The sequence below is a fragment of the Aeromicrobium sp. Root495 genome (assembly GCF_001426755.1).
GTDB lineage: Bacteria > Actinomycetota > Actinomycetes > Propionibacteriales > Nocardioidaceae > Aeromicrobium.
The window spans coordinates 233,498-287,968 of sequence record NZ_LMFJ01000002.1; the positions used below are offsets into that span (position 1 = coordinate 233,498).

Here is a 54,471-nt window from a genome sequence, read left to right on the forward strand (position 1 = left end):
CCGGCGGTCGTCAGGTCAGCCGGTGTTGCGCAGTCCCGCGGCGATGCCGTTGATCGTGAGCAGGAGCGCTCGCTCCAGGTCGGGGTCCGGCTCCTCCACGGCTCGTGCCCGACGCAGCAGCGAGACCTGCAGCGCGTGCAGAGGGGCGAGGTAGCGGTCGCGCAGCTCGAGCGTCCGGCGCAGCACCGGAGCCGATCCGAGCAGCTCGTCCTCACCCGTCACCCTCAGCACCTGCTCCACCGTGCGCTCGTGCTCGGCTCGGATCTGGTCGAACAGTCCCGACGCCTCCTTCGGCACGAGGGCGCCCACGTACTCCGCGGCGATGCTGAGGTCGGTCTTGCTGAGCGTCATCTGGACGTTGGAGAGGAAGGTGCGGAAGAACGCCCACGAGCCGTACATCTCCTGCAGGGTCTCGCCGCGCCCGTCCTCGAACGCGGCGGCCAGGCCCGAGCCCACGCCGTACCAGCCGGGCAGGATGATGCGGCTCTGCGTCCAGCCGAACACCCAGGGGATGGCCCGCAGGTCGTCGAGGCCCCCCGCGCCGCCGGGCCGCTTGGCGGGCCGCGAGCCGATGTTCATCTTGCCCAGCTCGTCGACCGGGGTGGCGGCCACGAAGAACGGCACGAGCGCGTCGTCGCGCACCAGGGCCCGGTAGGTGGTCTGGCCCTGCTGGGCCACGAGGTCCATGGTGGCGTTCCACCCGTCGAGCACGTCAGCCGGCAGCAACGACGTGCGGTGCAGGGCCGACGCCTCCAGCACCGCGGCCAGGGCGGCCTCGAGGTTGAGCCGACCGAGGCCGGGCAGCGCGTACTTGTCGGAGATGACCTCGCCCTGCTCCGTGATCTTGATGGCCCCGGTGAGGCTCCCGTAGGGCTGGGACATGATCGCCTCGGCCGTGGGTCCGCCACCGCGGCCGGTGGACCCACCGCGGCCGTGGAAGAGCCGCAGCTCCACCCCGTGCTTCCGGGCGACGTCACGGAGCTGACGCTGGGCCCGGTGCACCTGCCACTGCGACGCCGCGATGCCCGCGTCCTTCGAGGAGTCCGAGTAGCCGAGCATGATCTCCTGCACGTCGCCCCGCGCCTTCACGACCCGGCGGTAGGCCGGGTCGGACAGCAGGGCGTCGAGGAGCGGACCGGCGGACTCCAGCTCGGCCACGGTCTCGAAGAGCGGGGCGAAGCCGATGCGCGCCGTGGCCTCCGACGTCTCGGTCCCGGGGTCCACGAGGCCCACCTCGCGCGCCAGCACCACCACGGCGAACAGGTCGTCGATGTCGTGGGTCATGGAGACGATGTAGGTCTCGATGACGTCGGGACCGTAGCTGTCGAGCGCCGTGCGGATGGTGCCCATGAGGTCGAGCGACGCGGTGGCCGCCTCCCCCCAGGTCTGGCTCCCGGCGGACCCGGTGAGGGGGCGCCGCGAGGCCATCTCGCGCGACAGCAGCTCGATCCGCTCGGGTCGCCCCAGGTCGGCGTACGGCCCGTCGAGCTCTCCGAGGCGGTCGAAGAGCTCGGCCAGCGCGGCGTGGTGCTTGCCGCTGTGCTCGCGGACGTCCATCGTGGCCAGCCCGGCGCCGAACGCGACGGCCGTGCGGATGAGGCGAAGGATGGCGCCGTCCCCCGTCAGCGCGTCGCCCGCGGCGAGCATCGACTCGCGCACGAGCGTGAGGTCACGCAGGAGCTCGTCGAAGCCGAGGTAGTCGCGGCCGGGCTCGTGCGGGGTGTCGTTGACGAGGCGGTCGCGGGTGCGCAGGAGCCGGACGCGCACGAAGCTCAGCTTGAGCCGGTAGGGCTCGTCGGCGTTGAGCCGTCGGATGCTCTCCCACGTGATGGGCAGCGCGACGGCGTCGGCCTCGAGGCTCTCCCGCAGCTCGGCGCTGGCCGCGACCACCCGGGTCGAGGCCGTCATCTCGGTGAGGATCTCCTCCACGAGCTCGACGAGCTCACCGAGGCCCGACGTGTGCTGCAGCCTCAGGATCTCCAGCGTCACGCCAGGGGTGACGTTGGGGTTGCCGTCGCGGTCGCCGCCGGCCCACGTCCCGAAGCGCAGGGGTCTCGCCGTGGCGGGCATCGCCACGCCGATGGTCCCGAGCTGGCGGTCCAGCTCCTCGAGCAGGTCGGGCACGACCTCCGTGGCGATGGAGCGCAGGTAGTAGACGGCCGTGCGGGCCTCGTCGCTCGGATCGGGACGCACGACCCGCAGCTCGTCGGTCTGCCACAGCAGCTCCACGAGCTCGGCCAGGCGCCGTTCGTCGCGTGGGGCCATCGAGACCGGCCGCCGGGGGTCCTCGAGGTCCTGGACGGTCTCGGCGACCTTGCGCAGGAGCCGCAGCACGGTGCGTCGGCTGGCCTCCGTGGGGTGGGCCGTGAAGACCGGGCGGTACTCGACGCGCTCGAGGACCGACGTCAGCAGCTCGCGGTCGAGGCTGCCCTCGTCGAGGGCGGCCGCGATGCGGCCGATGGTGCCGGCGAGGGGTCCCTCGCCTCCGCTCTGCTCCTGCCAGCGGTGCAGCTGCTCGGTGATGTTCACGAGCTGGAAGTAGCCGGTGAAGGCCCGCGCCAGGACCACGGCGGTGGCGGGGTCGGTGGCGTCGAGCACGGCGTGGAGGTCGGCGTCGTCGGGCTGCCGGGCGAGTCGGCGAACCCGCTCGACGAGCTCGAGGAGCTCGGGCCCCTCGTGTCGCTCGAGCGCCTCGCCCCACAGCGTCGTGAGCTGGCGCACCGACGCCCGGAGCGACGTCAGCTGCTCGTCGGACGAGACCGCGCCCGCAAACCGTGCCGCGTCGGGCTCACGCCGGTCGGCCTCCAGGATCTCCTGGGTCGTGCGGGCAGGCTTCGACGCGGATGTCATGACAAACAGTCTGCCGGTTCACCGTTTCACGCACGTGTCCGCCGGGGCGTCGTCCCACAGGGTGAGCGACGCCACCTCGTTCCGTCGTCCGCTGCGGTCCGCCGCGGATACGCTTCCCGCATGAGGATCGCGGTCGCTGGCACGGGGTACGTCGGACTCTCCAACGCAGTGCTGCTCGCCCAGCACCACACCGTCGTGGCGGTCGACATCGACGCCGACAAGGTCGCGCTGGTCAACCAGCGCCACTCCCCCATCGAGGACACCGAGCTCGAGGACTACCTCGCGAACCACGAGCTCGACCTCACCGCCACGCTCGACAAGGCCGCCGCGTACAGCGACGCCCAGGTGGTCGTCATCGCCACGCCCACCGACTACGACGTGAAGTCCAACTACTTCAACACGTCGTCCGTCGAGTCGGTCGTCCGCGACGTCCTCGCGGTCAACACGTCGGCCACCATCGTCGTGAAGTCAACCGTCCCGGTGGGCTTCACCGCCGGGCTGCAGGCCGAGCACCCCGAGGCCACGATCATCTTCTCGCCGGAGTTCCTCCGCGAGGGCCGCGCGCTCTACGACAACCTGCACCCCTCGCGCATCGTCGTCGGCTCCGACACCCCCGCGGGCCACCAGTTCGCCGCACTCCTCAGCGAGGCCGCGCTCGACGACGACGTCCCGGTCCTCTTCACCGGGTCCACCGAGGCCGAGGCCATCAAGCTCTTCGCCAACACCTACCTCGCCCTGCGCGTGGCGTACTTCAACGAGCTCGACACCTACGCTGCCTCCCACGGCCTCGACAGCCGCCAGGTCATCGAGGGCGTCGGCCTGGACCCGCGCATCGGCTCGCACTACAACAACCCGTCGTTCGGCTACGGCGGCTACTGCCTGCCCAAGGACACCAAGCAGCTGCAGGCCAACTACCAGGACGTCCCGCAGAACCTGATCAGCGCCATCGTCGACTCCAACACGACGCGCAAGGACTTCATCGCGGCCGACATCCTGCGCCGCTCGCCCCAGACCGTCGGCATCTACCGGCTCGTCATGAAGTCGGGGTCGGACAACTTCCGCGCCTCCTCCATCCAGGGCGTCATGAAGCGGCTCAAGGCCAAGGGCGTCGAGGTCATCGTCCACGAGCCCGTGCTGGAGGAGTCGACCTTCTTCAACTCCGACGTCGTCAACGACCTCGACGACTTCAAGAGCCGCTCCGACGTGATCATCGCGAACCGTCGGACCGACGTGCTCGCCGACGTGGCCGACAAGGTCTACACCCGCGACATCTACGGCCGCGACTGACCCGTCCTACGAGAAGTGCGGCCCCATGCACCGTTCTCGAAGGAGAGACGGTGCATGGGGCCGCACAACGTGTGGTGGTGCTTGCTAGCCGGCGGCGCGGACGTCCTGGGCCGCGGCCAGGATGCGGCGACTGGAGTGCAGCAGGTTCACGACGTCGGGCGTGCCCAGCGTGTAGACCACGGCCGTGCCCTCACGGCTCGACGTCACCAGTCCGGCGCGACGCAGGACGGCCAGCTGCTGGGAGAGGCTCGAGGACTCGATGGCGAGGTCGGCGAGGATCTCCCGGACGGGCTTGGGCCCGTCCTGCAGCAGCTCGAGCACCCGGATGCGCACCGGGTGCCCGAGCGTGCGGAACAGCTCGGCCTTGGCCTGGTTCAGCGGCTGGCCGGAGGTCACTCGCCGGCAGCGTCCAGAGCTGCCGCGACGCGACGGTGGGCCTCCCAGATGGCCTCCGGGACGTTGTCGAACCCGGCGAGGTGCTTCTCGCGGAAGCTCATCTCCTGGCGCCACCGGTTGTTGTCGATCGACAGGATCGTGTTGAGGTCGTCCTCGTCGATGTCGAGCCCGTCGAGGTTGAGCTCGGACTTCTTGGGCAGGACGCCGACGGGCGTCTCGACACCCTCGACCTCACCGTTCTTGTACTGGACGAGCCACAGGAGCGGACGCAGGTTCTCGCGGTAGCCGGGCCACAGGAAGCGACCGTCGTCGCCGCGCTGGAACCAGTTGACGTGGGCGAAGATGGGCTGGTCCGTGGCGGCACCGATGATCTTGAGCCAGTGAGCGGCGTAGTGGCCCTCGGGGTAGCTCATGAACGGACGCATCGACATGGGGTCGTAGCGCAGCTGACCCTCCACGCCCTCGGCCGCGAACGTGGCCTCGGCGCCGAGCGTCAGGCCGTCGTAGACGCCCTCGGCCAGGTCGTTGATGGCCCGGACGAGCGGCTCGCGGTCACGCGTACGGCCACCGAAGATGATCGCGTCGACGGGGACGCCCGCCGGGTCGTCGTAGTTGTCGGCCACGTTGGGCACCTGGGCCAGGCTCGTGGTGAACCGGCTGTTGGGGTGCGCCCACGGGGCGTCGGCGTCCTCGGGGGCGCGGTCGGCGATGACGTCGCCCTTCCAGTCCTCCCAGCCGTCGAGATCGGCGGGCTTCTCCTTGGTCTTGCCCTCCCACCACACCTCCTGCGTCTTGGGGTTGTAGGCGATGTTGGTGAAGATGGCGCCCGAGCCCGAGTCGATGGAGTGCAGCGCGGTGGGGTTGGTGGCCTCGTTGGTGTCCTTGGCCACGCCGAAGACGCCGTTCTCGGGGTTGAACGCGTAGATGCGTCCGTCGTCGGGGTTGGCCCACAGCCACGCGATGTCGTCGCCGTAGAACTCGACGTGGTACCGGTCGCCCAGGGCGTCGGGGGCCAGCGTCATGGCGAGGTTGGTCTTGCCCGACGCCGACGGGAAGCCACCCGCGACGTGGTAGCGCTTGCCGGTCTCCTTGTCGGTGATGCCGAGCAGCATGAACTGCTCCGACAGGAACTCACCGGAGGCCCAGCCGTCGTACGCGGCCTGGCGCAGGCCGTGCGCGATCTTGCCGAGCAGGGCGTTTCCGCCGTAGGAGGAGCCGAAGTGCAGGATGGTGCGCTCGTCGGCGACGGTCACGAAGTAGCGAGCGTCGTCGGGGGTGCCGTGACCCAGGTTCTCCAGGTCGCCGGTCACGTGGACGGCGCGCACGAAGCTGTTGGGGTCCTTGAGCTCGTTGATGTAGTCGACGCCCACGCGTGCCATGCGGATCATGTGCAGCACGACGGTGCGGGTGTCGGTGAGCTCGACGCCGGCAGCGAACTTCTCCAGCGGCGAGTTCCGCGGTGCCATGAGGTACGGCACGACGTACATGGTCTTGCCGGCGGAAGCGCCGCGCATCTTGCCCTCGAGGAGGGGCTTCATCTCCGAGGCGGGGCGCCAGTTGTTGTACGCGCCGGCGTCGTCGGGGTTGCTCGTGGCGACGATCGTCCGCTCCTCGGAGCGGGCGGTGTCCTTGTGGTAGCTGCGGGAGTAGTAACGACCCTCGCCTGCGGGGAGGAGCTCCCCGGCGTCGAGCGCTTCCTGGACCAGTCGAGCGTCGTCCGAGGCGTTGACCACCTCGATCCGCTCGGCTCCCGTCAGGTCGGCGTAGTACTGCACGTACTCGCGCACGTGCGGGTTGGTGAGTCCGGCCTGGTCGAGCGCTGCCTGCACATCTGCCATGGTCTGGGTGTTCCTCTCGTTGTCGGCGCGCCTCACGCCGATTTTTGGGCACGCTACACGAGTTGAAGAATGTTTCATGGCCCGGGTGAACGATCGGGTCCGGGACGAGACATGCCTCACACGAGCCGCTCTATTTGGCTTGGCACACAACAAATTTGCTGAAATGTCAGGACATCTTGGTGAGGCGCCTCGCGAGGCGGCGCCAGCCCGGTGCGAGGTCGAGGTCGGCGATGCGCACGTGGTGGGCGCTGTTCTCCCACGTCACCTCGAGCCTCACGCGGGGCTGCCGGGCCCCCGGGAGGACCTCGGCGAGGTCGACCGATCCCGTGACCCGGTAGAGGTCCTCACCCTGCGCCGACACCTCGAGCGGGAGGTCCACGAGCTCGTCGCGGTCGGGGCTCCAGGCCTGCCAGCGGAGGCTGGGTCCGTCGCCGGGACGCGGCGCACGCGAGGCGTCGAGCTGGACCGTGCCGTCGAGGGTCACGACGCTTCCCCGCACGTGGACCCCCTCCACCCGGACGTCGCCGATCCGGACGCGGCGATCCGCTCGCTCGGCGGCGTCGGCGACGGCGCGGGCCCAGTCGCCGAGGAAGCGGTCGTGACCGTGGGCGAGAGCCGTCGCGCGGGCACCCTCACGGAGCCGCTCCAGCCGGTCGCGGTCGTGGAGGAGCGCGACGGTCTCGGCGGCGACTGCCTCGACGTCCCCGGCAGGGACGAGCACGCCGTTGGTCTCGTCGACCTGCTCGCGCGGCCCGTACTTCACGTCCACCGCGACGACGGGGCAGCCGCGGGCCATCCCCTCGAGCGTCGAGAGCGGGTAGCCCTCGAAGTCGCTCGTGAGCCAGCCGAGGTCGGCGGTCCACCAGGCGTCGCGCGCGGCGGGTTCGAAGCCGTGGAACGTGACGGCGTCCGCCACCTCGAGGTCGGTGGCGAGGGCCTTCAGCTCCGCCAGCTGGGGGCCGTCGCCATAGATCTCGAGCGTCGCCCCGGGCACCTGGGTCTGCACGAGGGCGAAGGCCGAGAGCGCCCGGTCGAGGCGCTTCTGCTGCTCGAGCCGCGCCGTCATGACGATCCGGCCCGTCACACGCTGCGGTGGGGTGTCGGGGACGGGAGGCGTCTCGACCGGGTTGGGCACGACGTAGAGGTTGCTCGTGCGGCCGTAGCGCCGGGCCACGTCCTCGCGCTGGCGCTCGGTCAGGCTCATGAGCCCGCCGTAGCGGCCGATCGAGTCCATGGACGGGCGGTACGTCGCGCTCACCCCGGAGTGCCAGCTCCTCGATCCCGCCGAGAGATGAGGGTTGTGCATCTGGTGCATCACGAGGAACCGCTCGTCCAGCTGGCACAGCTCCTGCGCCACGAACCTGCTGTCGCTCAGGAGGAACACCCGCTCCGCGTCGCCAGCCAGCTGCTCGGTCCACCAGCGCCACAGACCGCCGAGGCCGTCCCAGCGCTCGACGACGTTCTCGTCCCGATCGATCAGGTAGGTGAGACCGATGGGGTCGTCGGGCGCGGTGCGGGCGTACCTGCTGCCGTCGGGGCGGAGGTAGTCCCACGCCACCTCGATGTCGCCGGCGTACCAGCGCCGACGCCAGGCGTAGCCGTCCGCCACGTCGTCGACGGAGGAGTCGCCCACGCGGGGCAGGCGGCGGGTGCCGACTCCGGTGTCGATCACCCGCAGCTCCTCGTGCAGGTTGAGCAGCCGGCTCTGCGGCAGGAGGCGCCCGTCGGCCAGGAGCGTCGCGCGGACGGCGTCGTAGCTGGGCACCGGGTTGTAGGTGACGAGCGGGAGGTCGATCCCCGTGTGCTGCAGGAAGAGCCGGTGGCGCAGGAGCGTCAGGCGCGTCTGTCCGCCGGCCTCCGGCCGGATGTTCCCGATGACGGAGAGGTAGCGGGCCTCGGAGGGGAACACGGACACCGTCATGGCTGGCATCATAGGTCCGGCCCGAGGATGAGAGGTGTCGCCTGTGCGCTGGTCGTCACGACGCAGATCGGCTCCCCGCGAGGGCCGCCCGGCGTTGAGCATCGTGGTGCCCGTGTACGCCGTGGAGGACTACCTCGAGCGCTGCCTCGTGAGCCTGCGGCGCCAAGGGCTCGACGACGTCGAGATCGTCGTGGTCGACGACGGCTCTCCCGACGGCAGCCTGCGCATCGCCCAGCGGCACGCCAAGAAGGACCCGCGCATCGTCATCGTGCAGCAGGAGAACGCCGGTCTCGGCGCGGCCCGCAACGCCGGAGTCGCGGCCGCCACGGGCGAGTTCCTCACCTTCGTCGACTCCGACGACGAGGTCCGCGGACCCGGCTACGCGCTCGCCGTCACCTCGTTGCGCACGAGCGGAGCGGCCTTCGCGGTCCTCCCCTACACGCGCCTGCACGCATCGGGACGCACGGCGCAGCCTGCGTGGATCGCCGACCTCTACGCCACCCCCCGCGTGGCCGTCGACATCACCACCTACCCCCAGCTCCTCGTCCATGCCACCGCGTGGTCCAAGGTCTACCGCCGCTCCTTCTGGGACGAGGGCGGCTTCTCCTTCCCGGTCGGCGTGCTCTACGAGGACCAAGAGGTGACCACGCAGACCCACGCCGCCGCCATCGAGGCCGGAGGCGTCGACGTCGTGCCTGTCCTCACCTACCTGTGGCGCGTGCGCGAGCAGTCCATCACCCGTGAGTTCAGCGCCGCCACGATCGAGGCCTTCCTCGGTGCCGTCCTGCGCAGCCTCGAGGTCCTGCCCGTGCCCGCGCGCCGGGAGCGCGCCCGACAGGTGCTCAGCAACGACGTCCCCCACTACGTCCGCGCCGTCGCCCGCGGTGCCGAAGACGCCTTCGCCGCTGCGCTCGGGCGCGGTGTCGCCGCGCTCCTGGCCGAGACGGAGCCCGGCGAGCTCGCCCTGGAGTGCCCGGCGGAGATGCGTGCGGCCTACACCTGGCTCGTGGCCGGTGACGTCGCCGGGGCCCGGGCCTTCCTCGACGGCGAGGGTCTCGTCGTCGCCACCCACGACGGCGGCGTGGTGGACGGCGAGCCCACCATCACGGTGCCGACCCGGACGCACCCCGAGGGTGAGCCACTCGTCCTGTCCCAGCGGCAGACCCCGCTCGACGCCACGGCCCTGCGCGCCGTCGTCGGTCCCGACTCGGTCGACGTGCACGTGTGGGGCTACCTGCGCCACGTCGAGTCCCCCGACCTCTCCTCCCGCGCGTGGCTCGTCCGCGGCGAGCAGCGGCTCACCGAGCTGACCGTCGCCCGTTCGGACGAGAAGCCCGGCGACCGCCTGCGCGCCACCCGTGCCTGCAACGACGAGGCGGTGTGGGTCGTGACCGTCCCTGTCTCGGAGCTCGACGCAGACGGCGCAGCCCTGCGACTCGAGCTCGAGGTCACCCACGCGGGCCGGACGCGGACCGCAGTCGTCGAGAACGTGGATGCCGGCGGGTCCGCGGCCGCGGTGCAGCCCGTGGGCGAGACCGGCTGGACCGTCGGCGGCGCACCCTTCCGACTCGAGCGCGACCGCGAGCCCTCAGCCGTCGGACCGGTCGACCACGTCGTCCTCGACGGCGCCGCGCTCACCCTGCGCGCCGGCCCTGCTGCGGCAGCGTCGACGAACGTCCGGCCGGGTTCTGTCGAGTCCTTCGAGGAGCGTCCCTCGGCCTCGCTCCTCGCCGAGCTCCCCCTGCGTCTTCGCTCGGACCAGGTCGTGGTGCACGTCGTCCTCACCGCGACCGGGTCCCTCGGCGTGGAGGCCCGCGAGCCCCTCCCCCACGAGCAGCTCACGGTCTACGGCACCCGCTGAGCTCGAGGCCCCTCACTCCTCGTAGTCGCCGATCCACCAGTCGGCGATCTCGCGGAGCAGCTCCGAGGACTCCTGGTGCTGGGGGTGGACCCGGAAGGCGTCGATGTCGGAGCGGTCTGCGAAGAGCGCGTTCTCGACGAGGATCGTGCCCTTGCGGGTGTCGTCGGAGCGCCTGATCATCCACTCGAGGATCCCGGGCAGCGTCCCGAGCGCCGCGAGCCTGCGCTCAGCCTCCGCCACGGTCTCCTCCGGCACCCCGTCACGGATGCGGAAGAGCACCACGTGCCGGTACGCCATCAGGCGCCCAGCACGAAGGGCGCGACCGACTCCCAGACCTGCTGGTCGTGGGCCGGGATGACCATGACGCCCTCACCCGTGAGTCGGGCGAGCGTGGCATGGTTCTGCTTGACCTTGGCCCGGTCGTCCCCGACGACCTGCTCGAACGCGCGCAGGAACGGCTTCTTGTCGACCCCGGGGATGGCGGCGCTCGTGCCGTCGAACAGCGCGTCGCCGGCGTGGAGCAGGAGCCCGCGACCGTCGGCCTCGACCGCGACCGCGGCGTGACCCTTGGAGTGACCCGGCATGGGCACGAGGGTCACCCCGGGCACGACCTCGTGGCCGGTGAGCCCGTGCGCCCAGCCGTCGCCGGGACCATCGTGCAGGAAGAAGGTCGGCCCGTGCTCGAACTGCTGACGGCGGTACCGGTTCTTGTCCTGGAAGTCAGGCGCCACGAGGGCGGCCTGGTGCTCGGCCGCCGTCGTGTGGACCGTGGCAGCAGGGAAGTCGGAGAGCCCGCCGGCGTGGTCGAGGTCGAGGTGGGTCAGCACCACGTGGGTGACGTCGGCGGCGGAGTACCCGGCGGCCTCGAGCTGACGCAGCGCCGTGTGGCGCTCGTCCTTCTCGGGTCGCAGCAGCGCCCGGACGGGACCGAGCCGACGCTTGGGGTCGGCGTAGTCCGCCGTGCCGTACCCGGTGTCCACGAGGACGAGGCCCTCGTCGGTGTGGATCAGCAGGGCGTGCGCGGGCAGGGGCCCGACGAAGGGTGAGCGCATGATGGCGCAGTTCAGGTGCTCGACTCGCATGCCCGCATCCTGTCCTACTGCCCCGCTGAGTGTGACGTTTCGGGGCGGATTCGCGGCGATCCGCCCCTCAAACGTCACACTCAGCGGGGACTCGGGGGTGAGACTGAGGTCATGGACTCCAGCAGCGTCCCCCCGTACGTCTTCTGGGCGGCGTTGTCCGCGGTCTTCGCCGCGCTCACGGCCATCTTCGCCAAGGTGGGCGTGGAGGGCGTCGACTCCGACGTGGCCACCTTCATCCGCACCGTCGTCATCCTCGTGACGCTCGGCCTGATCCTGCTCACGATGGGCAAGCTGCACTCACCCGGCCCGCTCTCCACCAAGACCTGGGTGTTCCTGGTGCTCTCCGGCCTCGCCACCGGCGCCTCGTGGATCTGCTACTTCCGTGCCCTCAAGGCCGGCCCCGCCGCGGTGGTGGCGCCCATCGACAAGCTGAGCGTCGTGCTGGTCGCCGTCTTCGGCGTGGTCTTCCTCAGCGAGCGCCTCGCGCCGATGCAGTGGTTCGGCGTGGTGCTCGTGGGCACCGGCGCCGTCGTCCTGGCGCTGGGATGAACGATGGAGGCCGGAAGTGGTGCGTTCGTTCACACAGCGGTGGCATCATTTGAAGGGTGATGGTCTCCATCTTCTCGATGCCCACTGACAGCTCGGCCTCCTCCCGGGTCTCGGCGGTCCTCGTGCCGCACATCGACCGGTTCACGGCCGAGTGGTCCGAGGAGCCCGGGAACGTCACCGTCCTTCGGGTGCAGCACGAGGAGTCCAGGGGCGAGATGCTCAGCGCGCTGCTGCACCGAGCCCACCCGCGGGTCCAGCACGTGAGCTCCCAGCGCGCCTCGTGAAGGTCGCTCTCGCGGCCCTCGGCGTCCTGGCACTCCTGCTGCTCGCTCCGGCCGACGCGCCTCTTCTCTGTCGCACGGTCCCGGACCGCACCGGCGGGCCCACCTTCGCGTCCCTCATGACGCCCTACGCCACCTCCCCGGCACCGGACGTCTCGGCCTCCGTGAGCGACACCGCACCCGGCTGGGGCCCCGAGCGCGACGTGCTCACCCGATGGGACGCCCCGGTCTTCACCCACTCCGTCGACCCGCAGCCGTTCGGCACCCTCAACGCGACGGCCACGGCCAACGAGCCCCGCCCCGACATCGGCGCGGAGTACGTCACCGGGAACGCGCTCTTCAAGAACGCCGACGTCGAGTTCCGGATGACCGGCCAGGTCTTCGCCGTGCGCTACCTCGCTGTCCAGGCGACCGACGCCATGGTGTGGATCGACGGCCGACCGGTGGCCGACCGTCCCTTCGAGACCATCGACACCACGCCCACCGGCTCGTTCCGCTGGCTGACGGTCCGCCTCGCGTCGCCGCGCACCGTCACGGTCCGCTTCGCAGGGCCCGCCGTCTTCACCGGCGTGGAGCACGATCGCCGCGACCCGGTGCGCCTGAGCGAGGCTCCCGACCGGTTCACGATCGGCGTCGTCGGCGACTCCTACTACGAGTCCACCATCGGCGACGGCTGGCGCTCCTCGGCCGCGCCCGTGGAGCTGGCGACCCAGACCGGTTTCCGGGTCCGGAGCCTGGCGCAGGGCGGCACGGGCTACCTCAACGACGGGACGGGGCCGGGCCTGACCGGCAGCTTCGGCCTGCCCGGTCATTACGCCACCCCCTACGGGTCGAGCAAGCGGCTGGCCCAGGTGGTCGACGCCCCCATCGATGCCCTGCTCGTGAACGGCTCGATCAACGACGCACCCCCCTTCGGCGCCGAGCAGCAGCGCGCGGCCGTGGACGACTTCCTGGACGCCGTCCGGAGGGCCCGACCCGACCTCCCCATCGTGCTGGTCGGCGTGGAGCCTGTCTCCTACGGCGGCGCACCGGACGTGTCCCTCCGGCCGCTCCTCCTGCTCGAGCGGAACCTGCGGTGCGCGATGCGCGACCGTCCCCAGGTCCGTGGCGTCGTGGAGCCCTACCGCGAGAACTGGCTCACCGGGACCGGCTACGTCGACGGCCCGCGGGGGGACGGCAACCAGGACACGTACATCGGCCGGGACTGGATCCACCCGAGCGCGGCCGGCGTGGCGTACTACCAGCGCAAGGTCGTGGCAGCCCTGCGTCCCATGACCACAGGGCCGCGGGAGCCCTGACGCGTCGATCTGCTGCCGCGAGCGTGGGCCTCGGACAGGAGCGGCCGGGCGAGGTCCTCGGGCTCAGTGGCCGAGCTGGGCGTACTTGGCCTCGGTCTCGGCCTTCTGGGCGCGCCACCAGTCCTCGTGCCCGCGGTACCAGTCGATGGTGGCGGCGAGGCCGTCCTCGAAGGAGCCGTAGGTGGGCGACCAGCCCAGCTCGGTCCGCAGCTTGGTGGAGTCGATCGCGTACCGCAGGTCGTGCCCGGCACGGTCCGTCACGTGGTCGTACGCGTCGGCGGGCTGTCCCATGAGCTGGAGGATCAGCTCGACGACGCTCTTGTTGTCCTTCTCGCCGTCGGCGCCGATGAGGTACGTCTCCCCCATCTCACCCCGCTCGAGGATCCGCAGGACGGCAGAGCTGTGGTCGTCGGCGTGGATCCAGTCGCGGACGTTGAGGCCGGCCCCGTAGAGCCGGGGGCGCACCCCGTCGATCACGTTGGTGATCTGGCGGGGGATGAACTTCTCGACGTGCTGGCGAGGACCGTAGTTGTTGGAGCAGTTGCTGATGGTGGCTCGGACGCCGAAGGACCGCACCCAGGCGCGCACCAGCAGGTCGGACCCGGCCTTGGTGGAGGAGTACGGGCTCGACGGGTTGTAGGGCGTGGACTCGGTGAACCGCTCGGGGTCGTCGAGCTCGAGGTCGCCGTAGACCTCGTCCGTGGAGATGTGGTGGTAGCGCACGTCGTGCTTGCGCACGGCCTCCAGGAGCGCGAACGTCCCGATGATGTTGGTGTGCAGGAAGGGGCTCGGGTCGTGCAGGGAGTTGTCGTTGTGCGACTCCGCGGCGTAGTGCACCACCGAGTCGTGCTGCGGCACGAGACGGTCCACCAGGTCGGCGTCGGCGATGTCTCCCACGACGAGCTCGACCCGGTCGGCCGGCAGGCCCTCGAGCGAGGCCCTGGACCCGGCGTAGGTCAGCTTGTCGAGGACCGTCACCGTCGCGTCGGTGTTCTGGACCAGGTAGTGGACGAAGTTCGAGCCGATGAAGCCCGCCCCACCCGTCACGAGCACGTTGGGCATGGGCACGAGATTAGCGGTCCCTTGACCGCGCGTCCGGCTCCGGGCCTAGGCTCGCTCCCATGAAGGGCATCATCCTGGCCGGCGGCACCGGTTCTCGTCTCCACCCGGTCACGCAGGGCGTCAGCAAGCAGCTCGTCCCCGTGTACGACAAGCCGATGATCTACTACCCGCTCTCGACGCTCATGGGTGCCGGCATCCAGGACATCCTCGTGATCACCACGCCGCACGAGGCGGCCAGCTTCGAGCGCCTGCTCGGCGACGGGTCGCAGTTCGGCATCAACATCACGTTCGCGCAGCAGCCGTCACCCGACGGCCTGGCCCAGGCCTTCATCATCGGCGAGGAGCACATCGGCAACGACCGCGTCTCCCTCGTCCTGGGCGACAACATCTTCTACGGCTCCACCATCGGCACGAGCCTCCAGCGCTTCCACGACATCGACGGCGGCGGCATCTTCGCGTACCGCGTGGCCGACGTCCGCTCGTACGGCGTCGTCGAGTTCGACGAGAACCGGCGCGCCATCTCGCTCGAGGAGAAGCCCGAGCACCCCAAGAGCCACTACGCCGTCACCGGGCTCTACTTCTTCGACAACCGCGTCACGTCCCTGGCCAAGGAGCTGAAGCCGTCGGCGCGTGGCGAGCTGGAGATCCTCGACCTCGCCCAGATGTACCTCGACGCGGGTGAGCTCAACGTCGAGGTGCTGCCGCGCGGCACCGCCTGGCTCGACACCGGGACGTTCGACGACCTCAACGACGCGTCCAACTACATCCGCACGGTCGAGAAGCGCCAGGGACTCAAGATCTCGTGCCCCGAGGAGATCGCCTGGCGACTCGGCTTCCTCACCGACGACGAGCTCCGCGTCCGTGCTGAGCCTCTCGTGAAGAGCGGCTACGGGGCGTACCTGCTCGGCCTGCTCGAGGAGTAGACCGCCAGGAAGACACAGCGCCCCGCCCACCCTCGCGGATGGACGGGGCAACGAGCGTCCGAGCCTCAGCCGGCGAGCTCCGTGACCGTCGCGACGTCGCGGCCGCTGATGACGTCATCAGCGACGGCGGAGACGCGTCGGTCCTGCTCGCGAGCCGTCTGGAACAGGAAGGAGAACGCATCGGCCTGGTCCAGGCCGTGCCTCTCCATCAGCATGCCCATGGCGATGCCGATGCTTCGACGTGCGTGCACGCCTCCGCGGATCTGCTCCACGGCGGGCTCGGGCTCGATCATGCTCAGACCTTGCGTCGGTTGAAGATGCTCCAACCGCCGGGGCCGACGGCGAGGCCGACGATGATCAGGATGATGCCGAGAAGGACGCTGCCCTGGATGAGGGTGACAACCCCGTAGACGACGAGTACGACTGCAATGAGCCAAAGGATGAATCCCATGATGTTTCCTTTCGTTGGTGCGAGCGTCCCACCGAACGGCCCCGAGCGCATGTGGAACTTATGCACAACTTAGGCAGAGTTGATGCACAGGGCGTTCGAACGGCTCAGGACGAGCGGGGTCGTCGCCTGCTGAACGCTCCGCCGAGGGCCAGCAGGGCGACCAGCCCTCCGGCGATCCCGTAGAGGACGAACCGGGGATCGTCGGTTCCGCCAGGGACCACCGGGGCCTTCAGCGGCTCCTCCCACAGGCCACGGGCGAGGATCGGCCGCTCGAGGGGAGACACCTGGCCGGCGAGGTCGATGCCTCGGACCTTCTTGGTGACGACGTCCACCTCCTCCACACGATCCTCGGCGTGGCCGACGACCACCTCGTCGTCGTCGCGCCAACCGGCCAGCCGACCGGGCTCGACGTCGAGTGGGACCGCCCGTCCACGGGCCTTGCCGATCGTCCTGCCGGCGCGGAGCTGCGGAGGTCCGTCCGCCGTGGAGGCGGAGAGATAGGCGAACGCCTTGTCGTCCGGGGCCCAGGACGCGTCGCGCACGCTGCCCGGCAACGCGAAGGACTGCTTCTCCCCCGCGCCGGGGTCCTGGCGGTGGACGGTGCCTCCGCGGATCCAGACCACGCCGCTCGGTGCCGAGCCCAGACGCGGCACGCTCGTCCGGGTGCTCTCCAGGACGGTGGACGCACCCGTCCTGACGTCCCACGCCGTGAGCTCGTGGGCGACGGCCCCGGTCCGGGAGGCCGTGTCGTAGCGGGCCACGAGGTGCCGCGAGTCGCCCGAGAAGGCCAGGTGGGACTTGTTCTCCGCCGTCGGCGCCTGGGTGGGCGGCCGCAGACGTCGGACCTGGCCGGTCACCGTGTCCATCACCGACCAGCCCTCCAGGGCGGCCCGTCCCACAGCGGCCCGCGCGTCCGCGATGCGGCTCCAGCCGATCCATCGCCCGTCGGGCGAGAGAGCGAAACGCCGGGCCAGCGGCCGGGTGTCCTCGTCCACACCGGGGAGGTCGAGCCACTGCGAGCGACCGTCGTCGGCCGAGACGCCGAACATCTCCCGTGACTGCCTTCGTCCGGTGAGGCCGTCGGTGCGGGAGCGCTCCGCGAGGCCGATGGCTGCGAGGGGGCCGTCCAGGCCCTCCTCGCCGGACCAGGTGCCGGGCGCGTTGACCTCCGTGGGCAGGTGCGGTGCCAGCACCTCGTCCTCGGCTCCCGCTGCGGCAGGCACCGCGACGACCAGGAGCAGCGCGGCAGCGAGCCGGAGGCCGTTCTTCATCACGCGGTGCGACACGGTCACGCTCCTGCCCTCCTCTACGACGTCCAGTCCGAATGCTGCCCTACGCAGCCCCTCGGCACCGGGCAAGGGCGCATCGTCCCTGGCCCCAGCATGACGACGGCCCGGAACCAGGAGGTTCCGGGCCGTCGGGCGGCGGAGATGGCGAGATTTGAACTCGCGAGAGGTTTAAACCTCAACCCGCTTAGCAGGCGGGCGCACTAGGCCACTATGCGACATCTCCTAGTACCCGGAACAGGATAGCGGGGAGGGGTCGGCCGGGCCGAATCGGCCCTTCGAGAGCGAGCGGGGCGCTCGGGGAGCGAGCAGGGCGTCGAGCTCGGCGTTGATGGCGATCTTGACGTCCGTGGGGGCGAACGAGAACTCCACCGCGCTACGGGCCAGCTCGACCAGGCCCGGGTCGTCGAGGTCGAGGAGGTCGCGCGCCACGTCGTACTCGGTGTTGAGGGTGGTGCCGAACATGGGCGGGTCGTCGGAGTTGATGGTGACGGGCACGCCGGCAGCCACGAGCGTGGGCAGCGGGTGCTCCTCGAGCGAGGGGACCGAGCGGGTGCGGACGTTCGACGTGGGGCACACCTCGAGCGGGATGCGCTCGGCGGCGAGGTGGGCCATGAGCTCGGGGTCGTGCACGGCCGCGATGCCGTGCCCGATGCGCTCGGCACCGAGGTGGTGGATGGCGTCCCAGATGGTCTGGGGGCCGGTCGACTCACCCGCGTGGGGGACGCTGTGGAGGCCCGCGGCCCGCGCGGCGTCGAAGTGCGGCTTGAACTGCGGGCGCGGGACGCCGACCTCGGGGCCGCCGAGACCGAAGCTCACGAGACCTTCCGGGCGGAGGCGCAGGGCGACGTCGAGCGTCGAGTCGGCCGCGGGCAGTCCGGACTCGCCGGGGATGTCGAAGCACCAGCGCAGCGTGATGCCGGTGTCGGCCTCGACCCGGCGGCGGGCGTCCTCGACGGCCTCCACGTAGGCCTCGGCGGAGATGCCCACGGCCATGGACGTGTACGGGGTGAGGGTGAGCTCGGCGTAGCGGACGTTCTGCGCCGCGAGGTCGCGGCCCACGTCGTGCGTGAGGGTCCAGAGGTCCTCGGGGGTGCGGAGCAGGTCGACGACGGAGAGGTAGACGTCGATGAAGTGGCCGAAGTCGGTGAACTCGAAGAACCGGGCGAGCGCCTCGGGGTCGGCCGGGACGTCGGTGCTTCCCTCGTGCCGCTGGGCGAGCTTGGTGACGGTCTCCACGGAGGCCGACCCGACGTGGTGGACGTGGAGCTCGGCCTTGGGCAGGTCCTGCGCCGAGAGGCTCACGCCTCCTGCGACTCCGCCTGGGAGGCCGAGACCTCGTCGAGCTGCTGCTGGCGCTCCACGACGGAGCCGCGCTCGGCGAAGTCGACCTCGATGGTCACGACGTGCTCGTCGCCGAGATACATCTCGACGCGGCGGGCGGTGGCCGTGAAGTGTCCGGCCGTTCCCTCGGTGAGCCAGGCGGTGCTGCCGTCGGTGGACACCAGGCCCACGCGGGCCGCCTCGCCCCGCTGGCCGCGGAAGACCACGGGGCCCGGGCCGCTGTCGCGGATCACGAGCGCTCCTCGGCTCACGCGTCGGTCGTCGACCGAGACGTGCGGGGACTCGTCGCCGTCGGGACGGCCGAAGACCCACTTGTCGCCCGTGACGACGACGTCCTCACCGGACGCGCCGGAGGCCAGCTGGTACTTCACGATCAACACGTCCGAAAGCCTAGCGCGCCCCCACGACGGACCCATCTGCACCGCTTCAGGTCCCCGAGTCCTGCCAGGAGCCGGTGCTGTCCTCCTTCGATCAGCTGTAGCCGACCCACGGCGAATAGACGCCCTTCTGCTCAAAGAAGTCGCCCTCGTCCGGCCACTGCGTGAAGACACCACCGACGTTGTCCCACAGTCCGGCGCTGACCGTCTTCACATAGACACGGACCCGCTTGGGCTTGTAGAGACAGCCCACCTTCGGGACGAACCTCACGCGGAAGACACCGCCGTCCAGGTCGAGGTACTCGCGCGTCGACTTGTAGCACGAACCCTCCCAGCGCCACCTTGCGTCGCCGTTGTACTTCGAGAAGCCGCTGTCCCCGGGCAGGCCGCCTGCCCAGGTGTATTCGGCACCCGCGTGCTTCGTGCTCGTGTCCAGGCTCACCCTGAAGGTTCCGTAGGGATACACGCCCTCAGACGCTTCGGGAATCCGGAAGTCGACCACGACCCCAGCCTTGTCGTTGCTGACCTTGACCTGACCGATGTCCATAGCACCGTGGGCCGTCTCGCCGGACTTGTCCGACCAGGTGTGACTTGCGGCTGCGGCCGGGCCACTCAGAGCGACCGAGATGAGGAGAGATGCCAGAACCGGTGGTGAGACGAGCTTGAGGCGCATGCCGAAGAGGCTATAGCGATCACCGGGCAGGCGTACTCGATTCGACCATTCGACCACCCGTCCGTCCAAGGAGCCTGGAACGGCTGGTCGGGGTCAGGCGCCGGGGACGATGGCGGAGATGACGGTGCCGTCGGCGCGCTTGGTGCCGATGGGGCTCTTGGGCTCGCCCTTGATGCGCGGGCCCTGGTCCTTGAGGGCGACGGTGACCGGGGAGCCCGGGGACACCACGACCTCCTCGCCGCGGACGTCGAACGCCAGGCGCCCTTCGCCGTCCTCGATCGTGAGCTCCAGCTCCGAGGTGCGGACGACGACGCGCACACGGGTGCCGCGCAGGGTGAGCCGGAAGATCAGCTCCTCCCAGTCGTCGGGGAGGCGCGGGTCGAGGGTCCACTGGCCGCCGCCGAGGTCGCGGAAGCCGCCGAACCCCGAGGCCAACGCGCTCCACACGCCGCCCGTCGACGCCACGTGCACACCGTCGGAGGTGTTGGAGTGCCGGTCCGCGAGGTCGACGAAGAGCGATGCGAGGAAGTACCGGTAGGCCAGGTCGTGGTAGCCGACCTCGGCCGCGATGATCGACTGCACGACCGCCGACAGCGTGGAGTCGCCCGTGGTGATCGGGTCGTAGTACTCGAAGTCGGCGCGCTTCTGCTCGGGCGTGAAGTCCTCGCCCTGCAGGAACAGCGCGAGCACGACGTCGGCCTGCTTGAGCACCTGGAACCGGTAGATCACGAGCGGGTGGTAGTTCAGGAGCAGCGGCCGCTTGGAGAGCGGGGTGTTGTCGAGGTCCCACATCTCGCGCTCCAGGAAGTGCATGTCCTGGGGGTGGATGCCGAGGTGGTCGTCGAACGGGATGCTCATCCCCTCCGCGCAGCGGAACCACTCATCGACCTCACCGTCCTCCAGGCCCACACGCTTCACGAGGAGCGAGTACGCCTCGGGGTCGGCGTGCTGCACGGTGCGGACCGCCTCGGCCGCCCGGCGCAGGTTGAAGCGCGCCATGACGTTCGTGTACAGGTTGTCGTTCACGACCGTCGTGTACTCGTCGGGGCCGGTCACGCCGTGGATGTGGAACGTGCCGCCCTCCTCGGTGCGCCAGAAGCCGAGGTCGGCCCAGAGCCGGGCTGTCTCGACGAAGATGTCGACGGCCTCGCGGTTGAGGAAGTCGACGTCGCCGGTGGCCCCCACGTACTGGCTCAGCGCGTAGGAGATGTCGGCGTCGATGTGGTACTGCGCGGTGCCGGCCGCGTAGTAGGCCGACGCCTCCTCGCCGTTGATCGTGCGCCACGGGAAGAGCGCGCCCTTCTGCGCCAGCTGGTCGGCGCGCGTGCGCGCGGCGTCGAGCAGCGAGTGACGGAACCGCAGCGCGTTCCGCGCGAAGTGCGGCGTGGTGTACGTCAGGAACGGCATGACGTAGACCTCGGTGTCCCAGAAGTAGTGACCCCCGTATCCCGAGCCGGTGACGCCCTTGGCCGGGATGCCCTGGCCCTCGGCGCGCGCCGCCGCCTGCATGAGCGCGAACAGGTTCCACCGCACGGCCTGCTGGATGGCCCGGTGCCCCGGGATCTCGACGTCGGCGCGCTCCCAGAAGGCGTCGAGCCACTCGCACTGGTCCTCGTACTGCTTCTCGATGCCCTCGCTCTGCACGCGGTCGAGCGTGCGGCGGCAGCGGTCGAGCAGCTCACGACCGGGGACGCCGCGCGAGGTGTGGTAGGCCACGGTCTTGGTGAGCGTGATGGTCTGGCCGGGCTGGGCGTCGACGCGGTAGATGATCTTGGCGAGGTCGTCGCTCGTGACGACGCGCTGCGTGAACGAGTTCTCGGTCTCGAGCGTGTGGTCGGTCATCACGCCGAGCGTCATGCCGCTCTCGGCGCACTTGTAGGCCAGGGCGAGCCTGCCGTCGACCGGCTCGGGGTCGTGCGCCTGCGGGATGAGCACGCGGCGCGCCAGCTTCTCGGCCTTGCGCGGGTCGGCGGCACCGGCCTTGGGCCGGCCCACGTGGTACTCGTCCTCGCCGTCCTGGCGGTTGAGCACCTGCGAGGAGATGGCGACCGGCGCGTGCGCGTCGAGCACGGTGACCTCGAACGTCATGACGGCGAGGTGCCGCTGCGCGAACGAGACCATGCGGCTGCTGCGGATGCGGACCTGCTTGCCCGAGGGCGTGCGCCACAGGACGGTGCGCGAGAGCACGCCGGTCTTGAAGTCGAGGGTGCGGTCGTACTCGAGGAGGTCGGCCACGTTGAGCAGCAGCGGCTCGTCGTCGACGTAGAGGCGGATGACCTTGGCGTCGGGCACGTTGACGATGGTCTGGCCGACACGGGCGAACCCGAAGGCCTCCTCGGCGTGCTGGATGGGCCAGGTCTCGTGGAAGCCGTTGATGAAGGTGCCGTGCGTGTGGGAGTCGCGGCCCTCCTCGACGTTGCCGCGCAGGCCCAGGTAGCCGTTGCCGACCGAGAAGAGCGTCTCCGTGGTGCCGAGGTCGTCGGCCTCGTAGCGGACCTCGCTCAGCTTCCACGGGTCGACGGGGAAGCGCGTGCGGTCCAGGAAGTCGCGCGCCGGCGGTGCGTTGTGCGAGGGGCCGAGGGTGATGTCGTTCACCGCAGCTCCTCGAGGTCGTCGACGACGACGTCGGCACCGGCCTCGGTGAGACGGTCTGCGCCGACGCCACGGTTCACGCCGATCACGAGACCGAAGCGACCCGCGTGCCCGGCGGCCACGCCGCTCACGGCGTCCTCCAGCACGACGGCACGCGAGATCTCGACGTCGAGCTGCTGGGCCGCGAACAGGAAGGTGTCGGGGGCGGGCTTGCCGGCCAGCTGGCGGGCACCCGCAACGGCTCCGTCGACGATGACGGGGAAGTAGTCGATCATGCCGGCGGCCTCGAGGACCTTGGGCGCGTTGCGCGAGCTGGAGACCACGGCCACCTTGGTGCCACGCTCCACGAGCTCCTTCACGAGGGCGAGCGATCCCGGGTAGGGCTGCACGCCGTCGCGGTCGAGGATCTCCTCGAAGTCGACGTTCTTGCGGTTGCCGAGGCCCGACACCGTCTCCCCCTCGGGACCGTCGGACGGGTCGCCGTCGGGCAGCTCGATGTCGCGCGAGGCGAGGAAGGAACGCACGCCGTCGTAGCGCGGCTTGCCGTCGACGTACGTGAAGTAGTCGTCGTCGGTGTACGGCTCGCTGACCCCCCGGGCGGTGAGGAAGTCGTTGAACATCTGGCTCCAGGCGCGCATGTGCACCTCCGCCGTCGGGGTGATGACACCGTCGAGGTCGAAGAGCGCTGCGTCGTAGTCGTCCCAGTTCACGGCACGAGCCTACGGCGACGATGTATCCCGTAGGTGAACGCGGGTGAGATGGACCGTCGAGGCCTTCCCCGCGCCTAGGGTGAGGGCATGTCTGGAGCTTCGAGCGAGGTCGGCCGTCTGCGCACCGTCATGCTGCACCGACCGGGGCCGGAGCTGGCCCGGCTGACGCCGCGCAACAACGACTCGCTGCTGTTCGACGGCATCCCGTGGGTGGGTCGGGCGCAGGACGAGCACGACGCGTTCGCCGACGCGCTGCGCAGCCACGACGTCGAGGTGCTCTACCTCGTCGGGCTCCTCACCGAGACGCTCGAGTCGCCCGAGGCGCGGGCCCAGATCATCGAGAGCACCACCGCGGCGCGGCACCTGGGCGATGGCCTGACGCAGTACCTGAGGTCGGCGCTCGCCGACCTCGACCCCGACGCCCTCGCCGCCGTGGTCACCGGCGGCCTGCGCAACGACGAGACCAGCTTCCGCAGCATCGTCACGAGCCTCCTGCAGCCCGAGGACTTCCTCATCGACCCGCTGCCCAACCTGCTCTTCACGCGCGACTCCTCCGTGTGGCTGCCGGGCTGCGTCGCGGTCACGAGCCTCGCCATGCCGGCCCGCGTGCGCGAGACGCAGCTGACCGGCCTGATCTACGAGCACCATCCGCGGTTCGCCGGCACCGAGGTGCTGCACGGGCCGCACCTGGAGCACCTCGAGGGCGGCGACGTCCTGCTGCTCGCCCCCGGCGTCATGGCCGTGGGCGTGGGCGAGCGCACCACCCCCGCCGGCTTCGAGCGGTTCGCCACCCAGGTGCTCTCGCGCGGGCTCGCGCAGACCGTCATCGCGGTGCCCATCGCGCAGGAGCGCGCCACCATGCACCTCGACACCATCGTCACGATGGTCGACGTCGACACCGTGGTCATCTACCCCAACATGGCCGCAGACCTCCGCGGGATCGGCGTCACGTGGGACGCCGGCTCAGAGCAGCTGGTCATCGGTGAGCAGCAGTCGTTCTTCCGTGCCGCCGCCGACGCCATGGGCATCGACGAGCTGCACCAGATCGACACCGGCCTCGACCCGGTCACCGCCGAGCGCGAGCAGTGGGACGACGGCAACAACACCCTGGCCATCGACGCCCGCCTCGCCGTGGCCTACGAGCGCAACGAGCAGACCAACGCGCGCCTCGCCGAGCACGGCATCGAGGTGGTGGCCATCGCCGGCTCGGAGCTGGGCTCAGGACGTGGCGGACCCCGGTGCATGAGCTGTCCCGTGCTGCGTGACGAGCCCGCCGCCCCCTGACCTGCGCGGGTCGCCCTCTAGGGTGACGGCCATGGGTAAGAAGTCGCGCCGCAAGGGCCAGGTCAAGGCCGCCAAGATGCCGTACGTCGCACGCACCTTCGAGGGGCTGCCGTCGGAGGGCGACTGGATCGCGCTGCGCGAGTTCGTGCCGTCGGCCACCGCCGCCACGACCCTCAGCGACGGCACGCCGCTCCGCATCATCTCGCTCCTGCCCGGCACCGGCGCGGGCCTCAAGCGTCCCGACGGCGAGATCTGGGTCGGTCTGCAGGTCATCCACAACTTCGGCGACATCAGCCGCGACCTCGCCCACGTGGTCGAGCTCGCGCGTGAGCTGGAGCCCGGCAACCCCGTCGTCATGACCGACCCCGGCGTCGGCCCGCGTCTGCAGGACCTGCTCGACCCCAAGGCCGGCTTCGACGTCACGGTGCACGAGGGCTTCGACTTCTGGCTCACCGAGACCGACACGTCGGCCGCCGCCCAGGAGGCGCTGCAGATGGCCAACGAGTCCGTGGCCCCCACGGTGCGGGTCGAGGGCGTCGAGTCCGCGTACCGCACCGACATGGGCACCCACAGCTACCTGCGCTGGGTCATGTCGCAGGACGAGGAGAAGCTGCTCGACGCGTTCTCCCGCCTCCAGGCCGCCGGCGACGAGCTGCTCGGCGAGGGCACCGAGCTCATCGGCTCCTTCCGAGCCCACGGCCGGCTCGTCCCCGTGTGGGACGTCGAGGTCGACGCCGACGCGCTCGCCGCACCGGCCAAGGCGTTCGAGAGGCGCCTGGCCGATGCTCTGGCCGTCGACGCCGAACTCACGAGCGAGGAGCGTCGGGCCCGTCGCGAGCTCTCAAGCCGTCAGGTCACGATCCGCTAGGTCGGCGCCCGGCCCCGCCCACTCCCGTTGCCTGAGCTCGTCGAAGACTTCGACGAGCTCAGCCGGCAGCGGAGCGGACCAGCTCGCGCAGCTCGGCGACGACCTGCTCCATCGGCTCGGTCGAGTGCTGGGCCAGACCCAGCACCACGGCGCCCTCGATCGCCGCGAGCGCCATCGTGGCCATGCCCGGCACACGCGCGGCCGGGACGCCTGACCGCTCGAGCACTCCCTCGAGGATCGAGGTCCAGCTCGCGAAGGCCGCGCCGGCGATCTCGCGGGCCGACGCGACGTCGGCTCCGCCGAGAGCCGCTGCGACGACAGGACAGCCGGCCTCGAAGCCCGAGCCCTCGATGACGTCGCTCCAGAACAGCAGCACGAGCGGCAGGGTCTGCTCCGCGTCGAGCCCCTCGGCGGCCGCGAACGCGGCGGTGTACTCGTCGACCGCCGTCGTCGTGGCCTCCTCGATCAGCTGGCTCTTGCCGCCCGGGAAGTAGTGGTAGAGCGAGCCGCGCGACGCCCCGGCGTCAGCGATGGAGTCGAGCATCGAGGTGGCGGCCACGCCGTGACGACGCATCCGCTCCTTGGCGCTCTGCACGACGCGCGCACGGGTCGCGCTCCCCGCGCGGCTCACTTGCCCCGCGACGGCAGCCGCACTGCGTCGACACCGTGCTTGAGCATGTAGTGGCCCACGTTGATCGCGGGGTGCCGCTTGGGCCTTGGCTCCTTGCCGGCACCCATGCGCCACATCTGGACCGTGTAGTACGTCAGCTCGGTCACGCTGTCGATCATGCGGATGCCGCTGCGGTGCACTGTCACCTCGGCATGGTCAGCGGCACCGGTCAGCAGGTCACCGGGCACGTCGGGCTCCAGGGTGAGCGGACGGCCGAGACCGACGACGTCGATCGCTCCGCTTGCGACGGCCTCCGCCATGACCGACGCCGTGCGGAACCCGCCGGTGAGCATGAGCGGAAGATCGGGGCGCTCGGCACGGACCCTCTCGGCGTACTCGAGGAAGTAGGCCTCGCGCTGGCGGGTGCTCTCCTTGACCTCGCGGCCGTCGTCACTGCGGACGCCGAGCATCGCGGCCGAGGCATAGGTACCGCCCGACACCTCGAGCAGGTCGATCCCCTCGTCGGCGAGCGCGTGCACGACCTCGAGCGACTCGTCCTCGCCGAAGCCACCGCGCTGGAAGTCGGCGGAGTTGAGCTTGATGGACAGCACCTTGTCGCCGATCTCGGCGCGCATGGCACGAACGACCTCGAGCACGAATCGTCGACGCTTCTCGGGCGTCCCGCCCCACGCGTCGGTCCGCACGTTGGCGAGCGGAGAGAGGAACTGGCTCACGAGGTAGCCGTGGGCCCCGTGGATCTGGACACCGTCGAAACCGGCCCGCGTCACGATGCGCGCGGTGGTGGCGAAGCGCTTGATGATCTCCACGATCTCCGCCTCGGGGAGGGCCCGGGGGCGGGCGAACGACTTGGCCGTCCCGGGCACGGCGAGGGCCGACGGTGCGACCGGTTGACGGGTCAGGGTGCGTGGTGTCTGACGGCCGGGGTGGTTGATCTGCACGAGCGCCACCGAGCCCTGCGCCTTGACGATCGAAGCCCACTCCTCGAGGTCGGCGAGGTGCCGCTCGTCCTCGACGACGACATTGCCGGGCTCGCCGATGTGACGGCGGTCGACCATGACGTTGCCCGTGACCGTGAGGCCCTGTCCGCTCCCGGCCCACCGCCCGTAGAGCGTCTTGATCTCGTCGCCGGGCGAGAAGTCAGGGCCGGAGAGGCACTCGCTCAACGCCGCCTTGGCCATCCGGTTGGGCAGCACCGTGCCGTTGCGGAGCGTGAAGGGCGACGCCAGGACGTCGAGGTCGGTCGTGAGGGTCATGCCGTTACTCTTATGCAGGTCTACATAGTTTGTCAATGCTGGCCGGACATGCAAAAGCCCCGCCGACAGGGACGGGGCTCGGGGAGGTGGTGCGGTCTAGCGCTGGACGGAGAGCTCGGCGTTGACGCGGGTTCCTTGCGTCATGTCGACCCACCAGCGGTCCGCTACTCGAGCGATGATCGAGAGCCCGCGGCCGCTGAGCGAGTCCTCGTCGAAGTCGATGGGCTTGAGCGAGGCGCCCTCACCGCCGTCTCTGACGCTGATCTCCAGCAGGCCCTTCGTGATGGCCCACGTGATCTCGATGCTGTTGTCCTGGCCGGGGTCGCCGTGGCACACGGCGTTGGCGACCATCTCGCTCAGCACGATCAGGGCATCGTCGATGACGCTGCTCGACGCTCCGTTGAGCGTCAGGAACGACGCCAGCTTGGTGCGTGCGATGCTGGCGGTGGCGGGCTCGAAAGGAAGCTGCCACCGGGCCTGGGTTGCGCTCAAGAGTGGCTCCTCACGGCACGACGAGGCCGCGACACAGCCTGATCGGCGAGAGAATCACGAAGCACTAGTCCAAAGTAACCAGTCAGTTGGGGTCATGGCCAGCCCAGAGCGTGAAATTTAAATCACGAGTGTTCAGCCAGATTCCGTCGTCAAGGAGGTCGAGAGCCATGCAGGTACCCACCATCGAGGTCGACCAGGTACCCGATCCGTCGGCGGAGGGGGTACTAGTCATCGATGTCCGCGAACCGCACGAATGGGCCGAGGGACACATCGACGGCGCCCTTCACGTCCCGCTCGGCGACCTGCCCACCCGCGTGGGCGAGCTGGACCCGCAGACCACGACGTACGTGGTGTGCCACCTGGGCGGCCGTTCCGCGCGCGCCGTGGCGTGGCTGCAGCAGCAGGGCCACGACGTCGTGAACGTTGCGGGTGGCATGGACGCCTGGGAGGCCGCCGGCCGCCCCACCGTCCGCTGACCCCCGCGACGGTTTACCACGGTCCCAAGGCAAACCTCGCACTCTCGACGTCACCCCACGGCAAGCGCCTTCGCCCCACGGGTTGCAACCCGTGGGAAGAGATGTTCTCCGTGGGACCGTGGTAAACCGATGCCCTGGGACAGACGAAGCCCCTCGACCCAGTGGGTCGAGGGGCTTCGTATGACCAGGCGGTCTTACTTGGCCGCGGCCTTGAGGCGCGAGCCGGCGCTGACCTTGACGCCGTGTCCGGCGGGGATCTCGATGGTCTCGCCGGTGGCGGGGTTGCGGCCCGTGCGGGCGGCGCGAGCAACGCGCTCGACGGAGAGGATGCCGGGGATCGACACCTTCTCGCCCTTGGCCACGGCGTCGACGAGGACGTCCGCGAAGGCGGAGAGGACCGAGTCGGCGTCGGTCTTGCTGGTTCCGGCCTTCTCGGCCAGGGCCGAGACGAGGTCGCTGCGGGTGATGGCCACTGCATGCTCCTTGAGAGTTCGAATGGGATTCCGCCTGTCAGTCTAGGCAGAACTCCCTGACATTCCGCGGTACCCCGGGGGTTTCGGCGAGCCCCGGCGGGTGGTAGGGGCCCCGGTCAGGGTGCGCCGGGGCCCAGGTCGAGCCGGCTCCAGCTGTCGCCGGCGTCGTCGCTGACGTAGGACTTGCCCCGCTCGTTGGCCCCGAGACCGGACGCCGTGGCGACGAGCAACGACCCCGACGACTGGACGTCGTCGGTCTGGCCGGGGAGGTCGAAGGCGCTGAATCCGCCCTCCGTGGGGGCCGCCCGATACCAACCGGTCTCGGTGTCGCCCACCAGGATCGAGCCGTCGGACGCGATCGCCGCCGACGGGTCGTGCACCTGCTTGAGGGTCCCGATCCTTCTGATTCCAGCGGTTTCTCCGGTTCCACGACCGCCCCACACCTCGGTGGTGGCCTTCGCGCTCATGTCGTCGCCGAGGGTGAGGGCCACCGTGCCCTGCGCGGCCAGGAGCTGCATCGGATAGTGCCCCTTGGCCGGTGTGATGGGGACGCTGCCGCCGGGGTCGAGCGTCACGCTCACGCCGCCGGCGTCCGGCTGCACGAGCGTGGCGAGACGACCGGTGGAGGTGTCGACCTGGCGCTGGCCGGAGTCCTGGCTGGCGGCCAGCGGGTTCACGGTGCGCGGGCCGGGGCGGAGCACGGCCTGCACCTCGCCGGTGCCGACGACGACGTCGCCCTGCGCGGCACTCTCCACCTCGGGTCCGGTGCGCAGGCGCTGTGTCTGGCCGTCGGGATCGATCATGGTGACGCGCGGAGGCTTCGTGAAGTCGGCCTCGGAGTCCACGAGGAAGAAGGTGTTGCCCGCCATCGCGGCCTCGGTGAACTGCGGAGCGAAGTCCTCGCGCACGACCTTCCCCTCGGGGTCGAGAAGGCGCCAGACCGTCTTGCTCTCCTCCCCGCCCTCCTGGTCCTGGATGCCGAAGAGGGCGAGCGCCGACCCGTCGCGGGCAATCTCGACACGCTGGGGCCCCGAGGCCACGGACACGACGTCGCGCGGCGAGGCGTCCTCGTCGTAGAGCACCCGGTAGTACGGCGTGCTCCGGAAGTCGTCGCCGTCCTTGTCCGACCCGGAGCCGGAGCCGCAGGCGGTGAGGGGCACCAGGAGGACAGCGACGAGGGCGGTGCGCAGCGCAGTCATCCTTGGACCCTACGCAGTGGCGTCACAGCCAGCGCGCAGGAAGTGGCTCCTGCGTGCGGTCGCGGATCTCCGCGAGGTACCGCTCGCGTGGCCACTCCGTGACACCCAGACCGGCCAGGTGCGGGGTGGACCACTGCACGTCGATGAGCCGGTCCGGCCCCACGACGTCGACGAGTCCCATGAGCGCGACCTTGGACGCGTCGCGCGCCGTGTGGAACATCGACTCACCGGCGAACAGTCCACCGACGGCGAGCCCGTAGAGGCCGCCGACGAGCGTGCCGTCGGCGTCGCGCGTCTCGACCGAGTGCGCCCAGCCGAGCCGGTGCAGGAGCACATAGGCCTCGCGGACGTCGGCGTCGATCCACGCCCCCGGCCGCGAGGGGTCCGCGCACGCGTCGATGACGTCCTCGAACGCCTCGTCCACGGTGACCGTGAAGTGCCGCGCCGACTTGCCGAGCGAGCGGCTCACCTTGAGCGCCCCCGGCTCGAGGACGCCGCGGCGCACCGGCGACCACCACAGGAGCTCGCCGTCGTGCGGCATGGGGAACGCACCCGTGCGGTAGGCCGCCACGACGGTGGACGGCTCCAGGTCGGCACCGGCGGCCACGCAGTCGTCCTCCGGCCAGGCCTCGGGGTCGAAGTCCCACGGCGAGGGCGGGAGCGGGACGGGACTCATGCGTCCACGACCCGCATCAGCTGGTGGCGTGGCGCCACGCCCCACTCGGCGATCTCGTCGGCGTCGGCGAGCTGGAGCGTGTCCACCCACACGAGGCAGCGGTTCACGGCCTGCGTGAAAGCCGTGGCCTCGAACAGTGCGGCCATGGTGCGACGGTCGGCGACGTCGCCCCACACCTCGAAGTACGCGTCGCGCACCGGGCCCCACTCCACCGTGTCGTCCTGGCTGATGATCCCGAACGGCACGCGCAGCACCTCCACGGCGTGAGCCCACTGGACGTCGCCGAAGTCGAAGACCTTGAGGTCGGCGAAGGCGTTGTCGGGATGGACGTCCCCGTGCTGCAGGCTGGAGGGGACGGGCGAGCGCTCGAGCACGACGGCTGCCTCGACGAGGTCGGCGCGCCGGTCCTCCAGCGCGGCCAGGTCGTCGGGCCGAAGGCGCGACGGATGGCCGGCCGGAAGGTTGCTCAGCTGCTCGACGAGGCTGTCGAACCGCTCCGGGACCCGAGGAGGCGAGCAGTCGTGCACGCCCAGGCCGACCAGCTCGTCCCGGCGGTCGGCCACCCGGCGCTGCAGCGCTGCCGCGTGCTGGATCAGCCTGACCCAGTCGTCGGTGGTGGGGTTCCTGACCTCGCCCAGCGTGGGTCCGCGATCGGCCGTGAGCATCCAGCCACGCACCGGGTCGATCGCCACCGGCGCCGCGACGTCGTCGGGGGACAGCGTCGCGAGCAGCTGGTGGAGCGCCGGCTCGAACCCCATGGAGGGCGTGTTGGCCTTGAACCAGAGCCTGCCGTGGTCGGTGGGCACCGTGAGCTGGGTCGACCACGGCCTGACCCGCACCTGGTCCAGCGGCCCGCTCAGGCGCCGTCCCGACTCCTCGACCCGGTCATGCACCCAGGCCTCGACGTCGTGCCGCCACGCCTGCGACGTGACCAGCGACGAGAAGGGCTGGACCATGGCGAAAGCGTACGGCTCGAAGGGCGTCATCACCGTGCGTCTGGAACGCTGATCCCCATGAGTGTGCGTTCGAAGGCAGCCGGAGCGCTGGCCCCGCAGGTCGCGTCCGGCTTCGTCAGGTCTGCCCTCGATCGGGCGATCGACGGCGTCGGTCCCCTCCGCCCAGTCAAGAAGGCGGCCGACAGCAAGCTCGTCGACGCCGGCGGCGACGTCGAGAAGGCCATCACCGCAATGGTCCGGTCGCACACCGCGGTGGCCGGGATCCAGGGCTTCGTCACCAACCTGGGCGGCATCGCCGCCTTCGCCGTGAGCGTCCCCGCCAACGCCGTGGGCGTGACGCTCGTGCAGTGCCACCTCGTGGCGGGCATCGCGCACCTGCGCGGCTACGACATCGAGAACCCTCGCGTTCGCAACGCGATCCTCGCCTGCATGCTGGGCGAGGACGAGGTGCGTTCCCTCGTGAAGAAGGGCCGGCTTCCCGGTGACCCCATGGTCCTGGCCACAGCCCCCGCGCACGACGCCGAGCTGGACCAGCGACTCTCGCACGAGGTCACCAAGGCGCTCGTGGGGCGCACGGTCGGCCGGCGGACGGTCACGATGATCGGTCGTCGCGTCCCGTTCCTCGGTGGTGCCGTCGGTGCGTCCAGCGACGCGTGGTCGACGTGGCAGATCGCCCAGTACGCGACGAGCGAGCTGCGGAACCGCCGACACATCCAGGCGCCGAAGGGCTGATCCTTTGCCCAAGCCCTTCGGGCCCGGGAGGTACCGCCCGGCTCGATGAGGGGGACGTGCGCTCAGCTGCGGACGTGCATGCGCTCGCCCTGCGGCCCGAAGATGGCGAGCGCCTCGGCCGGGACCTTCGACGTGTTGCCCAGCCAGTGCGGCGTGCGGGTGTCGAACTCGGCCACCTCGCCCGCCGTCAGCGTGAGGTCGCGGGTGCCCAGGAGCAGCCGGACCTCTCCCGACAGCACGTAGAGCCACTCGTAGCCGTCGTGAGTCTTCAGGTCCTCGACGGTGTCGTGGGGCGGGAGGACGATCTTGTACGACTGCAGCCCGCCGGGTCGCCGCGTGAGCGGCACGAACGTCCGGCCGTGACGCACGACCGGCTTGGCCCGTACGCGGGGATCGCCGGTCTCGGGTGCGTCGACCAGCTCGTCGAGGGCCACGCGGTGGGCGGAGGCCAGCGGGAGCAGCAGCTCGAGCGTCGGCCTGCGCTGTCCTGACTCCAGGCGCGACAGCGTGCTGACCGAGATGCCGGTCTCCTCGGCGAGGTCGGTGAGGGTCGCGTCGCGCTCCAGGCGGAGCTGGCGCAGGCGGGGCCCCACGCCGCGCAGGACGCCGTCGAGGTCGTCGGTCATGCCGCGATCGTCACACACGCTTTGCCGCCTTGGCAAACATGTTTGTCAGAAGTGCGCGCGTCCTGCACGGTGGAGCCATGAACGAGAACCAGCACCGGGTCCAGCACGTCGACGTCGCCGTCGTGGGGGGAGGAGCGGCCGGGCTCAGCGCCGGGCTCGTGCTCGCGCGCTCACTCCGATCCGTCGTCGTGATCGACGCCGGCGAGCAGCGCAACCTTCCCGCGGGCCACGTCCACAACTTCCTCACGAGCGAGGGCTGGACGCCGGGCGAGATCGTGGCCACGGGCCGCGCCGAGGTGGAGTCGTACGGAGGTGAGGTCATCGTCGGACGGGTCGTGGAGGCCGTGGCACAGGAGGGTGACCACCCCTCGTTCGTCCTCGGGCTGGACGACGGGCGTTCGGTCCACGCGCGCCGCGTGGTCATCGCGGCCGGCGCGACCGACCGGCTCCCCGACGTCCCCGGACTGGCCGAGCGTTGGGGCCGCGACGTCCTGCACTGCCCGTACTGCCACGGCTGGGAGGTGCGCGGCCGGCGGATCGGCGTCCTGGCCACGTCGCCCAACGCGCTGCACCAGGTGGGTCTCTTCCGACAGCTGAGCGAGCACGTGACCCTCGTCGCCGGCGACGTGGAGCTCGACCACCACGCCCTCATGAACCTGCGGGTGCGCGGGGTCGACGTCGTGCGCGAGACGGCTGCCGAGGTGCTCGTCACCGACGACCGGCTCAGCGGGGTGCGTCTCCGTGGGGGAGAGGTGCTGGAGCTCGACGCGCTCGTGGTCGCGCCGTTCTTCGAGGCCCGCGCCGACGTGGCCACCCAGCTGGGGCTGGCCGTGAAGGAGCTCGAGATGGGCGGCAGCGTGGTGGGCACGATGCTCGAGGCCGACGCCATGGGGCTCAGCCCCGTGCCCGGCGTCTACGTGGCCGGGAACGCGAGCGACCTCGGCGCCACCGTGATCGGCTCGGCCGCCGCCGGCATGAAGGCGGGCGCCCTGGCCAACGCCCAGCTCGTCGAGGAGGACTCGGCCCTGGCCCTCGTGCGCTGGGCTGCGGAGATGCGTGAGCCGAAGGCGTGGGACGAGCGCTACGGCGCTGCCGAGGACGCCTGGAGCGGTCGGGTCAACCCGCAGCTCCCGGCGGTCGCAGGGACGCTCACCCCCGGCACCGCGCTCGACCTCGGCAGCGGTGAGGGCGCCGACGTGATCTGGCTGGCGCAGAACGGGTGGCAGGCCACCGGCATGGACTTCTCCCAGGCCGGCCTGGACCGCTCGGCCGCGCACGCGGCGGAGGCCGGAGTCACGGAGCGCACGCAGTGGCTGCTCGGCGACGTCCGCACGTGGCGCCCGAGCGAGGTGCGCTGGGACCTGGTGGTGGGTCACTACGTCCACCTTCCGCTGGTGCAGACGCGCGGGATCATCGAGCAGGTGGCCGACGCCGTGGCCCCGGGCGGGACGCTCCTGCTGGTCTGGCACCACCCCGGCGACGCCGACCCCGGCCACCGCCGCGACGACATGTTCACGGCCGAGGAGGTGGCCGACGTGCTCGACCCGGGTCGGTGGGACGTCTCCACGTCGGCCGAGGTCCGCACCGGCACCGGCATGGGCCACCACGTCGAGGTCCGCGACACGGTCCTCCGCGCCACCCGCCGCTAGACCCACGACGAGATTTGCGGCTCCATCCACCCTTTTCGGCTCGGACGGCGACCAGAACGGTGGATGGGCCCGCAAATCTCGGCGTCGGGGTGGGGTGGGGTCAGGGGGCGAGGGCTCGGGCCACGGCGGAGGCCATGGGCTTGCCGAGCTGCTCGGACATCCACACCGACGTGGCCACGACGGCGTCGAGGTCGACGCCGTGCTGGATGCCGAGGCCGGTGAGGAACCAGACGAGGTCCTCCGTGGCGAGGTTGCCCGTGGCGCTCTCGGCGTACGGGCAGCCGCCGAGGCCGCCGGCCGAGGCGTCGAACGTGGTGATCCCGTGCCGCAGCCCCGCGTGCACGTTGGCGAGCGCCTGGCCGTAGGTGTCGTGGAAGTGCAGCGCGAGTCGCTCGGTCCCCACCCCCGCAGCCGCGAAGGACTCGACGATCGACCCCACCTGGCCGGCCGTCCCGACGCCGATCGTGTCGCCGAGCGACAGCTGGGACGCGCCGAGGTCGAGCAGCCGGCGTCCCACCGACACCACCTGGTCCACAGGCACCGCTCCCTCCCACGGGTCGCCGAAGCACATGGACACGTAGGCCCGGACGTCGAGCCCGGCCTCGAGCGCGCGGGACACCACGGGCTCGAACATCGCCATCTGGGAGTCGAGACCGGCCGCCAGGTTCTTCTCGGCGAAGGTCTGCGTGGCGCTCGCGAAGACGGCCACGTGCTCCACGCCTGCCTCGAGCGCGCGGTCGAGGCCTCGTGCGTTGGGCACCAGCACCGGCGCGGGGACGCTCAGCCGGCCGAGCTCCTCGAGCAGCTCGGCGGCGTCGGCGAGCTGCGGCACCCATCGGGGGTGCACGAAGCTCGTGGTCTCCACGACAGGCAGGCCCGCGGCGACGAGTCGCCGCACGAGCTCGGCCTTCACGGCCACCGGGACGACGGCCGCCTCGTTCTGGAGCCCGTCGCGAGGACCGACCTCGTAGATCGTGACCCGCTCCGGCAGACCCTCCTCGGGCACGACCATGGGCAGCACCCGAGCCTGCTCACTCATGCGTCTCCTCTGGTTCCACGTGGAACAGCACGTGCCCCATGGGGACCTGGTCGCCCACGGCGGCGCCCAGGACCGTGACGGTGCCCGCGTGCGCGGCGACGAGCGCCAGCTCCATCTTCATGGCCTCGATCGTGCCGAGCCGCTGGCCCGCCTCCACGACCTCTCCCACGGTCACACGGACCTCCAGCACGGTGCCCGGCATGGGCGCGGCGACGTCGGCGTCCCCGGCGACAGCAGCGTGCGGACGACGCATGCCGTCGGGACGTTCGAACGTCCACGTCTGGCCCTCGTGCACCACGTGCGCGCGGCCACCGAGCAGCAGGCCGGTGAGGTCCGGGCTGTCGGTCGAGACCACGTCGTGCTGCACCCCCGACCCGTCCACCACGGGGCGCCGCACGCGCGCGGGCGCGCCGGCCGACCGCCAGCCGTCACCGACCTGCGGCCACAGCAGCCCGGCGGCCACGGCGGCCGCGGCGGCGGGGACGTCGGGTCGTTCCAGCAGCGGACCTTCGTGGGCGTCGAGGAAACCGGTGTGGACCTGGCCCGCACGGAGCTCAGCGGAGTCCAGTAACCGGCGCACGAAGCCCAGGTTGTTGGCCAGACCCGCGAGCACCGTGGCATCGAGCACGCCGACCATGCGATCGAGTGCGTCGGCGCGGTCCTCGCCGCGGACGACGAGCTTGGCGACCATGGGGTCGTACGCGGTGGAGACCGCCGCGAGCCCGGCGTCCTCCACCCTGGCTCCCGGTCCGGGACGGAAGGCCTCGATGCGCCCGGCCTGCGGCAGGAAGCCGGCGTACGGGTCCTCGGCATAGACGCGCACCTCGACCGCGTGACCCGTGCACGTGATGGAGTCCTGGTCCGGCAGAGCGGCACCGGCGGCGACGTCGAGCTGCCAGCGCACGAGATCGGCGCCGGTGACCTCCTCCGTCACCGGGTGCTCCACCTGGAGGCGGGTGTTCATCTCCAGGAAGAAGCACTCGTCGCCGTTCACGAGGAACTCCACGGTGCCGGCGCTCGTGTAGCCCACCTCCTGCGCCAGGGCGACCGACGACGTGTGCAGGAGCTCGCGCACCGCGTCGGGCAGGTCGAAGGCCGGGGCCTCCTCGACGATCTTCTGGTGCCGGCGCTGCGCCGAGCAGTCCCGCGTGAACAGGTGCACCACCGTGCCGTGCGTGTCGCCGAAGACCTGCACCTCCACGTGCCGCCCGCCCTCGACATAGCGCTCCACGAGCAGCGTGTCGTCGCCGAACGACGCGGCTGCCTCGCGCGCCGCGGTCGCGAGGGCCTCCGCGAGCTGCTCCGCCTCGCGCACGACGTGCATGCCCTTGCCCCCGCCGCCGGCAGCGGCCTTCACGAGCACGGGGTAGGCGTCGGCCGGAACGGCGTCGGGGTCGTAGCGGGGGGTCACCGGCACGCCGACCTTCTCGGCCACCTGACGCGCCCGGTCCTTGCGACCCATGAGCTCGATGACGTCGGGCGACGGTCCGATCCAGGTGAGTCCGGCGTCGACGACGGCCCGGGCGAAACCGGCGTTCTCGGACAGGAACCCGTAGCCGGGGTGGACGGCGTCGGCGCCGGTCGCCCGCGCGGCCGCCAGCAGCGACTCGACGTCGAGGTAGCCCGGCACCTGCACCGCGTCGGTGGCCTCGTGACGGTGCGGGGAGGCGGCGTCGACGTCGGTGAAGACCGCCGTGCTGGCCAGCCCGGACTCCCGGCAGCCACGGACGATGCGGCGGGCGATCTCGCCGCGGTTGGCGACCAGCACCTTGCTGATCGTGGGGCGCTCGGCCATCTCACTCACATCCTGAAGACGCCGTACTGCGGCGCCGGGGTCGGGGCGTGGTCGGCGGCGAGAGCCTGCGCCAGCACGCGTCGGGTGTCGCGAGGGTCGATGATGCCGTCGTCCCACAGCCGAGCCGTGGAGTAGTACGCCGAGCCCTTGGCCTCGTACTCGGCTCGGACGCGGTCCTTGAACGCGTCCTCGGGCTCGGAGGTGTCGCCGCGGACCGCGGCCAGCACGGAGGCCGCCTGCTCGCCGCCCATGACCGAGATCTTGGCGTTGGGCCACATCCAGAGGAAGCGGGGGTCGTAGGCGCGGCCGCACATCCCGTAGTTGCCGGCGCCGTACGATCCACCGATCACGACGGTGTACTTGGCCACGACGCTCGAGGCCACCGCGGTGACGAGCTTGGCGCCGTCCTTCGCGATGCCCCGGTTCTCCGACTCCTTGCCGACCATGAAGCCGGAGATGTTCTGCAGGAACACGAGCGGGATGCCTCGCTGGTTGGCCAGCTCGACGAAGTGAGCGCCCTTCAGCGCGGACTCGCTGAAGAGGATGCCGTTGTTGGCGAGGACGGCCACGTCATGGCCCTCGATCCGGGCGAAGGCGCACACGAGCGTGTCCCCGTAGAGCGGCTTGAACTCGTGCAGGCGCGAGTCGTCGACCACGCGGCGCAGCACCTCGCGCACGTCGTAGGGCGTGCGGGGGTCGGCGGGCACCACGTCGAGCAGCGTCTCCGGGTCCTCGCGGGGAGGCAGCGCCTCGTGCGTCGGCAGCCGCGGCTCCAGCGGAAGGGTGTCGATGATCGAGCGGACGATCTGGAGGGCGTGCTCGTCGTCGTCGGCGAGGTGGTCCACGACGCCCGACGTCCGCGCGTGCACCTCGCCGCCGCCGAGCTCCTCGGCCGTCACGACCTCGCCCGTCGCGGCCTTCACGAGCGGCGGTCCCGCGAGGAAGATGGTGCCCTGCTCCCGCACGATGACGGTCTCGTCGCTCATGGCCGGCACGTAGGCGCCTCCGGCGGTGCACGAACCCATGACCGAGGCCACCTGTGCGATCCCGCGCGCCGACATCTGCGCCTGGTTGAAGAAGATCCGCCCGAAGTGCTCCCGGTCGGGGAAGACGTCGTCCTGCATGGGCAGGAACGCCCCGCCGGAGTCGACGAGGTAGATGCAGGGCAGCCGGTTCTGCAGCGCCACGGTCTGCGCGCGCAGGTGCTTCTTCACCGTGAGCGGGTAGTACGTGCCGCCCTTCACGGTGGCGTCGTTGGCCACGACCACCACCTCGCGGCCCTGCACCAGTCCGATGCCTGCCACCAGGCCTGCGCCCGGGACGGCCCAGGCGTCGTCGCCGTACATGTCGTACGCGGCGAGGGGTGCGATCTCGAGGAACGGCGAGCCGGGATCGAGCAGGTGGTCGACCCGGTCTCGGGGCAGCAGCTTCCCGCGCGCCAGGTGCCGTTCGCGCGAGCGCTCGGGGCCTCCGAGCCGGACCCTGGCATGACGTTCCTCGAGCTCGGTCACGAGCTCCTGCATCTCACTCACGCTCGTGAGGTTAACACCCATTAACCTGGAGGCGGTACCGTTGCCCCGTGACCACGAGCCGCCGCGACCAGATCCTCGCCACCGCCGCGGAGCTGTTCGCCGAGCGAGGCTTCCACGGGGTCAGCGTCCACGACATCGGGGCGGCGTGCGGGATCTCCGGGCCGGCCCTGTACAAGCACTTCCGCGGCAAGGACGACCTGCTCGAGCACTCTCTCCTCGACATCAGCGAGGAGCTGCTCGCCACCGGGCGGGCCCGCGTGGCCGGGAGCGCGACCCCCGACGACCAGCTCGACGCACTCGTGGCCTGGCACATCGACTTCGCGTTGACACACCCGGCGCTCATCGTGATCCAGCACCGCGAGTGGTCGACGCTGCGCGACGAGGCACGGGCCGCCGTCCGAGATCTCCAGCTCGCCTACGTCGACGTGTGGGTCGACGTCGTGCGGGTCCTGCGCGACGACCTCGACCGCGCGGAGGCCCGGGCGGCCGTGCAGGCGGTCTTCGGCCTGATCAACTCCACGCCGCACAGCGCCCGGATCGGCGAGCCACGCATGCGGACCCTGCTGGCCGGCATGGCCCGCTCCGCCCTCGTCGGCTGACCCCGGGACGGACCGTCTAGACAGGAGCGATCCCGGGCGCGACCCGCCGGCGCAGTCCGCGCGTGGTGGTGGCGATGCCCACGCCCACCATCATGACGACGGCACCGCTGAGCTCCACGACGCTCGGGACCTCGTCGAGCACGACCCACGCGGACAGCATGCCGACGGGCGGCACGAGCAGGATGTACGGCACCACGGCGCCCGCGGGGTGGCGCGCCATCAGACCGTTGAAGATCGTGTAGCCGATGAGCGAGGCTCCGACGACGGTGTAGGCCGTGCTCAGGACGGCCGCCCAGCCGAACCCCGCGAGGGCGCTGCCGATCTCGTCGGGACCGTCGACCACGAGCGAGACGGCGAGGCACGGCAGCGGCACGACGAGTGCCGACCAGACCACGAGCGACAGGCCGGAGACGACCTTGGCCGAGCGGGCCACGACGTTGCCCACGGCCCACGAGAACGCGGCGGCGACCGTCACGAGGAGCGGCACGATGGAGGCGTCGGCGCCGAAGCCGACCGCCACGGTGACCAGACCGGCCGTGCCGATCCCGGCCCCCACGAGCTGTCGCCCCGACGAGCGCTCACCGAGCGCCCCCCACGCGATGAGCATCGTGAAGACCACCTGCGCCTGGAGCACGAGCGCCGCCAGGCCGGCGGGCATCCCGGTGTCGAGCGCCAGGTAGAGCAGGCCGAACTGCCCGAGGCTCATGAAGGCCCCCACCGCGACGACCGCCTGCCACGAGGCCTTCGGCCGCGGGACGAACAGGACGAGCGGGAACGCCACGAGCACGAACCGGATGGCCAGGAACAGGAAGGGCGGCACCTCGGTGAGCCCGGCGTGGATGGCCACGAAGTTGCAACCCCAGATGACGGCGACCACGACGGCGAGGGCTTGGTCACGACGCGGCACTGATCCATCCTCCCACCGGGTACCCCCCGGGAGCGTCCGAGATCCGGCCAGAAGACCGCGGGATCCGGACGGTCGTCAGGCCGGGAGGGTGACCGAGAACGTCGCGCCGAGACCGGGTCGACCCTGGCCCCGGACGGTGCCTCCGTGCCGCTCGACGATCCGTGCCACCGAGGCGAGGCCCAGGCCGTCGCCGGGGAAGTCGGCCGGGTCGTGCAGGCGCCCGCACGGGACGAACAACCGGCCGGAGTCGTGCTCGTCGAAGCCGATGCCGTTGTCGCGGACGGCGATCTCGACGAGTCCGTCGTCGGTCGGCCGACCGACCACCTCGATGCGAGGGTCGGCCGAGCCGCGCACCGCCTTCCACGCGTTGCTCAGCAGGTGGTCGAGCACGAGCCGCAGCAGGATCGGGTCGGCCTCGACCGAGAGTCCCTCAGCCACGTCGAGACCGACCAGGGCGTCGCCACCCGACGTCCGGATGTCGTCGGCGACGTCGTGCAGCAGCGCGGAGACGTCGACGCGCTCGCGGCGCAGGGCTCGTCCCGAGGCGCCGTACACGACGAGCATCCGGTCGACCTGGGCGGCGAGCCGCTCGCTCACGGTCGCGATGGTGTCGGCGTAGTGCCGCACCCTCTCGTCCGACCCGTCGAGACGTTGCTCGAGGAGGTCGGCGTAGCCCAGCAAGGCGCCCAGCTGACCCCGCAGGTCGTGGGCGATCACGTGGATGGCCTCCTCGAGGTCGTCACGACGCTGCTCGGCCGACCGCAGGCGCGCGGACAGGCCGCTCCCCTCCACCCCGGTGGCATGCATCCGACGCTCCCTCTTCCGCTCGTGTCGAACAGGTCTCCCTCCACCATGATGCCCGGCCGTCGGTGTCAGCCTCGACCGACCGGCGGGCGACATGGGTCACGCAGCGAGGGCGTGCTCCTCGTGGGTCGCGGCACGCGTCCGCGGCAGGGTGCGCCACGAGACGAGCGCTGCCAGCAGGGCCACCACGATCGCAGCGCCCGAGGCTCGCTGGACGCCCAGGTCGAAGGCGTGGCGGGCCGACTCGGCCAGGGTCTCGCCCAGCACGTTGGGGTAGACAGCAGCGCGCTCCATGGTCCCGCCGAGCGTCTCGAAGACCGCCCCGTCCGCACGGCCGACCGTCTCCGGGACGCGGAGGGTGGCTGCGTAGGTGGCGGTGACGATGCTGCCCAGGACGGCGGTGCCCAGGACGGCACCGATCTCGTAGGCCGTCTCGGAGATGGCCGACGCCGACCCCGCCTTCTCGGCCGGCACGCTCGCGAGCATGAGGTCGTTCGTCAGGGTCTCGGCGAGGCCGATGCCCAGGCCCATGACCGCGAACGCCAGCATGATGCTGCCGACCGTGGGCTCGCCGGAGAAGGCTGCGATCGCGTAGCCCGCCGCCGACGCGACGAAGCTGCCGCTCACGAGCACCCGCACCGAGAAGCGCTGCACGAGGCGCACCGCGACGAACCCGGCGACCACGGTCACGATCAGGCCGGGGACGAGCACCATGGCCGAGTCCATCGGCGAGAGCCCCAGGACGAGCTGGAGCAGCTGCGCGGCGAAGAAGAGGAAGCCGGAGAGACCCATGAGGCTCAGCAGGTTGGCCACGATGGCGCCGCTGAAGACACGGTTCTCGAACAGCGTCAGGTCGAGCATGGGCTCGCGCAGCGCACGCTGGCGCCTCACGAAGGCCCAGCCGGCGCCCAGGCCGAGCGCGAGCGCGGCCACCGTGACGTCGTCGAGCCCGGCGTCGGCGCCGTGCTTGATGGCGAAGACGACCGGCACCATCGCCACCATCGACAGGGCGATGGAGACGACGTCGAACGGGCCCGGGCTGGGGTCGCGCGACTCGGGCACGAGCCAGAGGGCGAGCGGGATCATGAGGGCGATGAGCGGGACGTTGATGAGGAACACCGAGCCCCACCAGAAGTGCTCGAGGAGCCAGCCGCCGAGGACCGGGCCCAGCGCCGCGCCGCCCGAGAACATGGCCGCCCACGTGGCGATCGCGATGCGGCGGTCGTGCGGGTGCGCGAAGACGTTGCGGATGAGCGAGAGCGTCGAAGGCATCAGGGTCGCGCCGAACACGCCGAGGAGCCCGCGCGAGACGAGCAGCATCTCGGGGCTCGAGCTGAAGGCCGCCACGAGCGACGTGGCACCGAACCCGGCGGCGCCGACGAGCATGAGGCGGCGTCGGCCGACGCGGTCGCCGAGGCTGCCCATGGCGATGAGGAGTCCGGCGAGCATGAGGGCGTAGAGGTCGACGATCCAAAGCATCTGGTGGCCCGACGGACGGAGCGCGGAGCTGATCTCGGGCAGCGCGAAGCTCAGGACGGTGTTGTCGACCGAGACGAGGAGGACGGGGAGCATCAGCACCGCGAGGGCGGCCCAGGAGCGGGCGCCGGCGCGGGGCGGCGTGATGCCGGAGGCGGGGGTGGGGGAACGGTCGTGCATCCCGCTACTGTACCGGCTGGACGGTACAGTAGCCAAGTCAGGACCGGCTCCGTCGCTATGATCTGCACCATGTCAGCCGGCCGCGCCCCCGAGCGCTCCACGCGCGACCGCCTGCTCGACGCGTTCGAGGGTCTGCTCGTCTCCGGTGGCAGCCGCGCGGCCACGCTCGACGCCGTCGCGGCCGCAGCCGAGGTGTCCAAGGGCGGGCTGCTCTACCACTTCCACAGCAAGGACGAGCTCGTCGAGGGCATGCTCACCCGGCTCCAGGAGCAGGGTGACGCCGACGTCGAGAAGATGCGGTCCGCACCTCAGGGTCCGGTCGACTTCTACCTCGAGACGTCGGTGGACTCCGGCAGCGACTTCGACCGCGCCCTCATCGCCGCGGCCCGGGTGGCTCAGGAGAACGACCCCCGCGGCTCCGCCGCCCTCGCCGCGCTGCGGGACGCATGGTTCGGCGTGCTGAGCGAGCACGTCGGCGACGAGGCCCTCGCCCGCACCATCCAGCTCATCGGCGACGGACTGTACTTCGACGACACCACCGGTCTCGCCGACCCGAACGCCCTGTCGCACGTCCGCGACGTGCTCCGCCGCCTCGGCGCCCTCTGACCCCCGGCGCGGACAGAGCGCGCACAGGGTCTTGGGGCAGAAGCCATGCGACGTGCGCGTCGGATTCACCTGCTGGCCATCTCCGCGTCCTGACCTGGAGGCATGAAGCTTCTCGCTCTCGGGATCCTGCTCGGTGTGGGCGTCGCTGCCACACCGTCGGTCGCCACGGCGTCGCCGTCGACCCTCGACCGCAAGCTGGTCACCAAGAAGGTCCGGACCGTCACGGTCTTCGGCCACCGCGGAGCCTCCGGCTACCGCCCGGAGCACACCCTCGCCGCCTACCGCCTGGCCATCGCGCAGGGCGCCGACGTGATCGAGCCCGACGTCGTGAGCACGAAGGACGGCGTCCTCGTCGCCCGCCACGAGAACGAGATCAGCGGGACGACCGACGTCGCCGACCACCCCGAGTTCGCCGACCGCAAGGCCACCAAGACCACCGACGGGACGGCCGTCACCGGCTGGTTCACGGAGGACTTCACCCTCGCCGAGCTCAAGACGCTCCGCGCCAAGGAGCGCCTGCCCCAGGTGCGACCGGGCAACACGATCTACGACGGGCGGTTCGAGGTCCCGACGCTCGACGAGGTGATCGCCCTCGCCAAGTCGGAGTCGCGCCGCCTCGGTCGCCGCATCGCGATCGCCCCGGAGACCAAGCACCCCACGTACTTCCGCTCGATCGGCCTCCCGCTGGAGAAGCCGCTCCTGCGCTCCCTGCGCCACGCCGGCTGGGACCGCTCCGACGCGCCCGTCTACGTGCAGTCGTTCGAGACCACGAACCTCAAGGAGATCGCGCGGTGGAGCCGGGTGCGGCTGGTCCAGCTGACGTCGGCCTCGGGCGCGCCCTACGACCTCGTCGCCCAGGGCGACCCCACCACCTATGCCGACCTCATGTCGCCCGCCGGGCTGAAGGGCGTGGCCCGGTACGCACGGTGGATCGGGCCCGACAAGGCATCGGTCATCCCCCGCGCGGCCGACGGCACCCTGGGCGATCCCACGGGTCTGGTCGAGGACGCGCACCGCGCCGGCCTCAAGGTGGTGGCCTACACGTTCCGCGCCGAGAACCAGTTCCTCCCGGTCGACTACCGCTCCGGTGGGGGTCTCGCGGCGCAGGGCGACCTCGCCGGCGAGCTCCGCGCCTACTTCGCCACGGGCCTGGACGGTGTCTTCTCGGACTTCCCGGACATCGCCTTCGCAGCCCGCAAGGACTGGTACCGCGCTCGTCGCTGACCTACCGTCAGAGCATGTGCCGCAACATCAGGACCCTTCACAACTTCGAGCCCGCCGCCTCCGACGACGAGTGCCACGCCGCTGCTCTGCAGTACGTGCGCAAGATCGCCGGGACGACCAAGCCGTCGCAGGCCAACGCAGCGGTGTTCGAGGCCGCCGTCCAGGAGATCGCGCACCTGACGCGCCACCTCGTCGACGACCTCGTCTCCAACGCGCCGCCCAAGGACCGGGAGGTCGAGGCCGCCAAGGCCAAGGCCCGCGCCGCTCAGCGCTACGCCTCCGCCTGACCCCGGGGACGAAGGATGAGGGGTTGAGGTCGCTCCAACGACCCTGAGCCCTCACCGTCGGTCGCCCCCGGACGAACGACGAGGGGCTGCGGTCGCCGTGGCGACCACAACCCCTCATCGTGCGTCGGTCAGGCCTTGCGGAGCTCGAGGAAGATGCTAGGGCCGAAGTCGTTCTTGGCGAGCCGCTTCTGGAGGCGCTTCTCCACGGCGACGAGCAGCCCCGTCGGCAGCGTCTTCTTGAGCTTCTCGCTGCGCAGGTTGGACACCGAGAGCTTGCGGACGAGGTGCAGGCCGACTGCGTCGAGCTGACCGACCACCGTGTCGATGTTGTGGTTCACGAACGCGATCGCGTCGGGCTCGTCGGCCTTGACGGTGCGGATGCTCACGGGCTCGGTGGGCAGCGGCTTGCCCTCCTTCTTGAACCGGCGACGGTTCTTGAAGTGCCCGTAGTTGGCCACCTCGATGAGCGCGGTGGCGCCCGGCTTGAGCACGCGGGCGATCTCGCCGAACTCCTTGGTGGGCTCGGGAATGTGGTGCATGACGCGCACCATCGTGAGGAGGTCCTGCGAGGCGTCGGGCAGGTCGATCGCGTCGGCCTGGGTGCGCAGCTTCACGATGTCGGTCCCGGCGAGGACCTTGTCCGCGGCGTCGAGCTGGCTCTGGCTGGGCTCGGCCAGGGTCACGTGGTCGGCGTACTTGCGCAGCAGGAGGCACAGCCGCCCGAAGCCACCGCCGATGTCGACGGCGCTGTCGAAGTGCCGCCCCTCGAGGAGCGAGCGGATGGCCGCCTGCTCGGACTCGTGCTCGTAGTCGCGGTTGTCCCAGTACGTCGTGTAGTCGTACCCACGGTCGTACTGGTCGGCGACCTTCTTGCCCGGCTTCTCATCACTCACCCGGCCACCCTAACGGCCGCAGGTGAAGCACCGGGACACCCCGACGGCCCCGCCGTGCTCAGCCGAAGGTGCGGGGGCCGAACTCCGGCTCGCCGCCCGTCATCCCCGCCTTGCGCGCCTTCGCGGTATTGGGGGAGCGGAACATCCGGAGCTGGTAGAGGCGCTCGCGACGGAACGCGGCCCCCAGACCGCCGAGGCGGATCTCGTTGAGCAGCTTCTTGGACGCAGCCACGGAGTCGGGCGAGCGGGCGATGACGGCCTCGGCCAGCTCGAGCGCCGGAACCATCGGGTCGTCGGCGACGCCCGTGGCGAGGCCGATCTCCGCGGCCTTCTCGCCCGTGATCATCTCGCCGGTCATGACGAGCCGCTTGGCCACGTCGGCGCCGAGGAGCTCGACGAGGGGGACGGTGCCGCTCATGTCGGGCACGAGGCCCCACTTGGCCTCGAGCACGCTCCACCGACAGTCGGGCGTGGTGAAGCGGAAGTCGGCGGCGAGCGCCAGCTGGATGCCGGCGCCGAGCACGTGCCCCCGCGTCACGGCGATGACCGGCACGGGCAGCTCACGCCAGGCCCACAGCGGCTGCTGGAAGCCGTTGGTGCGACGCCAGGGCGCCTTGAGGAACGTCGTGAGGACGCCCTTCTTGTCCTTCCCGACCGTCGCGAAGTCGAGTCCCGCGCAGAAGGACGGCCCGGCCCCTTGGAGGATCACGACGCGGACGTCTCGGTTCCGGCGGATCGACTCGGCCGACGCCGTGAGGTCGCTCAGCAGCTCGAGCGTCACGCTGTTGAGCTTGTCGGGACGGTTCAGGCGCACGTGCGCGATGGGTCCCTCGAAGCTCGTGATGACCAGGGGCTCGGTCTGCTCGCTCATGGGACGAGCCTAGGGCTAGCGGCGCGAGCGCTTCCCGCGCAGTCGGTCGAGCACGTGGTCGGTGGCGGTGGCCACCGTCATCGAGACGGCCCGGTCGTCATCGCCCACCGAGAGGCTCATCTCGTGGGGCCAGGCCGGTGAGGCCCGCAGGACCGAGGAGCCGGGAGACAGGGTGGCCTCCAGGACCGCGGCGCCGAAGCTCGAGGACCACAGCACCACCACCTCGGGGTCGAGACGGTCGACGAGTCCCCGGACCGACGCGGCGGGCATGCTCGCGTCGATGAAACGCGTGGACACGTCGGCGCTGCGCAGGGCGGCGTCGATGGCCACGAGGGGCAGCGAGTCGATGGTGCGGTCGGAGGTGACCAGCACGACGTCGGCGGTCTCGGTGGGCATGGCGGGCCGGACGGCGGCCACCTGGTTCATGACCACGCGCGTGGCCAGCTCGACCGCCTCGGCGTCGAGCGATCCGGCGGACGACTCCGTCGCGATGCGCATGAGTGCCGGCGCGAGGATGCCGCGCCAGGTCTCCAGGAAGCTCTCGCGGCGCAGGGCCTCGGCCACGAGCTCGTGGATGCCTCGACCGTCCAGCGTGGACGCTGCCTTCATGACGGAGTCCACCAGCTGGGCGGGGTCCGTGGAGCTGACGCGACCGGGATCGGGCTCGGCCAGCGCGGCCGCGAGGTTGTCGGGGTCGAGCGAACGCGTGACACGGGCGGCGTCCTGGGCCGAGACACCGCGGGCCACCAGTCGGCGCAGCAGCTCCACCCGGTCGATGTCCCGCTCGGTGTACCGCCGGTGTCCACCCTGGGTGCGGTGGCTCGGTCCGACGCCGTAGCGGCGCTCCCACGTGCGCAGGGTCGAGGCTGCGATCTCGAGTCGCTCGGCCACGGCACCCACCCCCCACGTGATGGTGGAGCGGTCTTCCGGCTCGTCCACCGTCTGGGGAGGGACGACGTCCGGACGCACAGGTGTGAACGTCGGGGGCGTGGGCGGAGTTACGTCGGCCACGGAGCCTCCTCTGCTTGAAGGTTCGTCGTCCAGAAGGACGTCCGTGTGAACAGTCTAGAACTTGTTCACGATCTTGCCACCGTGCCCACTCTCTGAGTAAGTTGTGACCAAGTTGAGGTTTCGGGGGGACGAGCAGGTTCCGAAGCCTCGGATTGTGCAGTACTGAGTGTAAGGACGTGCCATGGTCAACATCCAGCGACTCCCGATGCCACTGATGGACTCGTACGACTGGCAGTACGACGGGCTCTGCCGCAACGTCGACCCCGATGAGTTCTTCTCGCCCGAGGCCGAGCGCGGCGCCGCCAAGCTGCGTCGCGAAGAAGCGGCCAAGGAGATGTGCTTCCGCTGCCCCGTGATCGACGCGTGCCGCGAGCATGCGCTCTCCGTCCAGGAGCCGTACGGCGTCTGGGGCGGACTCAGCGAGTCCGAGCGCACCACGATCATCGCCGAGCGCAAGCGCGGCGACAAGGTCGCCTGATGGGCGCGCTCGACGGCAAGCGCATCGCGTTCGTCACTGCGCCCGTGGGTGTGGAGAAGGCCGAGCTCGAGCAGCCCTGGTCCGACCTCACGGCCGCCGGCGCCACAGCGGTGCACCTGGCACCCGAGGCGGGTGAGGTCCAGTCCATGGTCGGCGACGTCGACAAGGACAAGGTCTTCACCGCCACGGCCACGATCGCCGACGCGTCCGCCGAGGACTACGACGCGCTGGTGCTGCCCGGTGGCACGGTCAATGCCGACAAGGTGCGTGCCGACGACGACGCCGTCGCCCTGGTCAAGGCCTTCATCGAGGCCGGCAAGCCGGTCGCCGCCATCTGCCACGGCCCCTGGGCCCTCGTGGAGTCGGGCGCCCTGCCGGGCAAGACCCTCACCTCGTTCCCGTCGCTCCAGACCGACATCCGCAACGCCGGCGGCACCTGGGTCGACGAGGAGGTCCAGCACTGCACGGCCGAGGGCTGGGACCTCATCACCTCGCGCAACCCCGACGACCTCGACGCGTTCGGCCAGAAGATCATCGACGTCGTCGGCTCCCGCTAGCCGAGTTCGTCCACGACACGTCCGAGGACGCCCTTCCCACGCCGGGGAGGGCGTTCTTGCGCGTCGGTGCCGAGATGCGACGTTGGGCCGGTCCGACAGAATCGATGCATGTCCTCGCAACCCACCGACTGGGGCCGCAGCTTCGTCCCCGCTCCGCACGGCGTCAAGCGCCGGGTCGCCGGCTGGTTGCTCGCGCTGGCCGGCCTCTTCGTGCTGGGGCTCGGGCTCGCCGCCCAGGTGTCACCCGACGGCGACTCGTCCACCGACTGCGGCCGCGCCTACCTCATCCTGGGCACGGGAGAGACGACCACGCAGGACAGCGGTGCCGACGCCGACCGGGCCGACCTCGACGAGGCCTGCACGTCTCGGGCACGTAGCACCGTCGCACTGCCCGCCATCGGCGGAACGCTCCTGGTCGTGGCCGGGCTGGCAGTCCTGATCCACCTGCGTCGCGAGGAGCGGGAGCTCAGGAACCGGGCCACTCGCCCGTAGCGCGCTCGAACGCCTTGGCGCCCTGACGGTTGATGACCGACTTCACGGCGGCGTAGATGGCGCCCTGCAGCACGGCGGCCAGGAGGATCTCCCGGAACCCGTACTCGCTCTGCAGCGGTCCCGGCGGGTCGGCCTTGTCGTCGGACCCGACGCGCTTCCAGACCTGCTTGAAGAGCATGCTCGCGATGAGACCGCCGAGGATCGAGCTGACGATGCCGACCGGGCGGTAGAGGATCTTGGCAGAGGTGCTGGCCTTCTTCTCGGTGGACATGATCCGACCGTAGGCGCGGACCGACGTGCCTGCATCTCAACGAGTCGGGGCGAGCTCCGCCCGCCACGGCGGGTCCGCACCTGGGCGACCGACCGTGATCGTGGCCGCCGCGCTGCACCAGGTGAGCAGTGACTCGAGATCACCGGCGTCAAGCTCGGATGCCGCGGGCCACTCGCGGTCGCACAGCCAGGCGAGCATCGCGGCCATGAAGGAGTCGCCCGCGCCGATGGTGTCGGCGACGTCGACCGAGGGGCCGGGCCGTTCCACGACACCGGCCGGGGAGCCCAGGACGGCTCCGTCCCCACCCCGAGTGACCGCGACGACCCGGCCGGGCGCGGCCAGCTCGGCCACGAGCTCGGCGAGGTCGCGGCCCGGGTACAGCACCTCGGCGTCCTCGTCGCTCATCTTCAGGACCGTCACGGACGGGAGGAGCCGGTCGACCAGCTCCCGCCACCGCGCGTGGTCGGGCTCGACGCTCAGCCGGACGTTGGGATCGAGGGACACGACGACGCCCTGTGCGGCGGCGTCGGCGACGAGCGTGGAGACGGTCGTGGCCCCCGGCTCGATCGCGATGCCCAGGGAGCCCACGTGCACAGCCGCCCGGCCCGAGGCGGAGAGGGGACCTGCGGGGTCCCACGTCAGGCCGAACGCGTAGGAGGCACTGCCGTCGTCGGCCAGGACGGCGACGGCCGAGGACGTGCGGCTCGGCGGCGGGGCGAGGTCGGCCAGGAGGACGTCGGCCCGGTCCAGCTGGCCCCTGAGGAGCTCCCCGTGCTCGTCGGCTCCGACCTGCGCACCCAGCTCCACCGACACGCCCAGTCGTCCGAGCCCGACGGCCACGTTGAACGGCGACCCTCCGGCGTGGACCACGTCCTCCTCGCCGGGACGTCGCACGACGTCGACCAGCGCCTCTCCCACGACGAGCACGTCCGAGATCCGCTGCGCACCTGACATGGACTCACCGTAGCGGCGGCCGTCGGGCCCCGAGCAGCAGAAAGCTCCCGGTCCGTGAGGATCCGGGAGCTTCTGAAGTACGTGCGCACGAGAGGATTCGAACCTCCACGCCCTTGCGGACACTGGCACCTGAAGCCAGCGCGTCTACCATTCCGCCACGTGCGCCCAGTCGACAGCAGAGCCGTACGACCGAGGCACAACTCTAACAGGGCTCGCGCCCCGCGGGGACGCCCGGTGCACGGGCGAATGCTGGGTGGGCCGATACGATCGCAGGGAATGTCCGACCACGGGACCGACGAGGAGGTGGACGACGCATGGCCGGAGTGCTCCAGCGCTTCGAGCAGAGGCTCGAGGGCGCCGTGACCGGTGCGTTCGCCCGCGCGTTCCGCAGCGCCGTCCAGCCGGTGGAGATCGCCGCCGCCCTGCAGCGCGAGATCGACAACTCGGCCCATGTGCTCTCACGCGAGCGGATGCTCGTGCCCAACGACTTCACCGTCGAGCTCTCCACGTCGGACCACGAGCGGCTCACGCCGTTCGGGACCACGCTGTCCGACGAGCTCGCCACCCTCGTGAAGGAGCACGTCACGGAGCAGCGGTACACGCTGGCCGGGCCGCTCACCATCACGTTCGTCGAGGCCCCCGAGCTCGGCACCGGTCGCTTCCGCGTGCGCAGCAAGACCAACGCGTCGGTCCGACCCGTCGCCGGGCAGCGCATGACGGAGACGGCCATCCGCTCCTCGGACGTCGTCATCGAGGTCAACGGCATGCGCCACCCGCTCCAGGCGCCCGGCGTCGTCATCGGACGCGGCTCCGAGGCCGACCTCCGCATCGACGACCCGGGCATCTCGCGCCGGCACGCCGAGATCAAGGTCCATGACTCGCCTGGCGGCACCACCGTCACGGTGGTCGACCTCGGCAGCACCAACGGCGTCATCCTCAACGGGCACCGTGTCCAGACGGGCTCCGTCGCCGACGGCTCGCAGATCCGTCTGGGCAACACGAGCGTGCTCATCCACATCACGTCCACCGACCGGGAGCGCTGATGTCCGAGCTGACCCTCACCCTGATCAAGCTGGGCTTCCTGGCCGTGCTGTGGCTCTTCGTGCTGTCCGCGGTCTCCGTGATCCGCTCCGACATCTTCGGCACCAAGGTCCCCAGCCAGCCGCGCGCCAAGGTCGCCAAGCAGCCCAAGCCACCGGCAGCGCCCAAGCAGCGCAAGGGCAAGGCGCCCCGCGGCGTCCCCACCAAGCTGCAGGTCGTCTCCGGGCCCAACAGCGGCCAGAGCGTGCCGCTCGGAACGGACCCCATCCTCCTGGGCCGCGGCACCGACGCAGCCATCCGTCTCGACGACGACTACGTGTCCACCCGCCACGCCCGGTTCGCCAGCAACGGCGAGCAGTGGTTCGTCGAGGACCTCGGCTCCACCAACGGCACCTACCTCGGCAGCCAGCGCATCACGAGCCCCGTGGCCGTGGCCCTCGGCACGCAGGTGCGTCTCGGCAAGACCATCGTCGAGCTCCGGAAGTGACATGACGAGCCTTCGCCTGAACTACGTCGCCCTGACCGACGTCGGCCTGCGCCGGTCCACCAACCAGGACTCGGGGTACGCCAGCAGCAGCCTCATCGCCATCGCCGACGGCATGGGCGGTGCGGCCGCGGGCGACCTCGCCTCGGCCACCACGATGAACATCGTGCGCCAGGTCGACACCGACCTCAGCGACGTCGACCCGCTGGAGGCCCTCGGGCACGCGGTCGCCGCCGCCAACACGCGCCTCGGCCAGCTCGTGCGCGACGACCCGTCGGTCGAGGGCATGGGCACCACGCTCGAGGCCATGCTGTGGGACGGCCACCGCTTCGCCACCGCCCACATCGGCGACTCCCGGGCCTACCTCCTGCGAGACGGTCGGCTCACCCAGATCAGCATCGACCACACCTTCGTCCAGAGCCTCGTCGACGAGGGCAAGCTGACCCCCGCCGAGGCCCGGGTGCACCCGCACCGCTCCCTGCTGCTGCGGGTCATGCTCGGCCGCGACGACAACGATGCCGACCTCGGCTGGTTCGACGGGAAGCTCGGCGACCGGTTCCTGCTCTGCAGCGACGGCCTGTCCGACATGGTCGAGGACTCCGTCATCGAGCAGCTGCTGGGTGCCGAGACCATCGACCAGGCCGCCACCGAGCTCGTGCGCCACGCGCTCGAGGCCGGCGGCTACGACAACGTCACGGTCGTCATCGGCGAGCTCGTCGACGCCAGCGAGGAGCCCGACGAGCACCTGTCGTCCTCCGACGGCCAGCCGCAGCTCGTGGGCGCCGCCTCCGAGGGCCCCCGGGGACGCACCGGCCGCGCCTCCAGCGGTCGCGACGCCGAGACCACCACCCCCGCAGTCGCCCTCGACCCCGAGGAGCTCCGGTACGCGCCGCGCGAGCCGAGCCGCTTCTTCTGGGTCCGTCCCATGGCCTTCATCGCTGCGTTCGTGGGCCTCCTGCTCGTCATCGGGGTCCTCGCGTACCAGTACACGCAGCGCCAGTTCTACGTCGGCACGTACGCCGGCCAGGTGGTCATCTACCGCGGCATCGACGTCGACGTCCCGGGCCTCACCCTCTCCCACGTGGAGGAGGGCACGGGCGTCTCGGTGAGCTCGCTCCCCGAGAGCTACGCCGACAAGGTGCGGGCCGGGATCACCGACGTCGACTCCCTCGCGCAGGCCCGAGACACCGTCGCGGAGCTCAAGGCCGCCGTGCCGGAGGTCAAGCCGAGCCCCACGCCATCCCCCAAGCCGTCCTCCAAGGCCTCGCCCTCGGCCAAGAGCCAGGACGCCTGATGAGCTCCGGACTGGGCAGCAGCCCCGCATGGGTCCCGCGCAAGCGCCGCGGGGCCGAGCTCGTGCTGCTCTCCATGTCGGTCGTCATCGGCATCGCGGCCTACTGTGCCGTGGGCCTGGGCGTCGAGGGACGGATCCCGGCGGGCGTGGCCAAGCTGAGCTTCTCGCTCGCTGCCGTCGCGGTGGCCACCCACCTCGTCATCCGCAAGGTCGCGCCCTACGCCGACCCCGTCCTGATCCCCCTGGTCGTGGCCCTCAACGGCCTCGGGCTGGCCATGATCTACCGCATCGACCTGAGCTGCGAGGACTACTGCCTCGGCGGCAACTACGAGCCGCTCGCCAACGCCCAGCTCATGTGGACGGCCATCGGGCTGATCGCCTTCGCGACCGTGCTGATCGTCATCCGCGACCACCGCCGTCTGCAGGCGTACACGTTCACCTTCGGTCTCGCCGCCATCGTGCTGCTGCTCCTGCCCCTCATCCCGGGCATCGGCCAGGACATCCGCGGCGCCAAGATCTGGATCCGACTCGGCCCGTTCAGCTTCCAGCCCGGCGAGGCCGCCAAGATCTGCCTCGCGATCTTCTTCGCGGGCTACCTCGTGGTCAAGCGCGACGCACTCGCCCTGGCCGGCCGGCGCATCGCCGGCATAGACCTCCCGCGCGGTCGCGACCTCGGGCCCATCCTCGTGGGCTGGGGCATCAGCATCCTCATCCTCGTGGCCCAGAAGGACCTGGGCTCCTCGTTGCTGTTCTTCGGCCTCTTCGTGGTCATGCTCTACATCGCCACGGAGCGTCCGGGCTGGCTCGTGGTGGGCGGCGTGCTGTTCGCCGCCGGCTCGTACTTCGGGTACGTGGCGTTCGGCCACGTGCGCAACCGTTTCGACGTCTGGCTGCACCCCTTCTCCGACCCCGACAACAACGGCCAGATCATCAACGGCCTCTTCGGGCTCGCGCACGGCGGCATCCTCGGCCGTGGCTGGGGACTCGGCAGCCCGGAGCTCACCCCGTTCTCCTTCTCCGACTTCATCGCCTCGGCGTTCGGTGAGGAGCTGGGTCTCACCGGCATCATGGCGATCCTCGTGATCTACGGGCTCATCGTGGAGCGCGGCCTGCGCATCGCCCTCACGTGCCGCGACGCCTTCGGCAAGCTCCTTGCCGCCGGCCTCGCCGTCTCCATGGCGCTGCAGGTCTTCGTGGTCATCGGCGGCGTCACGCGCCTCATCCCGCTCACCGGTCTCACCACACCGTTCCTGGCCCAGGGAGGCTCGTCCATCGTCATGAACTGGGCCATCATCGCCCTGCTCCTGCGCATCAGCGACCAGACCCGTCGCCCGGCCCCCGAGGTCTCCTCCTTCGAGAGCGACGAGGCCACCCAGGTGGTGAAGCTGTGAACAAGCCCATCCGCAACCTCGCCATCGCGTGCCTCGCGCTCTTCGCTGCACTGCTGCTCAACGTGAACTACGTGCAGTTCGTCGAGGCCGACAGCCTCAACTCCAAGAACGGCAACCGCCGGGTCATCGACGAGGAGTTCTCGCGCGACCGCGGCTCCATCCTCGTCGACGGCGACCCCGTGGCCGAGA

Annotated in this window: 57 protein-coding genes and 2 tRNA genes (1 of these 59 running past the window's edge); 23 read left to right on the plus strand and 36 right to left on the minus strand. The window is 70.8% G+C overall.

Translation table 11 applies throughout. The features are described from left to right. Nucleotides 1-15: 15 nt before the first annotated feature. On the minus strand, nt 16-2,850 hold the full coding sequence (gene ppc / locus ASD11_RS15200) for a phosphoenolpyruvate carboxylase (RefSeq protein ID WP_082554489.1): 2,835 nt from the start codon (nt 2,848-2,850) through the stop codon (nt 16-18). Between the two features lie 120 nt (nt 2,851-2,970). Here ppc and ASD11_RS15205 point away from each other — a divergent pair, with 120 nt between their 5' ends. Next, complete coding sequence (locus tag ASD11_RS15205; protein ID WP_056289493.1) at nt 2,971-4,137, plus strand: nucleotide sugar dehydrogenase; 1,167 nt, start codon at nt 2,971-2,973, stop codon at nt 4,135-4,137. 84 nt (nt 4,138-4,221) lie between these two features. Here the strand turns inward: ASD11_RS15205 and ASD11_RS15210 are convergent, their stop codons facing one another. The 3 genes from ASD11_RS15210 to ASD11_RS15220 form a co-directional block, all read right to left on the minus strand. Continuing rightward, nucleotides 4,222-4,533 carry an ArsR/SmtB family transcription factor gene (locus tag ASD11_RS15210; RefSeq protein ID WP_056289494.1) on the minus strand — a complete coding sequence of 104 codons (312 nt, stop codon included), beginning with the start codon at nt 4,531-4,533 and terminating at the stop codon, nt 4,222-4,224. Beyond that, nucleotides 4,530-6,371: a phosphoenolpyruvate carboxykinase (GTP) gene (locus ASD11_RS15215; RefSeq protein ID WP_056289496.1), complete on the minus strand. Its 1,842-nt coding sequence runs from the start codon at nt 6,369-6,371 to the stop codon at nt 4,530-4,532. Before ASD11_RS15215 ends, ASD11_RS15210 begins: the two co-directional genes overlap by 4 nt. Nucleotides 6,372-6,537: 166 nt before the next feature. Continuing rightward, a complete protein-coding gene (locus ASD11_RS15220) occupies nt 6,538-8,292 on the minus strand; it encodes a glycosyltransferase (RefSeq protein ID WP_056289497.1) in 1,755 nt (584 codons plus the stop codon). Nucleotides 8,293-8,326: 34 nt separating this feature from the next. Between ASD11_RS15220 and ASD11_RS15225 the strand changes: the two genes are divergently transcribed. Then, on the plus strand, nt 8,327-10,153 hold the full coding sequence (locus ASD11_RS15225; RefSeq protein WP_082554491.1) for a glycosyltransferase: 1,827 nt from the start codon (nt 8,327-8,329) through the stop codon (nt 10,151-10,153). Nucleotides 10,154-10,165: 12 nt separating this feature from the next. Here ASD11_RS15225 and ASD11_RS15230 read toward each other — a convergent pair whose 3' ends face one another. Together ASD11_RS15230 and ASD11_RS15235 are read right to left on the minus strand one after the other, a co-directional pair. Further along, a complete protein-coding gene (locus ASD11_RS15230) occupies nt 10,166-10,450 on the minus strand; it encodes a Dabb family protein (RefSeq protein ID WP_056289502.1) in 285 nt (94 codons plus the stop codon). Then, nucleotides 10,450-11,235 (minus strand): MBL fold metallo-hydrolase, encoded by a 786-nt coding sequence (locus tag ASD11_RS15235; RefSeq protein WP_056289504.1) that lies wholly within the window; start codon nt 11,233-11,235, stop codon nt 10,450-10,452. Before ASD11_RS15235 ends, ASD11_RS15230 begins: the two co-directional genes overlap by 1 nt. Nucleotides 11,236-11,346: 111 nt before the next feature. On the opposite strand from ASD11_RS15235, the gene ASD11_RS15240 reads away from it, so the two are divergent. The 3 genes from ASD11_RS15240 to ASD11_RS15250 are packed head-to-tail and all read left to right on the plus strand — an operon-like array spanning nt 11,347 to nt 13,363. After that, nucleotides 11,347-11,784, plus strand: a complete 438-nt coding sequence (locus ASD11_RS15240) for an EamA family transporter (protein WP_056289507.1) — start codon at nt 11,347-11,349, stop codon at nt 11,782-11,784. A 56-nt stretch (nt 11,785-11,840) separates the two neighbouring features. Then, entirely contained in the window at nt 11,841-12,068 is a 228-nt protein-coding gene (locus ASD11_RS15245; RefSeq protein WP_162246506.1) for a hypothetical protein, read from the plus strand. After that, nucleotides 12,065-13,363 carry an SGNH/GDSL hydrolase family protein gene (locus tag ASD11_RS15250; protein ID WP_056289513.1) on the plus strand — a complete coding sequence of 433 codons (1,299 nt, stop codon included), beginning with the start codon at nt 12,065-12,067 and terminating at the stop codon, nt 13,361-13,363. The genes ASD11_RS15245 and ASD11_RS15250 overlap by 4 nt, the downstream gene beginning before the upstream one ends. A 63-nt stretch (nt 13,364-13,426) precedes the next feature. Here the strand turns inward: ASD11_RS15250 and rfbB are convergent, their stop codons facing one another. Continuing rightward, nucleotides 13,427-14,425 carry a dTDP-glucose 4,6-dehydratase gene (gene rfbB / locus ASD11_RS15255; RefSeq protein WP_056289515.1) on the minus strand — a complete coding sequence of 333 codons (999 nt, stop codon included), beginning with the start codon at nt 14,423-14,425 and terminating at the stop codon, nt 13,427-13,429. 59 nt (nt 14,426-14,484) lie between these two features. On the opposite strand from rfbB, the gene rfbA reads away from it, so the two are divergent. Next, nucleotides 14,485-15,348 carry a glucose-1-phosphate thymidylyltransferase RfbA gene (gene rfbA / locus ASD11_RS15260; protein ID WP_056289516.1) on the plus strand — a complete coding sequence of 288 codons (864 nt, stop codon included), beginning with the start codon at nt 14,485-14,487 and terminating at the stop codon, nt 15,346-15,348. Nucleotides 15,349-15,413: 65 nt separating this feature from the next. On the opposite strand, the gene ASD11_RS15265 is transcribed toward rfbA, so the two are convergent. From ASD11_RS15265 to ASD11_RS15300, 9 genes are all read right to left on the minus strand, one after another. Next, entirely contained in the window at nt 15,414-15,641 is a 228-nt protein-coding gene (locus ASD11_RS15265) for an ANTAR domain-containing protein (RefSeq protein WP_056289519.1), read from the minus strand. A 2-nt stretch (nt 15,642-15,643) separates the two neighbouring features. Then, on the minus strand, nt 15,644-15,799 hold the full coding sequence (locus ASD11_RS18555; protein WP_200940192.1) for a GPGG-motif small membrane protein: 156 nt from the start codon (nt 15,797-15,799) through the stop codon (nt 15,644-15,646). A gap of 104 nt (nt 15,800-15,903) precedes the next feature. Beyond that, entirely contained in the window at nt 15,904-17,085 is a 1,182-nt protein-coding gene (locus tag ASD11_RS15270) for a hypothetical protein (protein ID WP_156464835.1), read from the minus strand. Between the two features lie 139 nt (nt 17,086-17,224). Further along, nucleotides 17,225-17,311: transfer RNA gene (locus tag ASD11_RS15275), tRNA-Ser, on the minus strand. Then, complete coding sequence (locus ASD11_RS15280; RefSeq protein ID WP_082554492.1) at nt 17,311-18,390, minus strand: adenosine deaminase; 1,080 nt, start codon at nt 18,388-18,390, stop codon at nt 17,311-17,313. The genes ASD11_RS15275 and ASD11_RS15280 overlap by 1 nt, the downstream gene beginning before the upstream one ends. Then, nucleotides 18,387-18,809 (minus strand): hypothetical protein, encoded by a 423-nt coding sequence (locus ASD11_RS15285; protein WP_156464836.1) that lies wholly within the window; start codon nt 18,807-18,809, stop codon nt 18,387-18,389. The genes ASD11_RS15280 and ASD11_RS15285 overlap by 4 nt, the downstream gene beginning before the upstream one ends. A 91-nt stretch (nt 18,810-18,900) precedes the next feature. Beyond that, nucleotides 18,901-19,479 carry a hypothetical protein gene (locus ASD11_RS15290; RefSeq protein WP_156464837.1) on the minus strand — a complete coding sequence of 193 codons (579 nt, stop codon included), beginning with the start codon at nt 19,477-19,479 and terminating at the stop codon, nt 18,901-18,903. Between the two features lie 93 nt (nt 19,480-19,572). Further along, complete coding sequence (locus ASD11_RS15295; RefSeq protein WP_235503374.1) at nt 19,573-22,074, minus strand: glycoside hydrolase family 65 protein; 2,502 nt, start codon at nt 22,072-22,074, stop codon at nt 19,573-19,575. Next, nucleotides 22,071-22,781, minus strand: coding sequence for an HAD family hydrolase (locus ASD11_RS15300; RefSeq protein ID WP_056289529.1), 711 nt, complete (start codon nt 22,779-22,781; stop codon nt 22,071-22,073). The genes ASD11_RS15295 and ASD11_RS15300 overlap by 4 nt, the downstream gene beginning before the upstream one ends. Nucleotides 22,782-22,868: 87 nt before the next feature. Between ASD11_RS15300 and ASD11_RS15305 the strand changes: the two genes are divergently transcribed. Continuing rightward, nucleotides 22,869-24,065 carry an arginine deiminase gene (locus ASD11_RS15305; RefSeq protein ID WP_056289530.1) on the plus strand — a complete coding sequence of 399 codons (1,197 nt, stop codon included), beginning with the start codon at nt 22,869-22,871 and terminating at the stop codon, nt 24,063-24,065. Nucleotides 24,066-24,096: 31 nt separating this feature from the next. Then, the gene (locus ASD11_RS15310) at nt 24,097-24,933 is read left to right on the plus strand and encodes a DUF5926 family protein (RefSeq protein WP_056289531.1); all 837 of its coding nucleotides are present in this window, start codon (nt 24,097-24,099) and stop codon (nt 24,931-24,933) included. Nucleotides 24,934-24,991: 58 nt separating this feature from the next. On the opposite strand, the gene ASD11_RS15315 is transcribed toward ASD11_RS15310, so the two are convergent. The 3 genes from ASD11_RS15315 to ASD11_RS15325 form a co-directional block, all read right to left on the minus strand. Next, nucleotides 24,992-25,564 carry a TetR/AcrR family transcriptional regulator gene (locus tag ASD11_RS15315; protein ID WP_056289532.1) on the minus strand — a complete coding sequence of 191 codons (573 nt, stop codon included), beginning with the start codon at nt 25,562-25,564 and terminating at the stop codon, nt 24,992-24,994. Continuing rightward, nucleotides 25,561-26,817 (minus strand): NADH:flavin oxidoreductase/NADH oxidase family protein, encoded by a 1,257-nt coding sequence (locus ASD11_RS15320; RefSeq protein WP_056289533.1) that lies wholly within the window; start codon nt 26,815-26,817, stop codon nt 25,561-25,563. Before ASD11_RS15320 ends, ASD11_RS15315 begins: the two co-directional genes overlap by 4 nt. Nucleotides 26,818-26,913: 96 nt before the next feature. Next, a complete protein-coding gene (locus ASD11_RS15325; protein WP_056289535.1) occupies nt 26,914-27,309 on the minus strand; it encodes an ATP-binding protein in 396 nt (131 codons plus the stop codon). A gap of 167 nt (nt 27,310-27,476) precedes the next feature. On the opposite strand from ASD11_RS15325, the gene ASD11_RS15330 reads away from it, so the two are divergent. Further along, entirely contained in the window at nt 27,477-27,785 is a 309-nt protein-coding gene (locus ASD11_RS15330) for a rhodanese-like domain-containing protein (RefSeq protein ID WP_056289536.1), read from the plus strand. 194 nt (nt 27,786-27,979) lie between these two features. On the opposite strand, the gene ASD11_RS15335 is transcribed toward ASD11_RS15330, so the two are convergent. The 4 genes from ASD11_RS15335 to ASD11_RS15350 form a co-directional block, all read right to left on the minus strand. Continuing rightward, nucleotides 27,980-28,258, minus strand: a complete 279-nt coding sequence (locus ASD11_RS15335; RefSeq protein ID WP_056289538.1) for an HU family DNA-binding protein — start codon at nt 28,256-28,258, stop codon at nt 27,980-27,982. 116 nt (nt 28,259-28,374) lie between these two features. Beyond that, nucleotides 28,375-29,457: a hypothetical protein gene (locus ASD11_RS15340; protein WP_056289541.1), complete on the minus strand. Its 1,083-nt coding sequence runs from the start codon at nt 29,455-29,457 to the stop codon at nt 28,375-28,377. 22 nt (nt 29,458-29,479) lie between these two features. After that, nucleotides 29,480-30,133, minus strand: a complete 654-nt coding sequence (aat, locus tag ASD11_RS15345) for a leucyl/phenylalanyl-tRNA--protein transferase (RefSeq protein ID WP_056289544.1) — start codon at nt 30,131-30,133, stop codon at nt 29,480-29,482. Beyond that, entirely contained in the window at nt 30,130-31,089 is a 960-nt protein-coding gene (locus ASD11_RS15350; RefSeq protein ID WP_156464838.1) for a phosphotransferase, read from the minus strand. Before ASD11_RS15350 ends, aat begins: the two co-directional genes overlap by 4 nt. Before the next feature lie 57 nt (nt 31,090-31,146). On the opposite strand from ASD11_RS15350, the gene ASD11_RS15355 reads away from it, so the two are divergent. After that, a complete protein-coding gene (locus ASD11_RS15355) occupies nt 31,147-31,821 on the plus strand; it encodes an EcsC family protein (protein ID WP_056289546.1) in 675 nt (224 codons plus the stop codon). Nucleotides 31,822-31,883: 62 nt separating this feature from the next. Here ASD11_RS15355 and ASD11_RS15360 read toward each other — a convergent pair whose 3' ends face one another. Further along, nucleotides 31,884-32,447, minus strand: coding sequence for a helix-turn-helix domain-containing protein (locus tag ASD11_RS15360; RefSeq protein WP_056289549.1), 564 nt, complete (start codon nt 32,445-32,447; stop codon nt 31,884-31,886). A 77-nt stretch (nt 32,448-32,524) separates the two neighbouring features. Between ASD11_RS15360 and ASD11_RS15365 the strand changes: the two genes are divergently transcribed. Further along, a complete protein-coding gene (locus ASD11_RS15365) occupies nt 32,525-34,096 on the plus strand; it encodes a bifunctional NAD(P)/FAD-dependent oxidoreductase/class I SAM-dependent methyltransferase (RefSeq protein WP_056289551.1) in 1,572 nt (523 codons plus the stop codon). A gap of 100 nt (nt 34,097-34,196) precedes the next feature. Here the strand turns inward: ASD11_RS15365 and ASD11_RS15370 are convergent, their stop codons facing one another. From ASD11_RS15370 to ASD11_RS15380, 3 genes are read right to left on the minus strand one after another with little or no spacing between them, the layout of a single operon-like run. Continuing rightward, nucleotides 34,197-35,135: a hydroxymethylglutaryl-CoA lyase gene (locus tag ASD11_RS15370; protein WP_056289554.1), complete on the minus strand. Its 939-nt coding sequence runs from the start codon at nt 35,133-35,135 to the stop codon at nt 34,197-34,199. Continuing rightward, nucleotides 35,128-36,930, minus strand: a complete 1,803-nt coding sequence (locus ASD11_RS15375) for an acetyl/propionyl/methylcrotonyl-CoA carboxylase subunit alpha (RefSeq protein WP_056289556.1) — start codon at nt 36,928-36,930, stop codon at nt 35,128-35,130. The genes ASD11_RS15370 and ASD11_RS15375 overlap by 8 nt, the downstream gene beginning before the upstream one ends. Nucleotides 36,931-36,935: 5 nt before the next feature. Beyond that, nucleotides 36,936-38,453: a carboxyl transferase domain-containing protein gene (locus ASD11_RS15380; protein WP_156464866.1), complete on the minus strand. Its 1,518-nt coding sequence runs from the start codon at nt 38,451-38,453 to the stop codon at nt 36,936-36,938. 56 nt (nt 38,454-38,509) lie between these two features. Here ASD11_RS15380 and ASD11_RS15385 point away from each other — a divergent pair, with 56 nt between their 5' ends. Then, complete coding sequence (locus ASD11_RS15385; protein WP_056289564.1) at nt 38,510-39,061, plus strand: TetR/AcrR family transcriptional regulator; 552 nt, start codon at nt 38,510-38,512, stop codon at nt 39,059-39,061. A 16-nt stretch (nt 39,062-39,077) separates the two neighbouring features. Here the strand turns inward: ASD11_RS15385 and ASD11_RS15390 are convergent, their stop codons facing one another. From ASD11_RS15390 to ASD11_RS15400, 3 genes are all read right to left on the minus strand, one after another. Next, nucleotides 39,078-39,968 carry an EamA family transporter gene (locus tag ASD11_RS15390; RefSeq protein WP_056289565.1) on the minus strand — a complete coding sequence of 297 codons (891 nt, stop codon included), beginning with the start codon at nt 39,966-39,968 and terminating at the stop codon, nt 39,078-39,080. A 75-nt stretch (nt 39,969-40,043) separates the two neighbouring features. Further along, nucleotides 40,044-40,775 carry a sensor histidine kinase gene (locus tag ASD11_RS15395; protein WP_056289568.1) on the minus strand — a complete coding sequence of 244 codons (732 nt, stop codon included), beginning with the start codon at nt 40,773-40,775 and terminating at the stop codon, nt 40,044-40,046. A 96-nt stretch (nt 40,776-40,871) separates the two neighbouring features. Next, the gene (locus ASD11_RS15400; protein WP_056289571.1) at nt 40,872-42,428 is read right to left on the minus strand and encodes an MFS transporter; all 1,557 of its coding nucleotides are present in this window, start codon (nt 42,426-42,428) and stop codon (nt 40,872-40,874) included. Nucleotides 42,429-42,497: 69 nt separating this feature from the next. On the opposite strand from ASD11_RS15400, the gene ASD11_RS15405 reads away from it, so the two are divergent. From ASD11_RS15405 to ASD11_RS15415, 3 genes are all read left to right on the plus strand, one after another. Further along, a complete protein-coding gene (locus tag ASD11_RS15405; protein ID WP_056290430.1) occupies nt 42,498-43,034 on the plus strand; it encodes a TetR/AcrR family transcriptional regulator in 537 nt (178 codons plus the stop codon). Nucleotides 43,035-43,136: 102 nt separating this feature from the next. Next, on the plus strand, nt 43,137-44,258 hold the full coding sequence (locus tag ASD11_RS15410; protein ID WP_056289573.1) for a glycerophosphodiester phosphodiesterase: 1,122 nt from the start codon (nt 43,137-43,139) through the stop codon (nt 44,256-44,258). Between the two features lie 14 nt (nt 44,259-44,272). Continuing rightward, complete coding sequence (locus ASD11_RS15415; RefSeq protein ID WP_056289576.1) at nt 44,273-44,545, plus strand: DUF2277 domain-containing protein; 273 nt, start codon at nt 44,273-44,275, stop codon at nt 44,543-44,545. Between the two features lie 128 nt (nt 44,546-44,673). On the opposite strand, the gene ASD11_RS15420 is transcribed toward ASD11_RS15415, so the two are convergent. From ASD11_RS15420 to ASD11_RS15430, 3 genes are read right to left on the minus strand one after another with little or no spacing between them, the layout of a single operon-like run. Then, nucleotides 44,674-45,438, minus strand: coding sequence for a class I SAM-dependent methyltransferase (locus ASD11_RS15420; RefSeq protein WP_056289577.1), 765 nt, complete (start codon nt 45,436-45,438; stop codon nt 44,674-44,676). Between the two features lie 58 nt (nt 45,439-45,496). Continuing rightward, nucleotides 45,497-46,309 carry a crotonase/enoyl-CoA hydratase family protein gene (locus ASD11_RS15425; protein ID WP_056289580.1) on the minus strand — a complete coding sequence of 271 codons (813 nt, stop codon included), beginning with the start codon at nt 46,307-46,309 and terminating at the stop codon, nt 45,497-45,499. Nucleotides 46,310-46,324: 15 nt separating this feature from the next. Further along, nucleotides 46,325-47,320: a MerR family transcriptional regulator gene (locus ASD11_RS15430; protein ID WP_082554493.1), complete on the minus strand. Its 996-nt coding sequence runs from the start codon at nt 47,318-47,320 to the stop codon at nt 46,325-46,327. 181 nt (nt 47,321-47,501) lie between these two features. Between ASD11_RS15430 and ASD11_RS15435 the strand changes: the two genes are divergently transcribed. The 3 genes from ASD11_RS15435 to ASD11_RS15445 all read left to right on the plus strand — a co-directional run bounded on the left by ASD11_RS15435 (nt 47,502) and on the right by ASD11_RS15445 (nt 48,847). After that, the gene (locus ASD11_RS15435) at nt 47,502-47,798 is read left to right on the plus strand and encodes a WhiB family transcriptional regulator (protein WP_056289585.1); all 297 of its coding nucleotides are present in this window, start codon (nt 47,502-47,504) and stop codon (nt 47,796-47,798) included. Further along, nucleotides 47,798-48,355, plus strand: a complete 558-nt coding sequence (locus ASD11_RS15440; RefSeq protein ID WP_056289588.1) for a type 1 glutamine amidotransferase domain-containing protein — start codon at nt 47,798-47,800, stop codon at nt 48,353-48,355. The genes ASD11_RS15435 and ASD11_RS15440 overlap by 1 nt, the downstream gene beginning before the upstream one ends. A 108-nt stretch (nt 48,356-48,463) precedes the next feature. Then, nucleotides 48,464-48,847, plus strand: a complete 384-nt coding sequence (locus ASD11_RS15445; protein ID WP_056289590.1) for a hypothetical protein — start codon at nt 48,464-48,466, stop codon at nt 48,845-48,847. On the opposite strand, the gene ASD11_RS15450 is transcribed toward ASD11_RS15445, so the two are convergent. The 3 genes from ASD11_RS15450 to ASD11_RS15460 form a co-directional block, all read right to left on the minus strand. Continuing rightward, nucleotides 48,822-49,118, minus strand: coding sequence for a DUF4235 domain-containing protein (locus ASD11_RS15450; RefSeq protein ID WP_056289593.1), 297 nt, complete (start codon nt 49,116-49,118; stop codon nt 48,822-48,824). The genes ASD11_RS15445 and ASD11_RS15450 overlap by 26 nt on opposite strands. Before the next feature lie 36 nt (nt 49,119-49,154). Further along, on the minus strand, nt 49,155-50,072 hold the full coding sequence (locus tag ASD11_RS15455; RefSeq protein WP_056289595.1) for a carbohydrate kinase family protein: 918 nt from the start codon (nt 50,070-50,072) through the stop codon (nt 49,155-49,157). 82 nt (nt 50,073-50,154) lie between these two features. Next, nucleotides 50,155-50,237, minus strand: a tRNA-Leu gene (locus ASD11_RS15460). A gap of 149 nt (nt 50,238-50,386) precedes the next feature. Between ASD11_RS15460 and ASD11_RS15465 the strand changes: the two genes are divergently transcribed. The 5 genes in view from ASD11_RS15465 to ASD11_RS15485 are tightly spaced (at most 1 nt apart) and all read left to right on the plus strand, a layout consistent with a single transcriptional unit that may run on beyond the window. Further along, nucleotides 50,387-51,115, plus strand: coding sequence for an FhaA domain-containing protein (locus tag ASD11_RS15465; protein ID WP_056289597.1), 729 nt, complete (start codon nt 50,387-50,389; stop codon nt 51,113-51,115). Beyond that, nucleotides 51,115-51,600 (plus strand): FHA domain-containing protein FhaB/FipA, encoded by a 486-nt coding sequence (locus tag ASD11_RS15470; protein ID WP_056289599.1) that lies wholly within the window; start codon nt 51,115-51,117, stop codon nt 51,598-51,600. The genes ASD11_RS15465 and ASD11_RS15470 overlap by 1 nt, the downstream gene beginning before the upstream one ends. Before the next feature lies 1 nt (nt 51,601). Beyond that, entirely contained in the window at nt 51,602-52,891 is a 1,290-nt protein-coding gene (locus ASD11_RS15475) for a PP2C family protein-serine/threonine phosphatase (protein ID WP_056289601.1), read from the plus strand. Then, nucleotides 52,891-54,282: an FtsW/RodA/SpoVE family cell cycle protein gene (locus tag ASD11_RS15480; protein WP_056289604.1), complete on the plus strand. Its 1,392-nt coding sequence runs from the start codon at nt 52,891-52,893 to the stop codon at nt 54,280-54,282. Before ASD11_RS15475 ends, ASD11_RS15480 begins: the two co-directional genes overlap by 1 nt. After that, nucleotides 54,279-54,471 carry the start of a peptidoglycan D,D-transpeptidase FtsI family protein gene (locus ASD11_RS15485; protein ID WP_056289607.1) on the plus strand. It continues 1,289 nt past the right edge of the window, so the window shows 193 of its 1,482 coding nt (coding positions 1-193); its start codon is at nt 54,279-54,281; its stop codon lies beyond the right edge, outside the window. The genes ASD11_RS15480 and ASD11_RS15485 overlap by 4 nt, the downstream gene beginning before the upstream one ends.

Excerpts from the sequence above, each read along its gene's own strand:
- ASD11_RS15220 (WP_056289497.1), bottom strand. The coding sequence starts at position 8,292 with ATGACGGTGTCCGTGTTCCCCTCCGAGGCCCGCTACCTCTCCGTCATC.
- rfbB (WP_056289515.1), bottom strand. The coding sequence starts at position 14,425 with ATGCCCAACGTGCTCGTGACGGGTGGGGCGGGCTTCATCGGCTCGAAC.
- ASD11_RS15445 (WP_056289590.1), top strand. The coding sequence starts at position 48,464 with ATGTCCTCGCAACCCACCGACTGGGGCCGCAGCTTCGTCCCCGCTCCG.
- ASD11_RS15435 (WP_056289585.1), top strand. The coding sequence starts at position 47,502 with ATGGTCAACATCCAGCGACTCCCGATGCCACTGATGGACTCGTACGAC.
- ASD11_RS15340 (WP_056289541.1), bottom strand. The coding sequence starts at position 29,457 with ATGACTGCGCTGCGCACCGCCCTCGTCGCTGTCCTCCTGGTGCCCCTC.
- rfbA (WP_056289516.1), top strand. The coding sequence starts at position 14,485 with ATGAAGGGCATCATCCTGGCCGGCGGCACCGGTTCTCGTCTCCACCCG.
- ASD11_RS15450 (WP_056289593.1), bottom strand. The coding sequence starts at position 49,118 with ATGTCCACCGAGAAGAAGGCCAGCACCTCTGCCAAGATCCTCTACCGC.
- ASD11_RS15370 (WP_056289554.1), bottom strand. The coding sequence starts at position 35,135 with ATGAGTGAGCAGGCTCGGGTGCTGCCCATGGTCGTGCCCGAGGAGGGT.
- ASD11_RS15440 (WP_056289588.1), top strand. The coding sequence starts at position 47,798 with ATGGGCGCGCTCGACGGCAAGCGCATCGCGTTCGTCACTGCGCCCGTG.
- ASD11_RS15305 (WP_056289530.1), top strand. The coding sequence starts at position 22,869 with ATGTCTGGAGCTTCGAGCGAGGTCGGCCGTCTGCGCACCGTCATGCTG.
- ASD11_RS18555 (WP_200940192.1), bottom strand. The coding sequence starts at position 15,799 with ATGGGATTCATCCTTTGGCTCATTGCAGTCGTACTCGTCGTCTACGGG.
- ASD11_RS15350 (WP_156464838.1), bottom strand. The coding sequence starts at position 31,089 with ATGGTCCAGCCCTTCTCGTCGCTGGTCACGTCGCAGGCGTGGCGGCAC.
- ASD11_RS15410 (WP_056289573.1), top strand. The coding sequence starts at position 43,137 with ATGAAGCTTCTCGCTCTCGGGATCCTGCTCGGTGTGGGCGTCGCTGCC.
- ASD11_RS15330 (WP_056289536.1), top strand. The coding sequence starts at position 27,477 with ATGCAGGTACCCACCATCGAGGTCGACCAGGTACCCGATCCGTCGGCG.
- ASD11_RS15365 (WP_056289551.1), top strand. The coding sequence starts at position 32,525 with ATGAACGAGAACCAGCACCGGGTCCAGCACGTCGACGTCGCCGTCGTG.
- ASD11_RS15400 (WP_056289571.1), bottom strand. The coding sequence starts at position 42,428 with ATGCACGACCGTTCCCCCACCCCCGCCTCCGGCATCACGCCGCCCCGC.
- ASD11_RS15415 (WP_056289576.1), top strand. The coding sequence starts at position 44,273 with ATGTGCCGCAACATCAGGACCCTTCACAACTTCGAGCCCGCCGCCTCC.
- ASD11_RS15425 (WP_056289580.1), bottom strand. The coding sequence starts at position 46,309 with ATGAGCGAGCAGACCGAGCCCCTGGTCATCACGAGCTTCGAGGGACCC.
- ASD11_RS15310 (WP_056289531.1), top strand. The coding sequence starts at position 24,097 with ATGGGTAAGAAGTCGCGCCGCAAGGGCCAGGTCAAGGCCGCCAAGATG.
- ASD11_RS15355 (WP_056289546.1), top strand. The coding sequence starts at position 31,147 with ATGAGTGTGCGTTCGAAGGCAGCCGGAGCGCTGGCCCCGCAGGTCGCG.
- ASD11_RS15230 (WP_056289502.1), bottom strand. The coding sequence starts at position 10,450 with ATGGCGTACCGGCACGTGGTGCTCTTCCGCATCCGTGACGGGGTGCCG.
- ASD11_RS15360 (WP_056289549.1), bottom strand. The coding sequence starts at position 32,447 with ATGACCGACGACCTCGACGGCGTCCTGCGCGGCGTGGGGCCCCGCCTG.
- ASD11_RS15205 (WP_056289493.1), top strand. The coding sequence starts at position 2,971 with ATGAGGATCGCGGTCGCTGGCACGGGGTACGTCGGACTCTCCAACGCA.
- ASD11_RS15405 (WP_056290430.1), top strand. The coding sequence starts at position 42,498 with ATGTCAGCCGGCCGCGCCCCCGAGCGCTCCACGCGCGACCGCCTGCTC.
- ASD11_RS15215 (WP_056289496.1), bottom strand. The coding sequence starts at position 6,371 with ATGGCAGATGTGCAGGCAGCGCTCGACCAGGCCGGACTCACCAACCCG.
- ASD11_RS15375 (WP_056289556.1), bottom strand. The coding sequence starts at position 36,930 with ATGGCCGAGCGCCCCACGATCAGCAAGGTGCTGGTCGCCAACCGCGGC.
- aat (WP_056289544.1), bottom strand. The coding sequence starts at position 30,133 with ATGAGTCCCGTCCCGCTCCCGCCCTCGCCGTGGGACTTCGACCCCGAG.
- ASD11_RS15265 (WP_056289519.1), bottom strand. The coding sequence starts at position 15,641 with ATGATCGAGCCCGAGCCCGCCGTGGAGCAGATCCGCGGAGGCGTGCAC.
- ASD11_RS15455 (WP_056289595.1), bottom strand. The coding sequence starts at position 50,072 with ATGTCAGGTGCGCAGCGGATCTCGGACGTGCTCGTCGTGGGAGAGGCG.
- ASD11_RS15475 (WP_056289601.1), top strand. The coding sequence starts at position 51,602 with ATGACGAGCCTTCGCCTGAACTACGTCGCCCTGACCGACGTCGGCCTG.
- ASD11_RS15480 (WP_056289604.1), top strand. The coding sequence starts at position 52,891 with ATGAGCTCCGGACTGGGCAGCAGCCCCGCATGGGTCCCGCGCAAGCGC.
- ASD11_RS15320 (WP_056289533.1), bottom strand. The coding sequence starts at position 26,817 with ATGACCCTCACGACCGACCTCGACGTCCTGGCGTCGCCCTTCACGCTC.
- ASD11_RS15395 (WP_056289568.1), bottom strand. The coding sequence starts at position 40,775 with ATGCATGCCACCGGGGTGGAGGGGAGCGGCCTGTCCGCGCGCCTGCGG.
- ASD11_RS15240 (WP_056289507.1), top strand. The coding sequence starts at position 11,347 with ATGGACTCCAGCAGCGTCCCCCCGTACGTCTTCTGGGCGGCGTTGTCC.
- ASD11_RS15290 (WP_156464837.1), bottom strand. The coding sequence starts at position 19,479 with ATGCGCCTCAAGCTCGTCTCACCACCGGTTCTGGCATCTCTCCTCATC.
- ASD11_RS15465 (WP_056289597.1), top strand. The coding sequence starts at position 50,387 with ATGGCCGGAGTGCTCCAGCGCTTCGAGCAGAGGCTCGAGGGCGCCGTG.
- ASD11_RS15380 (WP_156464866.1), bottom strand. The coding sequence starts at position 38,453 with ATGCAGGAGCTCGTGACCGAGCTCGAGGAACGTCATGCCAGGGTCCGG.
- ppc (WP_082554489.1), bottom strand. The coding sequence starts at position 2,850 with ATGACATCCGCGTCGAAGCCTGCCCGCACGACCCAGGAGATCCTGGAG.
- ASD11_RS15470 (WP_056289599.1), top strand. The coding sequence starts at position 51,115 with ATGTCCGAGCTGACCCTCACCCTGATCAAGCTGGGCTTCCTGGCCGTG.
- ASD11_RS15235 (WP_056289504.1), bottom strand. The coding sequence starts at position 11,235 with ATGCGAGTCGAGCACCTGAACTGCGCCATCATGCGCTCACCCTTCGTC.